Genomic DNA, 57,671 nt, shown 5'->3' on the forward strand with positions numbered 1-57,671 from the left:
AAACCTATCCGCCTGTGCAGTGCCTTCATATGTAATTTTAAAAGTTGGATTATATGTTATTCATTTACCTTAAACAGGTATAAAGTGAAGTCTATTACATATATCATAATACTTTTTTCCTAAAAATGGTTCAATTATAGATGTTGACTAACGTAACCCATAATTTTGTGGCTATGTTATCATGACTATTTATACGTAAAAGGAGATTCATGAACATGGGAAAAATGGATGGGAAAGTTGCATTGGTAACAGGTGGAGGTCAAGGGATTGGCCGGGCTACCGCTTTACGGCTGAGTCAAGATGGCTTTGCCGTTGCAGTCGTGGATTTAAATGAAAGTACAGCTCAAAGTGTTGCTGGAGAGATCGCAAAGGCAGGAGGGCACTCGCTTGCGCTTAAAGTTGATGTCTCCGTCCGGGATCAGGTTTTCGCCGCCGTACAGGAGACAGCTGAGAAACTCGGTGGCTTTGATGTTATCGTGAATAATGCTGGGATTGCTCCTTCCAAGCTATTGGATGATGTTACGCTGGCTGATTTTGACAAGCTGTTTCACATTAATGTGACCAGTGTATTGTGGGGCATGCAGGCGGCCGCAGCCAAATTTAGAGAGCTGGGTCATGGTGGTAAAATCATTAATGCCTCTTCACAGGCAGGTCATGTCGGTAATGCCAATCTGGGTATTTACTCTGCAACTAAGTTTGCCGTTCGAGCGTTAACACAAACCGCGGCTCAGGAATATGCCCAATATGGAATTACAGTTAACGCCTACTGCCCTGGCATCGTACAAACTCCGATGTGGAGCGGAATTGATAAAGAAATTACGGCCTCCAAAGGCGAAGCTATAGGCGATGCCACCAAAGAATTCGGCAGCAAAATTGCCTTGGGCCGTCTGTCTACACCGGAAGACGTATCTGCCTTCGTATCCTTTTTGGCAGGCCCCGATTCCGATTACATGACAGGGCAATCCCCTCTGATCGACGGTGGCATGATGTTCCTCTAAAAGCTTTAAGGTTGTATTATGAGACAATCATGAATCTTTTTAACATAGTGTAAGCTTGAAATATGAGATCTAAAATGCTGTATGAGAATCTTTCTTACACATCATAAATAAATTGTAAAATAAAAAAAAGACGTAAATACGATTATATTCGTATTTACGTCTTTTTTCTTGCTGCGCCGCGAAGCTTAGCTGCAAGCCAGCGAAGCATCCTTACCTACCTACCTAACTAACTTCTCTCCTAAGGCAAATTCATCTTTATGGCGGGCAGTAGCGGAGTGGAGGATTTGAATCTGGAGAAGCCGATAGCGCTCGCCTTTGCCATGGGATTCTAACTCTTAAATGTTTTTTATACAATCAAGAGAATCCCATGGCAACAGCGATCGTAAGATCAAATCCTACACGTAGCGTTTCACCTGTCCACCCATAACTAATGATTTTGCCTTATCGCAACTCCACCACACATTGCCTTCGATATTCGATATACGTTATGATATACTATATTTTATAAGTGATAGACAAAAATGATAGAAAAAGACTTGCTGATCACTGTAAGATCATACAGTCTGGTTGTTGTTGACATTCGTCCCGTTTCTTCATTGTTTTACATTTTGAGAGGAGGATGTTATTTGAAATTGCGTGCAGTTCCTATCGTTGTTGCGGCAGTTTTGGCAGCATCGCTGCTGTTTGGAGGATGGTTCATTTACCGTCAGGTTACAATGCAAAGTCCTCTGGAAACATTGGTTTCTCAATATCCCGGCGTGACAAGCGCTCAAATAGATATTAAACCGGAACAGCTTGTATTGAAACTGGATCTCAAACCACAGGCAGATGTGGCTGGACTGGTCGAAGTAGTTAAGCAAAAAGGACAGTCCATCATTGGCAGTCGGACCATTAAACTGGATATCGAAGACCATTCCAATTCAGCACTGAATCAATGGTGGTCTGAGGCTATGTTTCCCGTAGCGGAAGCGATGGAAAATAAAAAATATACTCAAATTTCATCTACTGTTGAGCAGATGAAAAAGAAAAAGACGGGCATCCAGGCTGATACCGATATGGATTCGAATAATGTCTATATCCGACTCAGCGAAGGTAAAGCGACCAAGTTTATCGTTTTGCCACGTCAATCTCAGCAAATGGGGGTATGGCCTAATGCCTAGATGGATCAAGGAAGCACTAATCGGCATTGTGCCGGTAACGATCATATTTCTCATCTTTATCGGGGTGAATATTGTCCCACTGCTGATCGCAGGTATAATGCTCAGCGGCCTCTTAATGCTCATGCATGCGCGCGGTGGCTTGGCTGTAGGTGCCGGGCAAGAGCGTAAACGTAAAAAAAATGGCCCGGACAAGCTGACTTTTGAAGAGATCGGCGGGCAGGAAAGCGCCAAGCAAGAGCTGCGAGAGGCATTGGACTTTTTGAATCGACATGATGAAATCTCAAAATTTGGCATTCGCCCCTTAAAAGGCGTTTTGCTCACAGGCCCTCCGGGAACCGGGAAAACACTGATGGCGAAGGCAGCCGCACATTATACCAATTCTGTATTTGTTGCCGCCTCAGGCAGTGAGTTTGTTGAAATGTACGTTGGTGTGGGTGCAGGTCGTGTCCGTGAGCTATTTCGTGAGGCTCGTACTCGTGCAGCCAAGGAAAAGAAGGAAAATGCGATTATTTTTATTGATGAAATTGATGTGATTGGCGGTAAGCGTGAGGGTGGACAGCAACGTGAATATGATCAGACTTTGAACCAGCTGCTTACAGAAATGGATGGTATTTATTCAGCTGATACTCCACGTATTTTGCTCATTGCAGCTACAAACCGTAAAGAAATGCTGGATAGTGCCTTAACGCGTCCGGGACGCTTTGACCGTCATATTCAAGTGGATTTGCCCGATAAAAAAGGCCGTCTTCATATTCTTAAAATTCATGCCAAAAACAAACCGATTCAGGAAGATACGAATCTGGACAAAATCGCTGAAGAATCCTATGGCTTTTCCGGCGCACAGCTGGAAAGCGTCATGAATGAAGCGGCAATCTATGCAATGAGACAGGAAGAGAAGATGATTGCCCAGAAACATCTGTCGATGGCCATCGACAAGGTGATGATGGGCGAGAAAACGGATCGTGAATCGACGCTGGAAGAGAAAAAACGTGTAGCCCTTCATGAGCTGGGACATGCTATTATGGCCGAAATCGTTCGTCCCGGCAGTGTGAGCCAGGTAGCGCTCAGCCCACGTGGGAAAGCGCTCGGCTATGTGCGACACAATCCACAGCAAGAGCATTATCTATATACCAAGAAATTCTTAGAGGAGCAGATTATGATTTCCCTCGCTGGGGCTGCAGCAGAAGAAATGTACTATGGCGGTCGCAGTACAGGCTCAAGTAATGATTTTGAGCAGGCACTGAATATCGTCCATACGATGATGACTTCCGGATTGACTTCACTTGGCATAATTAATATGGATATGGTTACAAAAGAAGAGCTTATGCGTGAAAATGGTCAGATTATGGATGAGCTGCATACTCGAACTTTGGAGCTGCTCGAGAAGCATCGTCCCGTGTTCGATAACTCTCTTGACATCCTGATGAAGGAAGAAACATTGTCTGGAGACCAATTTAGATGTCAATTTAGTGAAAATGCTTTATTACCAGCATAATTTTTTATGCTGGTTATTTTTTTTTACTTTTAGTCCGTGCTAAGATATTATTATCTATTGGGACATAAACATGTATTTTTCGACAAAGAAGGATACAATATATGAGAGTGACCAGGAAAGGGTGGAGTTAAGAACCATGCAATTTAAAAAAATCGGCGTCATCGGCGGCGGCACCATGGGCCAAGGTATTTCTGAAATGCTCGCGTCCAAAGGAATCGATGTGCTGCTGGTAGAGCAGACACCAGAGAAACTAGACTACGCCTACAATATGATTGAAACGAGTCTGGACAAGCAATTGGAAAAGTGGGCCATCACACAAGCGGAGAAAAAGTTGATTTTATCCCGCATTCAAAAAGTATCCCATTTGGCGGAGCTTGGCAGCTGTGATATGGTCATTGAGACGATTACAGAAAACCTGGACGAAAAGAAAGCTGTTTTCGAAGAGCTGGACTATGTGTGTCCAAGCAATATTATTCTTGCAAGTAATACATCCACGCTGAGCCTGACCGAGCTTGCCAGCTCGACCAAGTACCCAGAGCGTGTTATTGGCATGCACTTTATTTATCCGGTATCCCGCATTGATCTCGTGGAAATTATTCGTGGCTTGAAAACTTCAGATGAAACGTTTGAAAGCACAAAACTGTTTGTTGAAGAAATAGTAGAGAAAAAAGGGGTCATGATTTATGAATCCCCAGGCTTCGTAACAAGCCGTATCATTTGCTTGCTGATCAATGAAGCAGCACACGTGCTTCAAGAGGGTGTAGCTTCAGCTGAAGATATCGATGATGCTATGCGAATCGGTTACAGCTTCCAAAACGGTCCTTTGGAAATGGCTGACCGCTTTGGTCTGGATTCCGTTTTGGCTGCTCTGGAACGCATGTTCCGAGAATTTGGCGAATTGAAATATCGTCCGTCCATCGTCCTGAAGAAAATGGTGCGTGCAGGTAATCTGGGTGTAAAATCGGGCGAAGGTTTCTTTAAGTACGACAAGGATGGTGACCGGATATGAAAATTCTCGTAATCAATGCAGGAAGTTCTTCCCTGAAATATCAACTGTATGATATGACGGATGAGTCCGTTTTGGCAAAAGGCTTGGTAGAGCGTATCGGTATGGACTCATCCATTTTGACACATAAGCCAACGGGCAAAGAAGAGTTTACTGAGGTTAGCGAAATTTTGGAGCATACTACAGCGATCCGTAAAGTGCTGAATGCACTCACAGATGCGGAGCATGGTGTAATCTCCGATACAAGCGAAATTCAGGCTGTAGGCCACCGTGTGGTTCATGGAGGCGAAATCTTCAAGCAGTCAGCGCTGATAACGCCTGAAGCGAAGAGTGAAATCCGTCGTTTATTCGACCTTGCGCCACTGCATAACCCGGCTTCGATGATGGGGATTAAAGCCGCAGAATTGAATATGCCTGATGTACCGCAGGTTGTGGTATTTGATACCTCATTCCACCAAACGATGCCTGAGAAAGCTTATATGTACGCCATTCCACGAGTGTTGTACAATAAGTACAAGGTTCGTCGTTACGGGGCACATGGTACTTCCCATGATTTTGTTAGTAAGGAAGCTGCTAAATTCGTCGGTCGTCCTTTGGAAGATTTGAAGATCATTACTTGTCATATCGGTAATGGCGGTAGTATAACAGCAGTTCAAGGCGGTCTGTCTGTAGATACTTCCATGGGTATGACACCTTTGGAAGGACTTATGATGGGTACACGTAGTGGTGATCTGGACCCGGCAATCGTGCCTTATGTTATGAACAAAGAAGAATTGACTGTTAATGAAGTCAACTCCATGCTGAACAAGCACAGTGGGCTTTTGGCGATTTCCGGTATCAGCAGTGATATGCGTGAAATCACTGAAGGTATGGAAAAAGGCGAAGCTAATTCTACATTGGCATTCGAAATGTATGAATACCGTCTGCGTAAATACATTGGCTCGTATGCTGCCGCAATGAACGGAGTAGACGTGATTGTATTTACGGCAGGTGTAGGCGAGAATTCCGTGGTTCTGCGTAAGAGAGTGTTGGAGCAACTGACATTCCTCGGTGTCGAGCTGGATGAATCGCTGAACGCTATTCGTTCTGGCGAGCCTCGTCGGATTACAACAGCAAATTCAAAGGTAGAAGTATTGATCATTCCTACGAATGAAGAGTTGGTTATTGCCCGTGACACGTTCCGTTTGGTACAATAGTTCAACCGGAAAAAATTAAATTTTATGCATACAGTGTTCTTACTTCAGTCTGTATGTATCAACAGTTGAGAACAAACAGCCTGACCCTTGGGAAGGGCTGTTTGATTTTCGGTTAAGAGGAGAGACGGTCATGACGAATAAAAGTACGATTGCCCAAGTGGGCCGCCATGTAGGGGAAACGGTTACAATTGGCGCTTGGGTAAATAATAAACGATCTAGCGGTAAAATCCAGTTCCTGCAATTGCGCGATGGCAGCGGATATATTCAAGGGGTTATCGTGAAAAGCGAAGTGTCCGAGGATATTTGGAATGATGCCAAATCCTTGACGCAAGAAAGCTCCCTGTATGTGACTGGAATCGTGCGTGAGGAGCCGCGTAGTCAATCAGGTTTTGAATTAACGGTTACAGGTATTGAAATTATTCATCTGACTGAAAACTACCCGATTACACCAAAAGAGCACGGGGTAGATTTCCTAATGGATCATCGTCACTTGTGGCTGCGTTCCGCCAAGCAACGTGCTGTTCTGATCGTACGGGCGGAAATCATCCGTGCTGTACAGGAATTTTTTAATGGCAACGGCTTTACGAAGGTGGACCCGCCGATTTTGACGCCTTCTTCCGCAGAAGGTACAACAGAGTTGTTCCACATCAAATATTTTGACGAAGATGCCTATTTGACACAAAGTGGACAATTGTATATGGAAGCAGCAGCAATGGCTCTGGGTAAAGTATATTCCTTCGGCCCAACTTTCCGTGCGGAAAAGTCCAAAACACGTCGTCACCTGATCGAGTTCTGGATGATTGAGCCGGAAATGGCTTTTGTGGATCATGAGGAATCCTTGCGCATCCAGGAGCAGTTTGTAAGCCATATCGTACAGTCTGTTCTGAAAAATTGTGCGAAGGAACTTGAAACGATTGGACGCGATGTTTCGAAGCTGGAGCAAATTCAAGGCGAATTCCCACGCATAACGTATGATGAAGCGATTGCGTTCCTTCAAGGCGAAGGATTCGATATTCCTTGGGGTGAAGACTTTGGTGCTCCTCATGAAACAGCTATTGCCGAGAGATACAATAAGCCTGTATTCATTACACATTGGCCGACTCACATTAAGGCATTTTATATGAAACCTGACCCAACTCGCCCAGAAGTTGTTCTGTGCGCCGATATGATCGCTCCTGAAGGCTACGGCGAAATTATTGGGGGTTCCCAACGGATCGATGATCCGGCCTTGATGGAAGAGCGTTTTAACGAGCATAACCTGGCACGTGAAGCTTACCAGTGGTATATGGATCTGCGCACCTATGGTAGTGTTCCGCATTCCGGCTTTGGACTGGGACTGGAGCGTACAGTAGCATGGATTTGTGGGCTCGATCATGTACGTGAAACGATTCCGTTCCCACGTATGCTGTATCGTCTGTATCCGTAACCGATGACCGGATCATTTGACAAGACATCTGCGGCAGAATGGGCGGAGGGAGTAGCCTTTGCGATGGAAGCCGGAATGGTCCAAATTCCCTACGCCCTGCTCAAGCATTATCGGACGCTTCGGCTGACGGATGGTGAAATGCTGCTGCTAATGCAGTTACTTGCTTTTAAACAGGCGGAACGTAATGAATTTCCGACATGGGAGCAATTACAGGCTCGTATCGGGTGCACAGCGAACGAAATCGCGCTCTATTTCAGTAAGCTTATGAAAGAAGGTTTTCTGCGGATTGATTCTGTGGAGGATCGCAGCTCATCCGTACAATTTGAACGCTACAACTTGACGGGACTATATCGTAAGCTGGCGGAATGTATGATTGCCGAGCGTACGGAGCCAAGCGATGAAGACGACTTTTTGTTTGGCGGGAAACCGGAAATTCAGAATAGATTAACGGAATCTTCGTCTACAGAAGAACGAAATTTGTTCACGATTTTCGAGAAAGAATTTGGTCGACCGCTATCTCCGATGGAATACGAGACGATTAATAGTTGGATGGATCAGGATCGATATCCCGAAGAGCTGATTTTGCTGGCTTTGAAGGAAGCCGTGTTTGCAGGAAAGGTGCACTTCCGTTATATTGACCGCATATTGCTGGAGTGGAGTCGAAACCGTGTACGCAATGCCCAGGATGCAAAAGAATACGCCCAGCGATTCCGTGGTGGCGGACGCAGCTAAAGCATCGGTCTGTGCGTGTAGGCAGTAGACTTGTTTACTATGACCCTCACCCTGAAGTGGCTATGTCATGGATATCCCGGGGGTATCGCCTGTACACATCAAATAAGCAGAAAATTAAGCGAGCAAGCAGACTTTAATGATAGAGGACACACCGCTCCGATTTGGAGGGTGTGTCCTTTTTAAATATATTTTTTTGAAATATGCAGGGGGAGGAAATTCCCTGACGTCTATAATATTGGGAAGGGGGAGAGCATCATTGATATAGAGAGAATCATTGAGCGAATCCGGTCTGGTGATCGGCAAGCGTTCCGTGAGATCGTAGAACTGTACAGCAAGCATGTATTTCATATAGCCTATTCGGTATTGCATGACAGTAAGGAAGCGGAAGATGCCGCGCAGGAAGCGTTCGTTCAAGTGTATAAGTCTCTCCCCCAGTACCGGAACGAAGGTTTCAAAACGTGGCTGAGTCGAATTGCGCTCCACAAAGCGCTGGATATCAAGCGCAAACAGGACAGGCGCCCCACAGAGCTCGTAGACGTCGCACAAACCCTCATACAGTTCCCTTCCCGGGATGAGGATATGTTGTCACGCCTGATCCGTGAGGAACGCAATGTAGAACTCTCCGAAAAAATAGCCCAGCTGCCTCAGCAGCATCGGGATATTATTCGAGCCTATTATATGCAGGGCAAAACCTATGACCAAATTGCGGATGAGACGCAGGTAGCTCTAAAAACGGTAGAGTCCAGACTTTATCGGGCACGGCAGTGGATTCGAAATCACTGGAAGGAGGAGGAATGGCAATGACTGAACAACAGGATAAACCGTGGGTGGAAGGGCAGTTGAAGGGCTGGCACGCTTATATAACAGGAACTTGTACGTTAGAAGAGACTGTGCGGCTGGAAAAGCTTTTAGTGGAAGACGGACAGGCACTGGATGCATATCTTGCTGCACTGGAGCAGTTGGAACCTACTTTAATAGATCATGCTGCCCAGCTAGATACGGAGCGCTTCACAGATCAGGTCATGGCCGCACTCCCCGATATAGATAGAGAAGTGAGTCAAGTTATTTTCAAAAGACGTCGCTGGTTTGAAAACCCTGTATTTCACTATGTTATAGCGGCAAGCCTAACCTTGATCCTGCTGTCCAGTGGAGCTTTTGACAAAATGATGCTGCAAAATAACGGCAAGCCGCTTCCTCCAAAAGAGCGCGTCTCTTACAGTGAAGAGGTCATGCGAGCCACGACAACCTGGCTTGACAAATTTAAACCCTAAATCAGGTGACAAATCCTAAGATTAGAAAGGAAGTGTAGCTGTGCCTTATACGGAACGAAGCAAACTGCTGGCATTTCTGCTAAACATCATTCCTGGTGTAGGACACTATTACTGGAAACGCAAAGCCAATGCGTTTGTATATACAATTTTGTTTTTTGGATGTCTGGCAGGAGGTTTATTTTTTGCGGTGGTAGCGAGCGACGAAGGTCCTTTATTGGTTAGTATTTTTCTGGCCACTCTTTTTTGGGGATTGAGTATGCTGCATATCATGATTAGCTTATTGCGTAATGATGCTCGTGCAGTTGTTGCTCCATATCCTCCCCATGCAGGTCCGAACTCGTATAGCTTTTACCCCCAGAGCAGGCCTTATGGAGGTGAAGGCTTGGCGGGAGAAGCACCGGAAGGCGCAACAGATGCAAATACGGATGTGCCGAGAGCAGGAGTAGGTTATGGTCCAGGTTATAACCCTTATGAGCAAGGACACTACGGGGTGGCAGGTTCGCCTGTTTATCCAAAAGGATCGGACAATGAACGTTTTTTCACCATATTGCTTTCGTTCATCCCGGGATTGGGTCACCTTCATCTAGGATTAATGCAGCGTGGTTTGTCTTTTCTGATGTCCTTCTTTGGCTTTGGAGTGATTCTCATTTTTATTACCAGCGTCACCAATGAATCTGGGTTTATGGCGTTTGCGGGCGTACTGCCGATTATTTGGCTGTATTGCATGTTTGATGCGGTCCAGCATGTACATCGCAAACAAGCTGGAGAAATTCTTCAGGACCGGACTCTGTTTGAGGAACTGGAGCATGGAAGAGTCGAGGGACGACGTAGTAAAATGCTGGCTACCATTTTATCAGTATTTCCAGGAGCAGGGCATATGTATATTGGATTGCAAAAACGGGGGCTTCAGTTCATGCTACTGTTTTTAGGAGGAATCTATGTGCTGGATGTGCTGCATCTTTCGCTCTTTTTGTTCATGATTCCGGTCATCTGGTTTTACAGCTTTTTTGATGCGCTGCAGCAAGTAAGCCGTTATGGTCGGGAACCACTGATTGATAAGCCAGTAATCGGCATGTTTGCACAGTATCACCGGTGGGTAGGCTTGGGGTTGCTGGCGCTGGGCGCTTATTACATCCTGATCAACGTACTTGTTCCTGGACTGGATCGTCTGTTCCCAGAGGTGAATATTTACTATATCGTTGACAAGTATTTACGAACGATTATTGTATCCGTCTTGTTAATAGGCGGCGGTATTTGGATGATGATCGGTAATTCCAAATCTAAACGGGTAAAGGAGAAGTAATAGAATGGATACTGAATTTTCAAAGAGTGAGGCTCCCATTAAGGGAGTCCATCATTCTCATAGCGACGGGACAAGCTCTATAGGCTTTTCTGGCCCATCGTCCAATAAGAAGGACTCCCACAAGGCGTCAACTGCTTCAACAGGGGTATGGAAAGTCGGAAGGCTGTCGATGGGACTTTTTCTTGTCCTGTTAGGGGGCATAACGTTTGCCTCGAAGTTTTTAGGAGCGGGCATCCTGGAGCAGGTTTTAACCTGGTGGCCTGTCGTTTTTGTTTTGCTGGGATTGGAAATTTTAATGTATACAGCGTGGAAAGGGACACGTGAGCGTATTCGTTATGATTTGTTCAGTATGTTCATTACGGCCGTGTTGGTTTTTTTCTGTATTGGATTTGCTTTGGTCAGTTCACTAGGACTTACTACGCAAGTCAGGGAAATGATGGGCTCTGTGCAGGAAACAAGGCTTCTCCCCGATTGGCATGAGAAAATGCCTGCCGGAGTGACCAAGGTGATCGTACAGGGAGAAAATCCGTATGCGGTCAAAATTGATACAACCACCTCACCGGAGGTGCATGTGTTCGGAAGTTATGTTTACACAGGCAACGAGAACGAATTTAAAGGGCAAGAATTATATCAGACAAAGCAAATCGGAGATACGTTATATGTGCTGCTCAGCGAAATTCCGACACGTTTTATGCAGAATCGGCAGCAGCTTGATGTTACGATTGCTGTACCCAAAGGAATTGCGGTTATTGTTCGCGATAGCCAAGGGAATATCATTGGGCAATAGGGAGAGCTCCGGCTCCAGCTTTACATTCTGCATCATTCGCGCGATACTTTATGAGAGAAACCCTTTAGATTCATTATGGGATTTTCGGGCAGTTCTCCAAGTAAGTAATTGAGTAAGTGAATTGAAGCGCAAATAGGAATGTGACCTGGAAAGAGGGGAAAATAATGATACCATTAAATCCTGATACGCTTACAGGGCGTGAAAATTACAAACTGTTAAGCGGAAGTATTATCCCAAGGCCGGTAGCCTTTGTAACGACGTTGAGCAGCGAAGGAGTGCTGAATGGAGCACCATTCAGTTATTTTTCCATCGTAGCCTCCGAGCCGCCGCTTTTGTCCATATCCGTACAACGTGTGGATGGAATGTCCAAAGATACAGCACGTAACGCGATGGAGCAAAAAGCTTTTGTCGTACATATAACAGATGAGGACAATGTAGGCGCAGTGAATGTAACGGCTTCTCGTCTGTCACCAGAAGAGAGTGAAATTACGTTAGCCGGACTTACGCCGATACAAAGTACAAAAATTGCGGTTCCGGGTGTGACCGAAGCGAAAATACGGATGGAATGTGTCCTGGAGCGTGCAATACCGCTGGGCGGTACGGAGAGTGAGCCTGCTTGTGATCTGCTCATTGGACGCGTGGTACAATATCATTTATCCGAGGAAGCGTATCAAAACACTTACGTGATTGCTGACAATCTACGTCCAGTGAGTCGGTTGGCCGGGAATAACTATGCGAAGCTGGGAGAGCAATTCACGCTACAGCGTCCCCAATAAAGATACAAAGGCAGTCTGGGACTTTATTTTCACCCCCAAGGCTGCCTTTTCCATATAAAAAGAACGTTCCCGCGCTGTTGCTTGGGCTACGTTCTTGGCATTCTATTAAAAACTTTAAATTTTAAATATATGAGTATTAAGTACGCTGTTCTTTATTTTGAACTTTTCAGCAGCAGGGAGCGGTACGTCGTTTCAAACAAAAACTCAAACGCCTCCAGATGCTTTTTAGCTTCAAACACATCACGCCCCCACGCATAAATGCCGTGATTACGCAATAAAATTCCTGGGACCTGATCATTCAGCACGCCCGGCACTAGCTTGGCAATGGAGGCGATGTGGGCATAATTCGGCAGTACGGGAATCTGAATTGCAGCATTTTCCTCCCAAATGTTAAAAGCCTTAATCAGCTCGATTCCTTGTACAGGTACAGAGCCTTGCTCCCCGTAATATTCGGAAATCAGGTTGTTAAACACGGTATGCACATGAAAAACGGCTCCACAGCCTGTCAGGCGATAAATTTCACAATGAATCAGCGTTTCAGCGCTCGGCTTGAGGTTAGTGGCTTCAGCTGCTTTTCCGGTTTGGTCAACAAACAGAAAATCTTCTGGTGTCCGCTTTGTCTTGTCCTTGCCGCTGGCGGTAACTGCAAAATAAAATTGTTCGGGATGAAAATCACCGATTCGGATCGACAAATTTCCGCTCGTGCCAGGGAACCAGTTGCGAGCTGCGAATAGCTCTTTAACATCGGCGAGTACTTCCAATGCGCGGCGTTTTTCTTCGAATGTAATGTCTGCCAAGTCAAAGCTCATTTACAGCACCCCTTGCTCTTGTTTTAGCTTTAAATCCTTGATAATGTCGTCAAATGTTTCAAAGGGTACGTGCGGTACGCCAAGCTCTTGACACTTTAATGTCAGGTGCGAGCGGGAGTACACAAGGTCGGCAATTTTGGCTCCTTCAAAATCCGTCAGGCTGTCGCCGATCAAAATCCGTTCGTACTGTTCGGCAGGGTATTGACGTATAATGGTCGTTTTGCACATGCCGCAGTCGTTCGTACACGGCTCCTCACATGGATGCGGCCACGTAATCTGGATGTTATCCCCGGAAAAATCTGCTCCGTTGCAGAAGATATGATCCCGTGGAATATCGAAGGGTTTAAGCAATGGATCAATAAAAAAATCGATGCCGCCGCTGGTGACGAAAAATTCAATATACTGCCCCCGTACATAGGCCAAAAAGCGTGCAAAGCCCTCACGTATACCAGCTTGTCTAAGTACATAGGAGATGATTTCGTTCTTTTGCGCCGAAGGCATTAGAGCAAACATGGCACTTACGCCCTCACGAATGGATATATGCCCGTTTACGATATGTTGCATGATGGGCTCGCAACCCTCAGGCTGAAAATGCTGCATAATGGCGACAATATTGTCACTGTTCGTAATCGTCCCGTCAAAGTCGCAAAAAATGACGGGTTTCTTAGATGTGCTCATTATTCGCCTCCCCACGTATCAAGTGCGGATTGCAGCTCAGCATGAGAGCGGGCGTATTCTGCCAGCGGCACATGCTGCTGTACCGCTTCAATCGCCTGCACAAAAGCGCGTCCGCCAGCTTCGGTACCCATCGGATGTCCGTGAATACCGCCTCCGGCATTGACCACAACGTCAGTACCAAAGTCACGTACAATTAACGGCACCAGCCCGGGGTGAATTCCTGCGGAGGGCACAGGCATGCTGGCCTTTAGCGGTAGCTCTGGGGTGATCAGCTCATCGCGGATCGCCATGTTTTCCTCACGCGGCATCGTCACCGAGCCGTAAGGAGAAGGGAAGAGCACGAGGTCAGCGCCAGCCAGACGCATAAGCTGACCGAGCAATACGGACGCCGAAATACCGTAATGTGGCGACGGATAAGCTGCACCCGCCAACGAAGGGTGGGCGGCAATCGGTACGGAGACGGCAGGATCGCTGCTTAGCTCATGCAGTACATCGTAACCGTAAGCCAGTACGTTGAACAGCAGCGCATTCGCGCCTGCGTCGATGGCTTTGAGGGCCTGTGCCTTGAGCTGCGAGGTGGGTCCAGTCAAATTCGCTGCATACAGCAGCTTTTTGCCAGTTTCACGTTCAGCCGCCTCGGCGGCTTTGATGCAGGCTTCGACGCGTTTTTCAATCGGTGTTAGTGCATTTTCAAACAAAATTTCGTCGTCCTTGATCAGATCAACGCCACCAAGAGCCTGTCGGGTAAATTGCTCGCTCAGCTCATCCAGCTTCAGACCGATTACCGATTTGAAAATGCTCATGAGCAGTGGGCGCTCATACACGCCGAGCCGCTCACGCAAGCCGCTGATGCCAAACTTCGGTCCCGGAAAAGCCGAACGCAATGCCTCCGAGAAGCCCAGCTTCGTCAGTTTGATTCGACCGTCCATCGAAATTTTGCCGAAGACGGTCACCAGCAACGCAGGAATGTCCCGGCTGAAGTTGATGTCCGGGTAAGCGATAGTCAGATCGGCATAACGTTCACCGGGACCCCCATCATGAACTTCTACGGATTGAACGGAGCCAAGGTGCTTTTGCATCTCGTCCCGCTTGGCTTGCGGAAGCTCGGTCCAGCTGCCCACCGTCATGCCGATGGCAATAGATTGGGCCTTTTTATTAAAATCGGCTTTGTCATCGAATACCCGGTAGGTCGCCAGGCAATAGCTCATTCAATTCCCTCCTTAAGTACAGCTCCCATCTCACGGGATCGTTCAGCACAACGCTGTACCGCTGCAATCACGGTTTCGTAGAAATCGCCTTTGTCCAGCGTCTCCAATGCGGCTACCGTCGAGCCATTGGGTGACATGATTTTGTGACGCAGAGCAGAAGGCTCCTCTCCGGTTTGCTGTACCATACGTGCCGCTCCAAGCGCGGTCTGGACGGTCAGCTCGTGCGCTTGCTCAGGGGTCAAGCCACCACGAATTCCACCCGCAATCATGGCTTCCATCAAGTAGTAGATATAGGCAGGACCGCTTCCAGAGATCCCTGTCAAAATATCCATTTTTTCTTCTTCTATCACAGTCACCGTACCTACAGACTCGAACATGGTAAGCACGTTCTTACGCTGGCCTTCGCTAATCTCCTTGGAAAAGCTGATGCCTGTGGCTCCCAGTCCAATCGAACTGGACGTGTTCGGCATCGTCCGTGCGATGGGCTGCTTGCGTCCAAGCAGCGTTTGCATTGTACGAATGGACAATCCGGCGATGACCGAAATGATCAGTTGATCCTCCGACAGGAGGGGACCAAGCTGTCCAAGTGCCACAGCAGCATCCTTGGGCTTCATGGCAAGCACGATGACCGGAGAACGGCGCAACAGTTCGGTTTTGGCGGCATCCTCTGTCTGGAACAGTACCCCATATTGCTGCTGGAGTTCTTCAAGCCGCGCCTGATTGCTGCGGTTGATCACGGTAATACCGTCACGTTTGACGACGGAACGAGCCGTCATTCCGCGAATGATAGCCTCTGCCATGGAGCCTGCTCCGAAAAACGTAATTTGCTCGTTAATTAAAAACTTCGATTGTGATTCACACATTGATTTATAACCTCCAAGGATACGGATTGATTGATGATATATTATTCCCTGATTTGCCCAGTACCGTACACACGATATTTGGTTGAAGTCAGCGCAGGCAGTCCCATTGGGCCGCGGGCGTGCAATTTCTGGGTGCTAATCCCGATCTCGGCACCAAACCCGAATTCAAAGCCATCCGTGAAGCGGGTGGAGGCATTGTGATATACAGCTGCCGCATCCACTTCCTGCAGGAAACGTTCGGCATGGGCTGTATCTTCAGTGACAATACATTCCGAATGCATCGTACCGTAACGGGCAATATGCTCAAGTGCTTCATCCAGATGGTCTACCACCTTGATGTTCATAATGTAATCATTATACTCTGTGCCGTAATCCTCTTCTGTGGCTGGAACAGTCCAAGGAACCAATGCACGTGTCCGCGCGCAGCCGCGCAGCTCGACCCCGGCATCACGGAAGCGTTCTGCCAAACTCGTTAAATGTGCTTGTGCGTAATCGGCGTGAACGAGCAGTGTTTCCATAGAGTTGCACACAGACGGTCTTTGCACCTTGGCGTTCAGTGTAATGGCTTCAGCCATCTGTGTATCCGCCGTAGCTTCCAAATACGTATGGCATACGCCAGCGCCGGTTTCGATGACAGGCACGGTAGCGTTCTGAACCACGTTTTGAATGAGCGAACGTCCACCACGTGGAATGATCACATCCAGCAGACCGTTCAAGGTGAGCATTTCGTTGACGGAGGCACGGTCTGAATCTTCAATCAGTTGAAGCGCCTCGCGTGGTACGGCTGTTGTGTCCAGCGTCTGCTGAAGCACCTCAATGATTTTGCGGTTGGAGGAGAGGGCCGCCGAACCACCGCGCAGCACAACCGGATTGCCTGTTTTCAAGCACAGGCCCGCAGCATCTACCGTTACATTCGGACGGGCTTCATAAATGATGCCGATGACGCCTAGCGGTACGCGTATTTTCTCAATCCGCAGACCGTTTGGACGTTCGATATGCTCCAGCGTGTCACCGACTGGGTCTGGCAGTTCCGCAATTTGGCGTAGCCCTTCGGCAATAGCTACGATTCGCTCCTCGGTCAGCTTGAGACGGTCGAGCAGCGATTCCGATGTTCCCAGTTCCCGTCCACGCTGCAAATCATCATTATTCGCTGCAATCAGCTCTTCCGTATGGCTCACCAGTGCCTCTGCCATAGCGAGCAATGCTTCATTTTTTTGTGCTGTTGTCAGTCGGTTCATGGCTCCGGCACTTTTTCTCGCAAGCGTCGCTTTGGCCCGTACTTCACTGAACTGGTTTTCCTCTGTAGCAGCGTTGTTCGTCGTTAATTCACTCATGTTATGGCCTCCCTATATATATAGTGTAATCCATTCATCCCTGTGGATCACCTCAAGCCGGTGAATGGCACCAATCTTGCCTACAACCTCGCCGCTGGGTAATCCTTGTACGATTCGAAGCTGTTCATCATCATAATTGACAATGCCGCGACCTAACACCTTATTTTCCGGCCCCAGCACCTCTACGACATCTCCGGCATGAAAGCTGCCCTCGACACGTCGTACGCCAACGGGAAGCAGACTGTGGCCCCCATGTATCAGCGCTTCCTCGGCCCCATGGTCTACATGCACCGCACCCAGGGGGGTGGACATGAAGCCAAGCCATTGCTTTTTCATCGGCAGCGAAGAGAGGTGGGTGTCAAAATAAGTCCCAGGTCCGTGTCCTTCAACGGCTGCGTCCAGATCGCCATCTGCGCTGACGCGCCCCACATACACAGGCACACCACCGCGTGTGGCAACCTTGGCAGCTTCGATCTTGGATCGCATGCCGCCTGTCCCTACTGCTGACCCGGAGCCTCCAGCGAGTGCATAAATCTCCTCCGTAATTTCGTCGATACGTTCAAAGCGTACGGCGTTCGGATGCTTGCGCGGGTCTGCCGTATATACGCCATCGGTATCTGTAATAATGATCAAATGCTGTGCTTTGACCAGATTGGCGACCAGCGCTGATAGCATATCGTTATCGCCGAATTTCAATTCGTCAATCGATACGGTATCATTTTCGTTAAAGATCGGGATGACCTGCTGGCGCAGCAATTCTTCCACGGTCATTCCAGCATTATTCATCCGCTTGCGGCTCAAAAAGTCACTGCGGGTCAGCAGGATCTGTGCACTTACCAAGCCAAAATCCTTAAAAGCCTGCTGGTAGGCTTGCATGAGAAGAGCTTGACCTACGGCCGCTGCCGCCTGCTTTTCATGCAGCAGCTTAGGGCGAAACGGGTAGCCGATCTCCCGGAACCCGGCGGCTACTGCGCCTGATGTGACCAGCAGCACTTCATGACCTTTTGCACGTAGCAAGCTGATTTCCCGGGCAAAATAAGCAATGGCCTCCCGGTTCAAGCCACCTTCCACTCCAGTTAGAGAGCTGCTTCCGATTTTAATGACGATACGTGTTGACAAGACGTCCACTTCCTTAATCTGTACTCTTTTTGTAATACAAAAAAAACTTCCATCCTTTGTATGCAAAGGACGAAAGTTTGTGCTTCCGCGGTACCACCTTCATTGATGATTCATGATCATCCCACTTGAAACCTGTTAACGGCAGGGACCGCCTGATTGCGCAGGACGCTCGGGGGTAGGAGTTGGGAGAGGGTCCAGGTAAATTCTTGCAGCCTATCGGAATCTACTCTCTGAACAGGACGATTCTCTCTTAATAGCCCCTTCAACGCGCTAAATAATATAGGTAACTAAATGATATTGGATACAGAATACCACGAAAAGGTCGAGTTTGGCAAAGAAGTTGTAGCTGGAAAATACGGCTTAACCAAACAGGCTCAGCTTGCCGATTCGTTCGGCTGCTTCAGTCAGCCTGGCTTCCGAGCTTAGCAGCCCCGCTCGTACATATCCTTCGCCGCCTTTGCCGAAGCCGATCCCCGGAGCAACGGCTACCTTGGCCTCACGCAGCAGCAGATCGGCAAAGGTAGCCGAAGTGTAGCCGGGCGGTACAGGCAGCCAGCTGAAGAAGGAGCCCTTTGGGCGTGTCGCCTTCCAGCCGATGTGGCCAAGCGCTTCATAAAAAGCGTTGCGGCGTGATTCATAGCGGGCAACCAGCTCGCCTACGCATTCCTGCGAGGATGTCAGAGCTGTCGCCGCTGCTGCCTGAATGCCTCCGAACAAGCTTACATAAATATGATCCTGCAGCAGGTTAATCATGGAGATGATTTGAGCATTGCCGAGCGCAAAACCGACGCGCCAGCCCGCCATATTATAGGTTTTGGACAAAGTATAAAACTCAATTCCTATGTCCTTGGCCCCCTCGGCCTGGAGGAAGCTGACCGGACGTTCGCCATCAAAGCCGATCGCGCCATAAGCAAAATCACTGGCAACCACAATCCCGTTGCGCTGTGCGAATTCGACCGTTTTCTCGTAGAAAGAAAGAGGGGCGGTTGCCGAGGTCGGATTATTTGGATAGTTGAGGAACATCAGCTTGGCACGGCGACGGTTTTCTTCAGAGATAGCCTCGTAATCGGGCAGAAAACGGTTTTCTTCTTTCAATGGAAGAAAAGACATTTCCGCTTTGGCCAAAGCTACGCCAGACCAGTAATCGGGATAGCCGGGATCAGGCACGAGGCATACATCGTCGGGATTGAGCAAGATTTGCGGCAATTGCACCAGACCTGTTTTTCCGCCAAACAGGAGGGCGACCTCCGTTTCGGGGTTGAGCGTCACACCGTAATCCTCCTGATAGCGCCTGGGCTACGGCTTCCTTGAGAAAGCCATAGCCGCGAAAAGGCGAATACTTATGATAAAGCGGGTTGTCCGCTGATTCCTGCAAGGTTTTTACAATATGAGGCGGGGTGGGTGTATCCGGGTTCCCTTGTCCGAGATTAATGACATCATGTCCTGCCGCAATTTCACGGTTAACATTTTGTACGAGTGTGGCAAAAAATTGAGTGGGCAGTTGTTTCATCACGTCAGCGGAGGGAATGGAAAAATGACTCATGCATTCACACGACCTTTTGGAATAGTTTGAGGAATAATTTATCATGATTTTACCGAGTTGTATAGGGGGAATTAAGCCTGTACGGTTGCGTGCCAGAGCAGGATCGGGCTATGATGGGGAAAATACCGGACCAACAGTCACCGTAAGCTCCGGTTTACAGGGAGGATGAACGATTTTGACATATCATGCAGCTCAGCCGTTCCGTGTTGCACTTATACAGGCTCATATTGAACTGGGAAATCCCCCGGAAAACCGCAGTCATATGCGTAATTTAATGGAACAGGCAGTAACAGCCGCGCAAAAGCCGGATCTGATTGTCCTGCCGGAAATGTGGAACACGGGCTATGCCCTGGATCGCATTCATGAGCTGGCCGACAAGGAAGGGGCAGAGACTCGGGAATGGATAGCTGGATTCGCCGCCACGCATCAGGTGAACGTGGTCGCCGGGTCGATTGCAGAGAAAAAAAGCGACGGTCATGTGTACAATACAATGATTATTTTTGACCGGACAGGAGCCGAGGTGGCTTCGTATTCCAAGATTCATTTATTCCGTCTTATGGAGGAAGAAAAATACTTGCAGTCTGGTGAGGAAAAAGTTTTGTTCACACTGGATGGCGGGATTCAGGCGGGGGCGTCGATCTGCTACGATATCCGTTTTCCCGAACTGGCCCGCAGTCTGGCCTTGTCTGGCGCCAACCTGCTAATCGTACCCGCAGAGTGGCCTCATCCCCGGCTCCATCACTGGCGTACCCTGCTGACCGCACGTGCCATTGAAAATCAAATGTATGTCATTGCCTGTAACCGGGTTGGTCGCAGCGGAGATACCGATTTCTTCGGACACTCCCTCATCATTGATCCGTGGGGTGAGGTTATTGCCGCGGGCGGAGAGCAGGAGGAGATTATTACAGGAACGATGGCATCAGCCTTGGTGCAGGATGTGCGTGGGCGTATTCCGGTGTTCGAGGATCGTCGTCCCTCATTGTATGATCGATAAAACGGCAGCCTGTTTCTTAGAAAGGAACATTTCATGCTTAAGGAACGAATTGAATTTTTGTGTAAAAAGAAAAATCTGTCCCGCAAAGAACTGGTAGACGGGCTGGTGACACCTGCACATTTTGCGAATATTCTGGCTGATCGTTACCCGCTGGCAGAGGATTTGGCCGAGCAAATCGCTTCACGTCTGGGTGTGACTTCGTCCTATCTGCTGTGTGCAGACGCGGCGGACGAGAAGACGCTGGCTACAGCGGATCAAATTTTTACGGAGCTGTCCAAGGTGGCGAATCCCGCTACGGAAAGCTTTGTCGATCAGCTGGAGGACCGCAATGACTCGCTGGTGGTGGAAATGACGATCTATTTGATGAAGGCCGTCTATTTTCAGCAGATTAATGAACCGGCAGTCTATGAATATTTGCATCGGTCCTACTTGAATTTCTATTTGGAGAAGTTTGGCCGTTCGGACGAGGTAGAGTTGCCGGCGCCACTGAAAAAAGCGATTTTATTTTATAAAATACAGTATTTTCGATCTAAAAATCATTATTATGATGTCTTGAATAACGTTACACAGCTCAACCGTTTAGTAGAAGAAGGCAGCGAAAACTGGTTGAATGCGCAAAATATCATGATGGAGGCCTGCATTCAGGTTAAGCAATTTGATCAGGCGAAGCAGGTATTCGAGCAGACGATGAGAAGGGTGTATGATGATCGGCTTTTTCACCGTCTGACGGGGCTGTATGTGGCCTATAGCGGGTATTGTTTTGCCATGGGTTCCGTACAGGAAGCGTTGTTAACGCTGTCCATGGCGGAGGCCAATCTGGTTTATCTGGAAAAGGCGGCAGATATGCTCACCACCATCCTGAACAACCGGATTATTATGCTGACGTCGATTGGCGAGCTGGATAAGGCTTTGGAGGAAGTGGTGCGTTTTGAAACACTGGTGAGCCGGGAGCGGGAGGAAATGCAGCAGATGCTGCTGCCTGTTACGCTGACATATCGCTGTGAGATCGCATTTACCCGGAAAAACTGGGGGCTGCTATCACAGCATGTGGATCAGTTGCACCAAACAAGTTTGACAACAGATCAGCAGATGGGGCTTGATTTTTATGAAAGTCAGCTAGCGCTTGCCCAAGGGGATCAGGATGCGTTTTGGACGCATGCTTTGCAATGCTTGCCTTATTTTGAGGCGCTACAGCATCCGGGACGGCTTGAACAGCTATATGAAACGCTGGCGGTTGTATCGGAAGACAGTCGGCGCTATAAGGAATCCTCGGCGTATTACCGCAAATTGGTCTATCTTTTACGTAAAAAATAGCCTGCATTCACTCGTTTTTCACAAAATCGGCGCATGATCTGACAATTGAATGCTCCAAAGCGTGCAAAATTTTGTATAAACCAACTCAACGCCCAAAACTAAACCGGCAAAATACAGGTTAAAGCTCCTGTTTTTCCGGTTTGTTTGCATGCGCCAAAACGTATTGTGGTGCCCGATACCGCCTCTTATACTGAATTTATAAGGAACGACAATACAAAATACGAGGTGCAGCCAGATGATGAACTTTTTCGGAAAATCGTAAATTTTGACCCGATTGTGGTGCTTGTGCTGGATGTCACGGAAGCGAGCGGCAGCCGATACCAAAAAACGCTGGAAACACTCGTATCCAAACTGTAAATTCCATGTACTGGAGATACAGTGGGGCTGGGCAGCAATTCGCTAACTCCATCTGAGTTAATTTATATTGGGCTTGGTGACAGCGCAATTAACAATTGTGGGAAGCCCAGGTGACTAAGTGTTCACATTGAAATAGCGTAATTTTAAGAATTCAACAAAACGCTTCACCTGACTTACTGGCACAAATTATATACAGATGGAAGAGGAGATACGAAGGATGAAAGGATTTTTAACTGCGATTGGGGTACTTCTGGTGTTTGGCGTAGGCTTCTCACCATTCTTGGCCAACTATTTGTGGGATGATCCATTTTTGGTTATGGATGCTTCGTGGTTTAGACCGTTAATTTACACAGGTTTTGCGCTAATTTTTCTACCTGGCATTTTGGAGATGCTTTTTGGAGGCGGTAAAGTCAAAAACGGTGTTCCAGGGGTAGGGATTGTCACAAGTGTTCAGCAAACAGGCACTTATGTAAACAATCAGCCGCAGGTGAAGCTCGGATTGACTGTCACCAAGCAAGGGGAGGACAAGTATGATACCGTCTTGACGACGATTATTCCTTTGACCTCCATGGCCCAATTTCAGCCGGGGGCGATCATCCCATTGGTTGTATCAGAGAAAGACAAAATGAAGGTAGGTCTTGATCTGAAGGGTCAGTTGTCGCAGACGGATTTGCAAGCGTTAATGAATGAGCAAATGGTCAAGCAAGGCGTATTGCCTGAGCTGATGGAGAATGCCGAAACTGGAGAGCAGGCGTATGCGAAGGTGTTGGATGTTACGCCTTTGGGGGAAGCCGGGTCCAATAGAATCAAGCTTCAGTTTGTGTTGAGCGTAACGAAAAGCAATGGTGACACATTTCATACAACTGTGCAAAAGGAGATTTTTGCCTCGCAGCTGCCCAAGCTGCAGCAAGGAAGCATTGTAGAGGTCATTTATTCACCGCAAGATCCGTCAAAGCTGGTCTTTAAGACACAGGTGAGCGAAGCCGAGATACAGCAAGCGTTTGGTGCTTCCCGGTAAAAAAATTGTCGATACCTGTTTCAGATACAGATTGTAAGTGTATTATAATAGTATCCCGACACCAGGAGGTTGATAACGATGGATAACCAAAGTAGATCCGAACTGGCGAATAGGGATGGCCTGTCACGGCCGAGAGGCTTAAACAGACAGGTTGTCGGTAACAATTATGAAATGGGCTATGATCAGGATAAAAGTCCACCTGATTTAGGACGACCCTGATCACGAAAAGGCGAGGACAGGCACTTTGGGATCACACAGCACATTGGAACTGAGGTAGAACATTCTTGGGAACCCAAGGCTAGAGACCTTAAGGAAAGAAGTGATGCGCGTGGATAAAGTGGAGTTTCCGAGCAAGATTATAGTAATCAGGCGAGGCTGACATGAAATTTAAGTGAACATGGAATGTGGTTCGTTGAAACCGGATGGAAGACACATCACAACATTGTATTCGAACCATAAACTAAACATTAGATCGCTAATATAGGGGCGTAGCCCCGGGACCGTCTTCTTCTCTGGCTTTGGCTGGGAGGAAGACGGTCCTTTTCATATGCGGAGCTATTTTTGAGAAAGCTGCTTGACCGTTTCCCGGAAAGTATCAATAAAAGCTTCGGCGGCTTTGGACAGATAACGTCCGTTGCGGTAAGCAATGGCTAAGGTACGGCTTGGCGTCGGTTCGGCCAGAGGCAGTAAGGCTGGAACAAACTCGCTGCTGGCAGCCCGCGCGATAAATCGGGGGACGAGCGTCACCCCCATACCTGTCGCCACGAGCGATTGGAGGGTCTCCATGTTGGTGCTTTCAAACACCACATGAGGTTCAAAGCCCGCCTGATGGCACAAATCCATTGTCAGCTTGCGAAAGCCTTGCCCTTTTTTCAGCACGACAAAAGGCTCGTCTTTCAGTTCTTCCATATGCACAGGCTGCGGCTGGTCACCGTTTTTGCGCAGGGCTAGGGGGTGACCCGGGGGAACAGCGAGATCAATCCATTCTTCACCGATAGGCACATAGGAGAGTGTAGGCTCTGCTAGGGGGAGTGACAGCAGGCTGAGATCGGTATCTCCGCTGGCGGTTTTTTTCTCCAGATTCATGGACGAATCCTCGACCAACACGATTTCAATGTCCGGATGAGCCTTTTTGAATACAGGCAATACATGCGGCAGCAAATGAGAGCCCGTGATAGGCATACTACCAACCACGACCTTCCCTTTGCGCAGCTGAGAAATATCATCCATTTCCTGCCGGAGCTGCTCGACCGCGTCGACAATTTTTTTTGCTTTTTCCACAAAGCTTGCTCCTGCATGCGTCAATTCCACGGTGCTTGTATTACGTTGAAATAACAGCACCCCGAGTTCCTTTTCCAATTTGGACAATTGCTGGCTCAGAGAAGGCTGGGCAATGTGCAGCTTTTCTGCTGCGCGCGAGAAGTTTTTTTCCGCTGCAATTTGCAGGGTATATTGAAGCTGTCTGAATTCCATCGAGTTTTAAGCTCCTTATCTTATAAGCTATACCTATTACATCATGGACTGATTATACAATATTAAAATCAAATTCCCAATCCCATTCGTTTTCATGTGTCACAATTGTTATATAGATGAAGCGTTTTTTTCACAAACAGGACTTTTAATATAGATAGACAGTTCCCTTGACATTCTCCTTACAAAATCCAATTAATCTTAGTTCTGGCTGTACAATAAAGTGTCTGGGAGGAAAATGAATGCTGAAATGTTGGGGGATACATACGAAAAAGCCGGTAGCTGCACTGGTAGCGACTATGATGTTAGCAGTTAGTGGTGGGACGGCGATGGCCGCCGAGAAAGACATGTCAATTAAAAATGTAATTATTCTTATTCCAGATGGTATGGCCAATGACGCCACTGCACTGGCTAGATGGTATAAAGGCTCTTCCTTAACGTTAGACAGCATGGCAAGCGGCATGGTGCGCACACATTCTGCCGATGCTCCGATTGCAGATTCTGCTCCGGCGGGAACTGCTTTTGCCACAGGACATAAATCACATACGGGTTATGTAGGCGTCCTTCCGGACGAAGCGACCATGCCTGATCAACAACCTATCGCAGCGGGCGACGCCAAGAAGCCTGTAGCCTCCATTCTCGAAGCCTCGAAGCTAGCAGGTAAGTCTACGGGAATCATTGCTACTTCGGAGATTATGCATGCCACTCCGGCTGATTTCACTGCCCATTATCCTGACCGTAAAAATTATGATGCACTCAGCATGCAGCAGGCCTTTAACGGTGTTGATGTTGTGCTGGGTGGTGGCGGTAAGTTCCTGGAAGCAGCCGAGCGTAAGGACGGGCAGGATTTGATCGCTCAAATCAAAGACCAGGGCTATGACTTTATCACAACACCTGAAGGGTTAAAAAATTCAACCTCCAGCAAGCTCTGGGGCAGCTTCGCTCCGGAAGCCCTTGCGTACGATCTGGATCGTGATGCATCGAAGGAACCTAGTCTGGCAGAGATGACAACGAAAGCTATTGATATATTGTCCAAAAACGACAAAGGCTTCTTTTTGATGGTCGAAGGCAGTAAAGTGGATTGGGCAGCGCATGCAAACGACCCAACGGGTATTATCAGTGATGTGCTTTCATTTGACGATGCGGTGAAGGTCGCTTTGGACTACGCCAAGCAGAACCAAAATACGGTTGTTGTAGCGGTCACAGATCACGGAAACGGTGGATTGACGATTGGCAGTAGTAATACCACAAGCAATTACGACAAAACGCCGTTAGCTTCTTTTATAGATCCACTCAAAAAAGCGAAGCTGACGGGCGAAGGATTGGAAGCCAAGCTGAATGCAGATCGCAGCAACATTAAAGATGTGTTGTCGACATATTTTGGCATTACGGATTTGACGGATGAAGAAGTGAAAACGATCAAAGAAGCCAAAGAGGGCAGCATGAATTATGCTGTTGGACCGATCATTAGTAAGCGTGCGAATATCGGCTGGACGACAGGGGGGCATACAGGTGGTGATGTCGTATTGTACACGTATGCGCCAAATGGAGATCGTCCATCCGGTGTAATCGACAACACGGATGTCAATAAATACATGACACGTGTCCTCGGACTGAATTTGGATACGGTGAGCAAGCAGTTGTTTGTCCCTGCAAAAACGGCTTTTGAAGCTAAAGGAGCCAAATTTACGGCGGATACGAAGGTCATTACCGTAACTAAGGGCAGCAACAAGCTGGAGCTTCCGGTATACAAAAACATCGCTACGCTAAATGGCAAAAATTCCATGCTCAACGGTGTAGTCGTGTTTAACGGCGTTGATTATTTTGTACCACAGCAGGCGATTGATTTGATTCAATAAAATAAACTGAACGATCAATAGAGCTGTTTCTTCCCTAAAAGGAGGAGGCAGCTTTTTTGCGCCGGTTTTTATGCTGCTTTTTGTGCTTGGGTAATTATGTATTTTTTGAGGCAGAGAGCGGAGATGAAATTTAGTGAATGGGATATTTTGTGAAACTAATCACGTTATATCTCCGCTGATATTGCTAGAATTATAAATGTACGATACAAGCTGCTGACGAAGTGAAGTCCGGATGGACGAGGGAAGAAGGGATGAGTCACGGACGAATTATTACTGCGTCTGGCTGACGGCAAGGAATGGACGCATACGGAAATGACAAGGCTGCTGGCACGTCTGGATGAAGATCCAATCGTGCGGGCCCAATTACGGGAGCTGGCAGCTCGCACAAAAATGGAGCGTTATGGCAAGGGTGTTTTTTTACGGGGATTAATTGAATTCTCCAGTATATGTCGTCAGGATTGCATGTACTGTGGGTTGCGTGCTTCCAACAAACAGGCAGATCGCTACCGATTGAAGCCAGAAGAAATTCTGGCCTGCTGTGCGGAGGGATATGAACTGGGCTATCGGACGTTTGTACTGCAAAGCGGTGAAGATACCTGGTTTACGACGGCCCGACTGACGAAACTGATTCGGGAAATTAAAAGCCGTTTTGCAGATGTGGCGGTTACACTGTCCATTGGTGAACGGGATGATGAAACGTATGAGCTATTATACGAAGCGGGGGCAGACCGTTTTTTGCTGCGTCATGAAACAGCTTCACCTCGTTTGTACGCCAAGCTGCATCCAACAATGACGATAGAAAGCAGGCGCAATCGTCTACTGGCACTGCAACGAATCGGTTTTCAGATCGGGGCCGGATGTATGGTGGGACTACCGGGACAAACCAACAGTGAGTTGGCAGACGATTTGGTCTATTTGCATAGTCTGAGTCCGGATATGATTGGGATTGGCCCTTTTTTACCTCATAGCAACACGCCGCTCAGGGATGCCAGTCAGGGGAGTATGGAAAAGGCGTTGGATATGATTTCGTTGTCCCGATTGGTCGTTCCGGATGCGCTCATTCCGGCATCTACGGCGATGGGGACCATTCACCCCCAAGGCAGAGAAAAGGCGCTTCAGGCAGGGGCGAATGTGGTTATGCCCAACTTGTCCCCGCTGGCGGTGAGGCCCAAGTATGCAATTTATGAAAATAAAATATGTTTGGGCGATGAGTCTGCCCAATGCCGACATTGCCTGGAGCTGCGAATCCGTGGGGCCGGGTTTGAGGTGGACATGGGACGGGGCGACAGCTTAAAGGCTCAGCGACAGTTCATGAGACAGTAAACCTAGAGAGGCTATGACGACAACAATTGCAGTAACCATAAATAAGGAGATGGGTATACGTGAGTGGAGTACGGGAGAAAGTGTCGGCGGATTTTATTAATGAAGCAGAAATTATGGCGGCAGTGGAGCAGGGAAAGCAAGAGGCAACGGATCGAAATCGGGTTTTGGAAATTCTGGAAAAAGGCAGAGCCTGCCGGGGACTGAGTGCAAGTGAAGCGGCGGCTCTTTTGCATGTGAATGACCCCGAACTGCTGGAGGAGATGTTTAGATCATCACGTGCGGTGAAAGAGCAGATTTATGGCAACCGGATTGTGCTGTTCGCTCCTCTATATGTAAGCAACTACTGCGTTAATAACTGCGAATACTGCGGCTACAAGCATACCAATGACAGCTTTACCCGCAGTCGCCTGACACCGGAGGAACTGATCGAGGAGGTTAGGGTGCTTCAGGAAATGGGTCACAAACGGCTTGCACTGGAAGCGGGGGAGGACCCTGTCAATTGTACTATTGATTATATTGTCGATTGTCTACGTCAGATCTACGATATAAAGGTGGACAACGGGAGCATCCGGCGGGTTAATGTTAATATCGCTGCAACGACGGAGGAGGATTACCGGAAGCTTGTGGAGGTTGGGATCGGTACGTATATTTTGTTCCAGGAAACGTATCATCGCGAAAGCTATCGCAAATATCATCTTCAAGGACCAAAAAGGGACTATGATTGGCATACCACAGCAATGGACCGAGCCATGCGTGCAGGCATAGATGATGTGGGGATCGGTGTGTTATACGGTCTGTACGATTTCCGCTATGAAACCGTAGCGATGCTTAAGCATGCTGAGCACCTGGAAGAAGTGTTTGGCTGCGGCCCTCACACCGTTTCTGTTCCTCGACTTCGTCCGGCTGAAAATGTGGACCCGGAACGCTATCCGTATTTGGTGAGTGACGAGGATTTTATGAAAATTGTAGCGGTTCTTCGGCTGGCTGTACCTTATGCGGGAATGATCCTGTCTACGCGCGAGGAGTCGGAATTCAGGGATCGTGTCATTGGTTTGGGTGTATCGCAAATCAGTGCTGGTTCTGCTACCGGTGTAGGGGCATATGCAAGACAAGAGACGAATGATAAGCCTCAGTTCGAGGTCGGGGATCATCGCTCGCCGATGGAAATTATCAAAAGTCTGTGCCGTGGCGGATATATGCCAAGCTACTGTACAGCTTGTTACCGTGAGGGACGGACCGGAGATCGCTTCATGGAGCTCGCCAAATCCGGACAAATTCACAATGTGTGCCAGCCGAATTCGCTACTGACCTTTCAAGAATATCTGCTGGATTATGGGGATGAAGAGGCGCGTGAATTGGGAGCTGCCGCCCTGCGAGAGAATCTGGAGCGTATACCACGTGAATCGACACGCCGTTTGACGCTTGACAGACTGGAACGTCTGGAAGCAGGCGAGCGCGATTTGTATTTCTAGTAATTTATATTTTTTTGGAAATTAATAAGTATAAGTGGAAAATAAAAAGCAGTCGCGTTGGAACCAGCGCGGCTGCTTTTGTGTGTCTGGAGAAATAAAAAAATATTAATGATGAGATCCTTAGGAATAACTGCTGGCCTCAACAGCTTGTTCCCATGCCAGCATAGCAGATGGAAAACATTCAATAGCACGGGGAAAGACCCCCTGTACATAAGCGATAAAAATACCGTAGTTCACAATCGGAACCCCTGCGGCTTTCGTTTCCGACATTCGATGAAGCATTGTACGCCGATTGAGCATGCAGGCACCGCAATGAATAACCAGTGCATACTCGCTCAGATCGTCAGGAAAGCTGGAGCCGGATGCATGCTCGATAATGAGGCGTTTGCCTATGGTTTGACGGAGCCAGCGGGGAATTTTCACTCGACCGATATCGTCAGATTGGCACTGGTGCGTGCAGGCCTCGGCTATGAGTACGCGGTCTCCATCCTTGAGACGATCAATGGCTCTTGCGCCTCTCACCAGCTCGTCAAGATCGCCCTTATGACGGGCAAACAGGATGGAAAAGGAGGTAAGGGGCACATCCTTGGGCGTGTCTGCCGCTACCTTCATAAAAACCTGCGAATCGGTAATGACCAAGCGAGGCTTACTTCCCAGTCGCTCTAACGTCAACCGTAATTCATGCTCTTTGGTCACTACTGCGATAGCATCGCTCTCCAGCGTATCGCGGATTGTCTGCTGCTGCGGCAGGATCAATCGGCCCTTCGGTGCAGCTTTGTCGATAGGAACGACCAGCACGACAACATCGCCGGGTGACAGCAGATCACCGACAATGCGAAAACGATCCTCGTTTTGGGGGAGGGTACCAGTGATAGCCTTTTTCAGTTCCGCGTCTCCCCAGCGCATAGAGGCACTGAAAGGAATCAACGTGAGATCCAGTTCAGCCTGCAGCGTTGTGATCATTTGTTCTGATTCAGGAAGGGTATCGACTTTGTTTAATACCGCAATGATAGGAATTTTTTTGGTGCGGAGCTTTTCGAGCAGCTCGTGCTCGAAGGGTCCGACTCCCACAGTAGCGTCGATAACCAGCAGTGCCAAATCGGTACTGTTTAGTATTTGTAGTGTTTTGTCACGGCGCAGTGTCCCGATCTCACCCTCATCGTCCAGTCCGGCGGTATCCACCAGAACGATGGGACCCACAGGGAGTATCTCCATCGGCTTAAAAACCGGGTCCGTTGTCGTTCCTCCTACAGGAGATACCACAGCGGCGGGCTGACCGGTCAGGGTGTTCAGAATACTGGATTTGCCCGCATTGCGGCGACCGAGCAGGGCGATATGTGGTCGGTTGCTACGCGGGGTATCATTCATTCCCATGGTGAGTTCCTTCTTCCTGCCCCGGAATTCCGGGCTTGGTTACTGTATAGGGATGGCACAATTGCTCAATCCGTGAGCGTGTCAGTAGACCGCGCTCCTCTGCAATATCCTCTGGTGTGCGACCCTGTGCAATAGCTGCTGATGCAATGGAGGCAGCTTCATCGTAGCCAAGCTCCGCGACCAGCGCGGAAGCCATCACAGCTGAGTTGCGCAGATTTGCAGAGCAGCGTTCCTCATGTACGACCAGGCCGCGCACACACCGTTCCGTGAACAGTTGAACGGCATTGCTGAGAATATGCAGCGATTCCAGCAGTGATTCGGAAATCAGCGGCAGGAACGCGTTCAACTCCAGCTGTCCGGAGGCAGCCGCCATCGTTATAGCCGCATCCTCCGCCATCACGCGCATTGCTGTCAATCCGGCCATTTCAGCCATGACCGGATTGACTTTGCCCGGCATAATAGAGGAGCCAGCCTGGACCGGAGGCAGCGTGTATTCCCCGATACCACCGAAAGGACCAGAGGCCAGCAGGCGAAAATCGCCAGATATTTTGAGCAGGTTCACGGCGGCGGATTTGAGTAGACCCGATACCTCCACGAAGACATCCATATTCTGAATCGGGTCCATGGGGTGGTCGCTGCGACATAGTCCCAACCCAGTCTCGTCCGCCAGCTTTTCGACCATCCGGTAGCTGTAAGCGCGAGGCGCATTCATGCCTGTGCCAATTGCCGTGCCGCCAATAGGGATTTCTCGCAGCCGTTCTTCGGCTTTGTAGAGCCGCCAGCGGTCACGTGCTATGGCCTTAGCGTAGGCACCGAAGCCTTGCCCGGCCATCATGGGCAGGGCATCCATCAGCTGTGTGCGACCCAGTTTGAGCAGGTCGGCATATTCCATTTCTTTATGCTGTAAAGCCTCCTGTAAAGAAGACATGGCGTCACATAAAGGCCGAAGCAGCCGTATCGCTGCAATTCGAAGCGCTGTAGGATAGACATCATTCGTAGACTGGCAGCAGTTGACATCATCCAGTGGATGTACAAGTTCGTACTGTCCGGGCTGGCCCCCAAGCTGTACGATGGCCAGATTAGCAATGACTTCATTCACATTCATATGGGTACTAGTGCCTGCGCCGCCTTGCAGGGCATCGACAGTGAACATATTTTGGTACCGTCTGGCGAGTAATTCGTCGCAGGCATTGATAATGGCAGCAGCACGGTGGGCAGGAAGTCGTTTCTGCTCACCGTTCACTTGAGCGGCTGCTTTTTTTACCAACACAAGAGCTTGAATCAGTTGTTGGTTCACGGGCCTGCCACTGACTGCAAAATTGTTCATCGCGCGTGCAGTGTGAATACCATAAAAGGCATCCGCAGGAATTTCCATGTCTCCTAGCGCATCCCGTTCGGTACGCGTATCTTTGGCCAGAGGAGAAGATGGGTTCATAGACCCGTCGCCGGAATGCGCGTCATATGCAGCAGCTGACGTGCACTTGCAGCGCGTTTTTCCTCAACCCGGGCATGAACCAGATCTGGCTCGACCAGCTTGAGGGCTTGTGTTGGACATTTTCCAATGCAGGCCGGGCCGCCGTCCACACCTTCGCACAGATCACATTTGCTGGCAATCATGCGTTCTTTGGGTTGCAAACGGCCTGACATATTGGTGTACAGTCCGTCTTGTACAACAGGCTGCCCGTCTTTATATTGGGGTACCATGGTAATTGCGCCGTAAGGGCAGGCAATCATACAGGTTTTACAGCCAATGCAGCTTTCGCTGTTAATGAGAATACAGCCGTCTGCGTTCGTAATAGAGCCGTTCGGACAAGCATTAGCGCAGGGGGCATCCTCACAGTGACGGCACTGAACCGGTGCGGTGACTCCAAATGATTTGATGACCTTAAGACGAGGGTGAAAATGAAACTCGTCATCCGGCGAGATAAAAGGGTTATCCGTTGAATGTGCGATGACACATGCGATTTCACAGGTACGACAGCCGATACATTGATCGGGATCAGCTAAAACAAAACGATTCATACAACTCGACTCCTCTCTAACTAACGACAAAATATAATTTCTACTGACTAACCTTATGTGTTTAACGTACTAATGAAGGGAGTAATCGTTATTCCCATTGGTGGAAACATCACGGCTGCGGCTCTGCTTGCCGGGTCCGCGTTTGTGAAAGGTCGTGTGCAGCAGATGATGCGATACATGACCTAGCGGCTCACCCAGAAATTCATCGTAAAGCTTGATGATAAAAGGATTCTCATGCGATTTGCGTACCTGAGATGCAGCGTCATGTCCATAGATGGACGATTTACGCGCACGATAAGCCTCAATTTTTTGTTTTTCTAACATGAGCTTGGGTTGCCCACCTCCACTGATACATCCAGCAGGACAGCCCATTACCTCAATAAAATGATAATCACATTCGCCCGCCTGTACACGATCCAGCAGCTGATAGGCATGTTGCAGCCCGGCGACGACCGCCACCTTGAGCTTCAGCTCTCCCACCTGAACCTCGGCTACTCGAATGCCTTCTTCGCCACGCACAAAATCCAGCTGAAGCTTTGGCAGCTTCTCATTCGTCAGCAGCTCGTAGCCTGTACGGATGGCAGCCTCCATTACCCCTCCAGTCACACCAAAAATAGTACCCGCTCCTGAATATTGTCCTAACGGTGAATCGAATTCTTCATCGGGCAGGCTCATAAAATCAATTCCGGACTGCTTGATCCAGTGTGCAAGCTCACGCGTTGTCAGTACCTCGTCCACATCACGGTAACCGTCGGATTCCATTTCGGGACGATCGCATTCAAATTGTTTACAGGTACATGGCATGATCGCAACGCTGTAAATATTCGCAGGCTCCACCTTATCCAGCTGCGCACCATAAGTTTTGACTAGTGCTCCCACCATTTGCATTGGTGATTTGCAACTGGATAGATGGTCCAGCAGATCGGGATATTCTATCTCTGCAAAACGCACCCATGCTGGACAGCAGGATGTGAACATCGGTAACGGTCCGCCCTCGGTCACGCGGCGAATCAGCTCGGTGCCTTCCTCCATGATGGTTACATCAGCTCCAAAGTTCGTATCATATACCCGATCGAAGCCAAGGCGGCGCAGGGCTGCGGCCATTTTGCCTGGCGTCAGCGTACCGAACGGCATACCAAATTCCTCCGCAAGCGACACACGAATAGCCGGAGCACATTGGACGATACGAAGCTGTCCTGGTTTCTTCATCATGTCAGTTACCTTATTCAGGCTATAGCTATAATAGGCAGCGAACAGCGGTTCGCCGATGTCGGCAGGCATATCGCGTTCACGCATACGTTCCTGCCGTCTGATGGCGGCTTCCTGTGGGGATGCATCGGCCCAATCTGATGCGTATACACTGCATATTTGTACACATTGACCGCAAAAAACACAGCGGTCTGCGTTCACAGTTTGTGGTTCTCCCGGCAGCCCCTCTATGGCACCTACCGGACAAACTCCCGCGCAGCGTCTGCATCCAGTGCACAACGTAGGGTCGATATGAATGACAGGGTCTGTATGATCAGTCGCCTCCATACAAGGAGGCGAAGAGATCTTGTCTGTTGTAGTTGACATATTTTTCTACCTTTCTGCGGCTGATTTTGACCTTACAGGCGCGGGAAAAAGACTTCCTTACGACGCTCTGGAGGCGAGTCGACTATGCCTTTGGCCAGCCGTAGCACATGATTCGGACACGCCTCTACACAGGCAGGCTGTCCGTCTGCAGTTTCTGCGCACAAATCGCATTTGCTTGCCGCAGTACGGGGAAGGGCAGCTCGATTTGCACGGTGAGTCAAACCGGACTGCGTCACGACGTGCCCGGCCCGATAGACTGGAGACACCTCAATGGCCCCGAAGGGGCAGGCCAAAACACAGGAGGTGCAGCCTATGCACCGTTCCTCATCAATCATGACCACGCCGTCCTCCTGACGAATAGCCTGCACCGGACAGGCATGTGCGCAGGGGGCATTTTCACAATGCCGACATTGCACCGGCACATACGTATCCCCGGCGCGCACAACATACACCTTGGGGACGACAGGTACGCTGACGGTTCCGACCGAGGCGCCAATGCCGTTAGTCTGACTGTGAACGGCGAAGCACGCCAGTTCACAGGCTTTGCAGCCAATACATTGCCCACCGTCTGCGACTACGAAGGAGGAGGCAACAGCACTTGTTCTATCTGCTGCTCCCATTCTACTCAACGGACGATGTAGCGTGTCCTGCGCGCCGCTCATCTCGTCACCTTATCAGCCAAAACAGCTTCATGGACGTTCATCTGTCTACGAATCCGTTGGTATGATTCATGTACATCACGTTCGGCCTGGGCTTGGTCGGCAATCCGTTCCAGCCGTATGGCACAGTATTTTAATTCCGGGGTTTTGGATACCGGATCGAGAAAATCAGCGGTCAGCTCATTACATGCTCCAACCCACCAGTGATAAGTCATGTAGGTCGCACCTTTTTTTACACGATCACTGATTTGTGCCCGTGCCATAATGCGTCCCCGACGGGAGGATATGGCAACAATTTCGCCATCCAGAATGTTCAGATCTGCTCCGTCTTCCGGGCTAATCTGAATAAAGCCAGGTTCATCAGACAGCTGGCGTAGCGCACGGCAATTGCCAGTCATGGTACGCACGGAGTAATGGCCTACCTCACGGACTGTAGACAAGACAAGCGGGTACTTTGCATCCGGTTGTTCTTGTGGCGGGCGCCATTCGCAGGCGAATAATCGGCCTTTACCACTAGGCGTGGAAAATTGATTGCCTTTGTACAAATACGGTGTGCCTGGATGGTCCTCTGTAGGGCAGGGCCATTGCACGCCGCCTTGTTCCTCCATTTTTTGGTAGCTGGCACCAGCGAATAATGGGCAGAGGCTCCGCATTTCATCCCAAATTTCCTCAGTGTTTGCATAGGACATAGGGTAGCCCATGGCGGTAGCAACTTCGCTAATAATGGCCCAGTCCGGTTTTACATCACCCTGCGGCTCAACGGCCTTACGGATGCGCTGAAAACCCCGGTCTGCCGAAGAATATACACCGTCATGCTCGCCCCAGGAGGTAGAAGGGAGGATGACATCGGCGTGCAGCGCCGTTTTGTTCATGAAAATATCCTGCACCACGACAAATTCCAATTGGTCTAGCGCTTCACGTAACTCGGCAGCGTTCGGATCACTTTGTACAGGGTCCTCGCCGAAAATATAATAAGCTTTCAGCTTGTTCTCCTTCAGGATGAGGTGCGGCACCTCCGTAAGTGGATATCCTTTTTTACGCGGCAGCTCAACACCCCATGCTTTTTCAAACTTTTTGCGAGCCGCGTTGTCCGTTACATCCTGATAGCCAGGATACACATTCGGCAATGCGCCCATGTCGCAGGAGCCCTGAACATTGTTTTGTCCCCGTACAGGTCCAATACCTACATTCGGCTTGCCCAGATTTCCGGTCAACAGCGCAAGGGAAGCGAGCCCCTTCACCACGTCAACGGCCTGTGAAAATTGACATACGCCCATACCATACAGAATGGTAGCGGTAGGGGCCTTTGCATATTCCCTCATAGCTGCCCGAATGTCAGCCGCCTTGACCCCCGTAATGCCTTCTGCATATTCGGGCGTATATTTTTTAATGCTTTCTACATATTCGGCGAAGCCTTCTGTATTTGCTTCCACATATCGTTTGTCGTACAGTCCTTCATGCACTAGCACATGACCAAAGGCATTCACCAAAGCCATGTTCGAACCGCCTTTTAGAGGTAGCCACATATCTGAAATGCGTCCAGTTTCAGTCATGCGCGGATCGCATACAATAATTTTGGCACCTCTTTGCTTGGCAGCTACAATGCGTCTTGCGACGATCGGATGCGTTTCGGGTGCATTATATCCAAACACGAAAATAAGATCAGAATGTTCAATTTCAGGAATAGAGTTGGACATAGCCCCATCCCCGAGTGAGTAGGTCAAACCTGCCACAGAAGGGCCGTGGCAGACACGGGCGCAATGGTCAATATTGTTTGTACCAATGACCGCCCGCATGAACTTTTGCATAACATAATTCGCTTCGTTTCCTGGACCGCGTGCAGAGCCCGTCCCCATAATGGAGTCAGGTCCGTATTTTTCCTTAATTGCGGACAGCCGTTCGGCAGTATATTGAATGGCTTCCTCCCACTCCACTTCCTCCATGACTCCATTTTTGCGAATCATGGGCTTGCGCAAGCGTGCAGTCAGAATCTGCGGATCATTCAGAAAATCCCATCCATAGTGTCCTTTCAGACACAGTGTGCCTTCATTTGTACGACCATTAGCCGGCTCTGCGCCAATTACCTGTCCCTTGTCTACCAGCAAATTAATCTGGCAACCGCTTCCGCAGTAGGGACATACTGTTAATACCTTGTCTGCCATGTGTGCAGCACCTCTTTTTATATGAAATAGATGAAACTCGTAACATGAAAAAAAGCCAATACAAAAATGCCGCTTTACGCTGCATCCTGTACTGGCTTATCCGCGAGCGAGGAGACAAGCTCCTTCCCGCTAATCCAACCGGTGTATGTGTTGTAGTTCAAGAGTAATGATAATATGTCCGTCTCCATGGACGGAGGGGCAGACCTCCCAGCTGTAAGTGAAGGGACTGCCGAGTGTTTTTTCCGCTTCGCTCATAAACTCCTTTTCCAGATAGGGACGAAGGACGCTCCAATATTCCCTGACCTTGTCCTCGGCCCCTTCATGAACCAGAATTTCAGACAGATTGGACAAGGTACCTCGAATTTCTACCGTAATCCGGAGCGGCGAATCCAGTGAAACCTTGACGTTATCCGGACCTTTTCCCCGGTAATGCTTAACAATGCATACGGCTAGCTTCCTTATGCGCTCACGGTATTCCCATTCGGTATTCAACATCTGGACACTCCGCTTCGAATCAAAATAAAGGCGTGCTTGCCGCGCATGCCAGACAGCCTGTGTAGCTGGTTTAGGGCAGGACGTAACCGTTCCGACCAAAGTGGTCTGCCCAGCACGGCGTATCACCCCTCTATGGTAGAACAGGTTGACCCGGAAAGATGTGAAATTCATTACACCTAACCAAAATTTTACATAGTTTAGATTGTAGATAGGTATGCTGGGGATTTAGTGAAAACTCACTGCTAAAGAAGGTCATTCTCATTCCTTATAGTTTATAAAGTATATGAACTCTAATAATCTTATTTCACTAAAAAATTTAGGTATCATGCCAAGATATACGCCATATCATTAACTAAATGTGTTGCTGCAGAGGAGGGATATGATTGGATGCATTTGTTGCCCGATCATTAGATGAGATACGATTCTGGTCGAGGATCATGAAGGAGCATTCATTTTTCTTGGGATTAGGCTTTAGAGCTGAAGATACTCAACTCATTCAAGAAGCCAATCAGTTTCAGGCTATTTTTGAGGGGATTGAGAGGAGATCACACGATTTTAATATCGATACAGACCCGCACACAATTAAAGAATTTAATACAGAGGTCCGGAATGCGGCGGCTAATATTTGGGCGTTTAAGAGAATGGTTTTGGGGCTTATATTGCAATGTAAACTACCTGGACAAACAAATTTCCCCTTATTGGTAGATCATATAAGCCGGGAAGCGAATTATTTCAGAAACCGTTTAGAGGAACTCAATTCGGGAAAGCTTGAACCACTGCCCGATGCTATTATTGATGAGAATATCTTTTTCTTAAAGATTATGGCCGATCACTCGAAATTTATAGGTCATTTGCTTGATCCGTCTGAGCGCAAACTGGTCGAACAAGCAAGGGAATTCAGTAATGATTTCGATACGCTGATGTTTCAAGCTATTGATTTAAGTTATATGCGGCCACAGTCGCAAACCGTTCCGCTCCTAAGTCAATTTGTTGATGAAAACCGTGTTTCTGTTAAATCCTTGCGTGATTTTAAGAAAACAGCGCGTGATTTAATCGACGAATGCCGAATAAAAAGCATTATCCATCCTTTATTGGCTGATCATGTATTTCGTGAAGCTGAGCGTTTCCTTTTTATTCTCGATATGTTTGATCAATCTTTATCAGGTGTTAAGGTAAATAAGAAAGAGATCATGCACTGATTTTCGTTGGTATTTTTGTACGAGAAAAATTGAACATCTACACTACCTCTTTCATAGCATGTAGCAGTTGATAAAGAGAGGTGGCTGCTGATGGAAATACCAATAACAGGTTTCGTTGTTCATTCCGACGATTCCGATTCCACTCATTCGCATAAGCTTTTTATTACTTCGTGGGACGGAAGACCAGTAAAAGTTCATGTTCATCCTTTTAAAGGCAATACTTCGTTTGATGTTGGACACTATCACCATTATGCTGGAGTAACACAACCAGCTCCAAGTGGCGTTCCGCATGTTCACCATTATTATGCAGAAACATCACTTAACGATCAACATACGCACATCATTAGAGGAACAACAGGACCAGCAATTCAATTGGCAGGTGGTGGGCATTACCACCATTTTGAAGGGTATACAACGGTAAACGGTAGAATCCCTCACGCCCATAGGTACGGTGGAAATACTGGAGATGAGGAAGGATAACGCTACCAATCCATTTGAAAGCTCATCCCCGTACAAATATGCCTTTGACTACTACTAATATAGTATTAAAAGTTTTCCTTGGAAGAGGTCGAGATATTTTTCTGGGCTTCTTTTTTATTGAGCTAAGAGGATAAGAGTGAACAATAGTTAGGATGCATCCTTATTGGTCCAAGTAAGTAGCAACATATGCTCTATGAGCATGAGCTGTTATCATCGTCTCTTTTTTTGTCACCGTAAGTAATTGGGTGAATACCCTATAACCAGGTAATGGAATATTCCGATGAGGCGGTGTTAAACCTGAAATGATGAATTATCAACTCTATGATCCAAACTTTATGTTGTTGAGAGCAAATAAATTAAAGTACTTAACGGTTGTGGGCTATGGCGGTACTATAGAAAAGTTTTCGCGTGTGTCAGTTAAGATTAGTGGAAAGTATTATATGAGAGCAGGCCAAGTTGATTAACTAATATAGCAAGAGTAGACGCGTAAAACGAACAAACTCCATTGCTTCATGCTTGGGAATACGAAGGCTTACGCGGCCATACATCGTTTTTAACAGTACGTATACGATAAGTGCAGAGAACAACTGTCCATACACCTCATTTTCGGTGGTTCCAAACAGCATTGGAATGTTCACAACGATGCCGTTTTTGAGAACTACTTTCCATTACCCGAAAAGGCGACTCTTTTTATCCTATTTTTGGTTAGTCAACAAGCCTGTCTTTTCTTCAAGATCTTCTATAAATTCCATTGCAATAAAATATCCAAAAAATAATGTTAAAATATCCTCGTATCGTTTTCCTGATCCTCTTGCTCTACTTAATATTATGTTTTGACTTTCTTGAATTTCCTTTTTATAGAATGAAAGAGAAAATGTAGTAGAATTGGAAGCGATCAAATCCATCATTAGAGTTGACAATTTTTTCTGAAACTCTTCAATCGGAAAGTCATTATTTTCTTTCGAATACAGTTGCATAGTTTCAGGCGGATTTTTAAATGAAAATTGATATTGAGTATTGAAAATACCTTCATTAGCTATTTTGTCAGCAATTAATTTACCAAAAACGATACCCGATGCGAATGCTTGCCCAGGGATTCTTCCTGTACCAAGATCACCATTAAATTGAGCTTTTCCAGTAACAAAAACACGATTCAAGTTTATAACCTCAGCATTAGCATTGATTTCGATTCCTCCTGAAGAATAGTGCATCGTTGGTGTAATTTTGATTCTTTTATTTTTAACTACATTAGGACTAAATCCATATTTTTTGAATTTTTCATTCAATAAGTTTTCATCAGCATGGCTCATATCCAAGTACATATCCTTTTTTTGTTTGATGCATTCTAGTTGAAATTTTAAAATCTCATCAATCATTTCGTGGTAATCATCTCGAGCAATTGCATCACAAATATACTCATCTTTTAATAATTGAACTCCTTCCTCATCTACTATTTTCCCTTGACTCAAAGATACAACTCCGCCCAATAAAATTTGCCTTCCGTTGTATATAGACCAAGGATGACACATTACTGTAGACATTCCTTTTAATTTTGCACCTATTTTTTTAGCTAAGATAAGCGTTTCACCAGTTGAACCTGGAGAATTATCATTGTAGCAAAATTGTCCCGCATATCCTCCCGTAGCTAATACCAAATAATTAGTATGTATTCTGATAAATTGATCTGATTGTGTGTCATAAAATAAGGCGATAACTCCATGATCAGACTTTTCCAAATGAATCAAAATTTTATTACACATCGGTTGCTCAATATGTTGTAACAAACAATTGATTAATTTCTTTCCCCCATGTGATTTAATCAAACATTCAGGCATGATACCAAAGGATGTTTTCTCATAAGGAATTCCTAATTCTTCAAAAAAATTTATAATTATGTTGGAATTTCTATATAGTGTTTCAATAACTGATCGATCTGCTCCACATTTATCAATAGTAAGATTAATAATATTATTAATTTCATTCTCTGATGGAACACGCGTATTTGCGGCTGAAAGAAAGGAGTTGCTTTGTTTGGGAGCATTCTTTTTTGTTGTAATCGTGTACTTAATATTGTTTTTTGACAAATAATAAGCAACAGTAAGCCCTGAGATACCCGTACCGACAATCAAAATTGGAGTGTAGTGTTCAACGGATATTGCAATTCGTTTCATCATTCTATCTCCTTTTTTAGGATGCGAATATTATCTTCGGCTGAATCTCGCAGTCAGTTTTCCATTTTTTTGAGATCGTTATATCACAGTAGTACATGCAGCCGTGTGTTTGACAAATCTTCTTACTACAAAATTAAGTACGAACGCATTTGCAAGCAAAAGTTTTCCTAATTGTACAAATTTATTACTTATTTTGTCAATGCAATCTGAGACTATTATAATTAACTCAACCTTCGCAGTATGAATATTCAAAACCAATATTTTACCGTATCCAGCCTTATAGGTGAAGACTATCACTTCTATAGATATCATATCTTAGACCAATCAAACATGTCGTGGTATATTGTTGACATTCAAGAGAGATCCGTATAGTTTCTCTCCACTAGTTCGAAAGCACAGGGGTGAATGTTGATGAGTAAAAAGACCATGTTCGAGAAAATTTGGGATAACCATGTCATCTATCAGGAAGCGGGAAAGCCGAGTATTTTGTATATTGATCTTCACTTGGTCCATGAGGTAACCTCCCCGCAGGCGTTTGAGGGACTTCGTCTTGGCGGACGCAAGGTGCGTCGTCCAGAGCTTACATTTGCAACAATGGATCATAACGTACCGACGTTTGATCGCTACAATATTACGGATCCAATTTCCAAACAGCAGATTGATACATTAACTCAAAATTGCCGCGATTTCGGTGTTAAGCTGTATGATCTGGATACCATTGATCAAGGTGTCGTTCACGTTATGGGGCCTGAACTTGGTCTGACTCATCCGGGGAAAACGATTGTTTGTGGTGACAGCCATACCTCCACACATGGTGCGTTCGGGGCGCTTGCTTTTGGTATCGGAACAAGCGAGGTAGAGCACGTACTGGCAACGCAATGTCTCCAGCAGGCGAAGGCAAAAACGATGGAAGTTCGTTTTGTAGGTCGCCGCAAACCGGGTGTAACAGCGAAAGATATGATTTTGGGCGTCATCGCCAAATACGGCACGGATTTCGCTACAGGCTATGTTATTGAGTACACAGGCGAATCCATTCGCGAATTGAGCATGGAAGAGCGCATGACGGTGTGCAACATGTCCATAGAAGGCGGAGCTAGAGCTGGAATGATTGCGCCAGATGAAACCACCTTCAATTACTTGCGTGGACGTGAACATGTAGCGCAAGGAGCTGCTTTCGAGCAGGCGGTTGCTGAGTGGAAGGAGCTTGTTACAGATGAAGGCGCTGAGTTTGATGTTGTGCTGGAGTTTGATGTGGATTCCTTAATTCCGCAAGTAACTTGGGGCACCAGCCCAGGTATGGGTACAGATATTTCCTCGAACGTACCAATTCCGGCAGAATTGCCGACAGAAAACGAACGCAAAGCGGCTGAAAAAGCGCTTGAATATATGGATTTGAAGCCAGGTACACCGATCACGGAAATTGCGATTGATTATGTATTTATCGGCTCCTGCACCAACGGGCGGATTGAAGATTTACGCGCTGCGGCCGAGGTTGCCAAAGGCTACCAGGTTTCTGACAGAGTAACAGCAATCGTCGTACCAGGTTCAGGTCGTGTGAAAATTCAGGCTGAACAAGAAGGACTGGACGTTATTTTCAAGGAAGCAGGATTCGAGTGGCGTGAAGCGGGATGCAGTATGTGTCTTGCGATGAATCCGGACGTGCTCCAACCGGGACAGCGTTGTGCGTCTACCTCTAACCGCAACTTTGAAGGTCGTCAGGGACGCGGAGGACGGACTCACCTCGTATCTCCGGCAATGGCAGCCGCTGCGGCGATTCATGGACGTTTTGTCGATGTACGGGATTGGAAATTCAAGCAGGAAGAAGTAGTCCACTAGGATACAGAGGAGGAATTTACGATGGAAGCATTCACAACTTTAAAAGGAATCGTAGCGCCTGTGGATCGGGTGAACGTGGATACGGATGCTATTATTCCTAAGCAGTTCTTGAAACGAATCGAGCGCACAGGCTTTGGACAGTTTCTGTTTTATGAGTGGCGTTTTGATGAGGCGGGCAATATCAATCCTGAATTTGAACCGAACAAGCCTCGCTATGAAGGGGCATCTGTACTGATTTCTCGCGCCAACTTTGGCTGCGGCTCTTCTCGTGAGCACGCGCCGTGGGCGATTATGGATTATGGGTTTCGCTCTGTAATCGCACCGTCTTTTGCAGATATCTTCTATAATAACTGTTTTAAAAATGGTATTTTGCCGATCAAGCTGTCTGAAGAGCAAGTAGAGGATTTATTTCAGCGCACGGCGAAGCATGATAAATACCAATTGAACGTAGATTTGAACGAAAAAACAATTACTGACGATTATGGTCTGCATATTGATTTTGATCTGGATGAGCATCGTCGTCAATTCCTGCTGCAAGGTTTGGATGACATTGGCTTAACGCTCCAGCATGAAGCTGAAATTCTGGCTTATGAACAAAAACGTGCTGCCAAGCAAGGCGCATAATCATATTTGAGCAGAAAGCCCGTATTGGCAATTCTTTTGCCTGCGGGCTTTTGTTATTTTTAGAATTAAATTGGTAAATAAGGGGTTGACGGCTCGACTGAGCATGGTATTGTAAATGTAAAATGGTTGAGGACTATACCTACGCAGGAGCACAAAAATATTACATATATAAGTTAGGGGAATGAGGATGAAAAAATATGGTTGGGTGATATTGGCGGCTATCTTAATCTGGTTGTGGCCGTCCTCCACTCATGTGAATGCGGCTGAAGCAGATTTGTTTTTGGACGGCAAAAGGATGGAAGCGCCTGCAGATGCCAAGCCTGAAATGGTCAATGGAAAAGTCATGGTACCGCTTCGGGTAGTTGGTGAGCAGCTTGGATATCAATTCAAATGGGAACCACAAGCCTATAAAATCTCAATTCAAAAAAACAATACGGATATGTCTATGTATGTAGGCCGTACATCGGCTGATGTGAATGGAAAAACAGTTAGTCTGGATGCGCCTCCTGTTCTGCGTGGCAACTCGACGATGGTTCCATTGCGCTTTGTCGGGGAACAAATGGGACTAAAAGTAGATTGGAATAATAAAAGTAAATCCGTAAATCTTAGTCAAAAGGCCACAACTCCACAGACAGATCAGAAGGCCGAATCGCAAAAAACGTCGACGCAGAATACGACCAGCAAGCAGAAAACGTCTCCAACGACAACTACCACTACAAATACGGCCGAAGCAGACAAGCAGACGGAGAGTGCACTTTCACCGCCCAAGGATCAGAATGCAGAGAAGTCAAAAGCAAATACGTTGCTTGTGCAGGACATCATTTTTGAACATGAAGCATTAAAGATTTCTATGAATAAAGTTGTAACCCCCAAAGTGTTCAAAATGACGGGGCCTGACCGCATTGTCGTGGATTTACCGGGAGCAACGCTGTCGTCCGAGTTTTCTCAACCGTTTCCGGTTCGTAGTGATGGCTCACGTATACTGACGAATATTGACGGCACAGATATACAGGAAATCAGATTCGCTCCTGTAGATGGACAAAATGGGGGTGTCCGTGTTGTCATTGCCTTGAATCAAGTACGTGATTACGATCTTTCAACAAACAGCACGGGTGAAATCACCCTCCAATTGCGTGAGCGTGGTGAGAATCTGGTGGTCACACCAACTCATGTCGAAGGACGGCGGATTGTCGTAATTGATCCTGGACATGGTGGCAAGGACCCTGGAGCAGCCAGTGCGACAGGACGACGTGAGAAGGAGTTTACATTGGCTGTGGCGTTAAAGGTTCAACAGCTTTTGCAAAATGACCCAGCTATTCAGGTCATAATGACCCGCAATGGAGATACATATCCGACCCTGGATGAACGTCCCCAGCTTGCGAATGATCAACAGGCAAACGTGTTTGTTTCCATCCATGGAAACAGTATGCCAGCCTCCAATAACGGAAAAGCCAATGGGTCTGAAACTTATTATGCACGCCAGGAAAGCTTGAATCTGGCAACGACGATGCACAAGCATCTTATAGCGGCTACTGGGTTCAAGGATAACGGCATTAAGGTGGCAAACCATGTGGTAACAAGAAAATCGCAAATGCCAGCGGTGCTGCTGGAATGTGGCTATCTGAGTAATCCGTCTGATGAAGCAGCCATGTTCACGGAAGAAAAACAGGGCATGATTGCGCAAGGAATCGTCGACGGATTAAAAGAGTATTTTGCAACGGAAACGGGGACCACGGAATCGCTTAACGAAGTGATTAATTAAGTGATTAATTAAGAGGGTTAAAAAAAGCTACTTTCTACCTTTATGGGAAATCATGGAGGTGAAAAGTGGCTTTTTTAATTTTTTTGACGATGACTTTTGACGGGAAACGAATGAACTATATTTTTAGTCATAATTCGACAAAAATAGTTCTTAGGCACGTATATTTCTGTTATGATGGAATATATTCGCAACTTTTGGTGTGGGATAACGTCTAAAAGGTTGTCTGATATTACATAAGCGCGTATATCAGGTCGCCGCACCGGAGCATGTGGCAAAAAAAATATGAATGGAAGGGTGACGAATGAAGAAATTTGGTTTTTTGTTGTTATTATTTGTCTTCATGTGGGCGGTTCCGGGTTATGGACATGCGGCTTCGAGTGGAACGCAAATCTATCTCGACGATCAACAGTTAAGTGTCCCTAGTGGTGCTAAGGCACAAGTGATAGGCGGAAGCACAATGGTTCCGCTACGCGTAATTTCTGAAAATTTAGGATATGACGTGACATGGAAGCAGCAGGCGCGAACCATAACGATTGAGAAGGACAGTACCTCGATCCGAATGAACATCGGAAGTAAGACGGCGACTGTCAATGGAAGCGACATTAGTCTGGATGCTTCGCCTCTGCTGCGTTCCAATTATGCCCTTGTACCGCTTCGTTTTATCGGGGAGCAAATGGGACTGGACGTAAAATGGGACAGTAGCTCCAAGTCCGTAAAATTATATACCCGCAGTAGTGGGTCTGGAAACGGGGAATTTACCCCTCCGAAATCCGGGAATAACAGTTCAAGTACAGGAAGTGTAACTGCACCAGCTAATAATGCGAGCACAGGTGTTACGCCAGTGCAGGAAATCAGTTTCAGTCAAAATCGTTTAACCATCACAACCGCGAGTACAGTCAAGCCAAAAGCGTTCACGATGACAGCTCCTGATCGGGTTGTTGTGGATTTGCCAGCAACTGCGTTCGCTGACAATTTTGGAGACCAGCAGAAGCTGGACAACAACTTGAATGGTTCACTGGACATTCAAAATGAAGCGGATGTGTCCGGTATCCGTTATGCTTTGTTCCAAAAGGAACCTTCTACGGTCCGTGTTGTTATTGATTTGAAACATGCTATGAACTACACTGCATACAATGATGGATCCAATCATGTCATCGTCGATCTGGCATCCAAGGATTCAATTAATACAACGCCTGATGCCACGCTGCCAGATGGTTCATCACCAGACGATACACAGACATCACCAGTGAACAGCAGTGGTAAAAAGGTCGTTGTTATTGATGCAGGTCATGGAGCAAAGGATTCTGGAGCAGTTGGGGTCTCAAGAAAAAATTACGAGAAGACCTTCAACCTGGCTATGGCTTTGAAAGTGGAAAGCATCTTAAAGCAGAATCCCAACCTTGAGGTCGTATTGACACGCAGCGACGACACATTCCTGGAGCTTAAACAGCGAGTAAAAGTGGCTGAAAATCTCAATGCCAACGTATTTGTGTCCATTCATGCTAACAGCAGCGGCAGTTCAGCTTCCAACGGTACAGAGACGTATTACCAGCGGAGTGCCAGCAAAGCGTTCGCGGGCGTTATGCATAAGTACTTTGCTCCTGCTACGGGTCTGACAGACCGAGGCATTCGTTATGGCAATTTCCATGTGATTCGGGAAACGACTATGCCAGCCGTTTTGCTTGAGGTAGGATATTTGAGTAATGCAAAAGAGGAAGCCACACTGTTTGATGAAGATTTTCAAAACCGGGTAGCTCAGGGGATTGCAGATGGCATCACAGAGTATCTTGGTGTAAAATAAATCTTCAACAAATCGCTTGCCAACGTCAAGCAAGGAGGGGGACATATGAACAAAAAAATCGTAATCGCAGGTTTGCTGGCACTGTTTGCCATAGCAGGCGCAGGCTGTGCCTCCAAGCAGACAGCTGCTCCGGCGGCTCCAACTCAGGAAACACAAACACCTGCTGCACCCAATAGTACGTCTGAGCAAACGACCCCTGATCCATCGGCTCAGTCTGCTGAAAATAACGGGGCGTCTCAGACCCCAGCATCCCCGTCAACGGAACCTACCCAAACCAAGACGGAAACGGAAAAATCAGGAGATCATCAAACGCAGCAGATCACAGTCTACTACACAGATACTCAAGAGAATGGCTTAAAAGAAGAGAAAAAGGAAATTACCTACCCGAGCGAGCTGGAAAAATACCAAAAGGCGTTCGAGGCTCTGCAAAAAAGTGGGAATTCTTCTCTGATACCGCTGTGGTCGGATAAAATTTCCGTGCATAAGATCAAATTGGATAACGGAGCATTGACCTTTGATATTTCTTTGCCGGACGAAGCACGTTTGGGTGCAGGTGGCGAGGAATTGGCTATTGATGCCTTGAAGAAAACAATGTTCCAGTTCAATGAAATCAAAACACTGGATTTGCTCGTAGATGGTCAATCTCTGGAATCTTTAATGGGGCACGTAGATTTGGATCATCCAATGAGCCGTTAACAGATCAGATTGTATGAAAATTTCTTGGCAATTTGCACACTTTTCACGTGCAATCTGTGACAGATAATGATAATATAGGAGTGTATTTCTCGCCTATGCAGGCAGTCATGCACAAATAGTATTCGTTTCTTTCCGGATGATTATTTAGAGTGACCGTCTTGATGCGGGCTATCCCGTATCAGGACGTTTTTTTTGGTAGGAGGTAGGATTCCGTGAATGCAGCAACCGCACGTCATATATTGGACACCATCGGTACGATGTATCCGGATGCCCATTGTGAGTTGAACCATGACAATGCTTTTGAATTAACGATTGCCGTGTTATTGTCGGCTCAGTGCTCCGATCAGATGGTCAACAAAGTAACGGCAGACCTGTTTCAAAAATACAAGTCACCTGAGGATTATTTGGCTGTTCCCATTGAGGAGCTGGAGCAGGATATTCGCAGAATCGGCTTGTACCGAAACAAGGCCAAGCATATTCATAACCTGTGCCGTATATTGATAGACCAGTACGGGGGAGAAATACCGTCTGAGCACGATCAACTGGTCAAGCTTCCCGGTGTTGGACGCAAGACGGCTAATGTCGTCGTATCTACCGCTTTTAATGTGCCGGCTATTGCGGTCGATACGCATGTAGAGCGCGTTTCTAAACGACTCGGCTTTGCAGGATGGGATGATTCAGTGCTTGAGGTGGAAAAGAAGCTGATGAAAAGAGTACCTAGGGATGAATGGTCTTTGACCCACCACAGGCTTATTTTTTTCGGTCGCTACCATTGCAAAGCACAAAACCCTCAATGTCAGGTATGCCCGTTGCTTGATGTGTGCAGGGAAGGCAAGAAACGTATGTAAACGTCTCTTATCAGAAAAGATAAGGAACGTAGAGCTTAAAGACCCATAGAGTTTACAAAGGGTTTAACCATTTATGTGTAGAAAAGGATGAAGAGTAATGAAGTGCATTTCGGTATATACAGACAATTTTGAGGCGTTTTCGGATATTTTTGAGCAAATTGTAACAACAGAGTTTGCTGAAAACGAAGAACGCGATCTTGAGGGAATTACGGTCAGCCATTCCGGGGATGTGCCTGAGCATTACCTGGAACGTATGTCTCAAAAGCCGGAAGTGGTCGTAATGAAGGACAAATCCCGCGGAATTACGATTTTGCAGCATGGTCAAGTATTTGAAATTTTGCTGCCAGTGCTTGAGGCAGCAGCAAATTAAGTATAATTAGCGGACATGCGCTGCATGTTCCGGTGCAGGCGGCCCGGCTGGTCTAACCAGCCTGGAGGCGCATGATCTGCACGAACCTTGAAGACCATTATCAAATGCTGGATATGGACGATTCCACATCATTAATTATGAAATTTTCAATTGAATTTCAGAGTGATAAGCAGGCTCATCCGTTGTTTACATATCTTGCTTCGTCGTTGCCCTTTGAGGGCTTTGATGAAACGCATTCGGTTGCCAAAATACTTATTCCTTTAATTCATGAGCGTCATCCTGAATACTTACCAGGAGATTCGATCAAATGGAATTTTACGAAATTCCTGATGGATCGGAACGGGAAAGTAGTCAATCGATTTGAAGCAACGACAGATCCTCTGGATATGGAAGATTAGATTGAAGCATTGCTGTAATGATCCGTTTTGAAAAGAGCGTTCCCCAAAGTCAGGTACTGGAGGGGGACGCTTTTTAGTTTTTTAATTGTGATGATTCTCACAGTGGCACAGGAGTGCTACAATATAGCTATTTGATGCTCAAGAGACAAGGAGTGGAACCGTAGCTTATGATGCAAACGATTACAGGAGATGCCGGAAAGTGGTCTAATACGATTGAACAGATGCAGAATACTTTGCATAAAGCAGGGGATATGGCGGGAGCCAAGGCTTTAGCTGATCTACTAGAGAAGGCGAACGCGGACGAGCTGACCATTGCCTTTTGTGGACATTTCTCGGCGGGAAAATCAAGCTTGATTAACAGCCTGTGCGGTAAAACGGTGCTGCCCTCCGGACCGGTGCCTACGAGCGCTAATGTGGTGTCCATCCGGCATGGACATTCAAGAGCACTCATTCATCCAGTTAAATCATCGGAAAACCCGGAGAAGGAGATCATGGAAACCTCCTTGGCCGAGCTAGCTGAATATTGTAAAAATGGCGGGGCCTATGAATTCATTCAGGTATGGGAGGATATTCCGATGCTATCCGGCGGAGGGGTACTGCTGGATACACCGGGCGTAGACTCCACAGACCAAGGACATGCGCTGGCGACACATTCCGCTTTACATCGGGCAGACATTGTTTTTTATGTGATGGATTACAATCATGTTCAATCTGAAAATAATTTGTCTTTTGCCAAAAGCTTATCGGATTGGGGCAAGCCGTTATACTTGATAATCAATCAAATAGATAAACACCGGGAGCGGGAACTTTCATTTACACGTTATCGCAATGAGGTAGAGACCAGCTTTCATGCGTGGCAGGTCCATTATACTGATCTAATGTTTACTTCCTTAAAAGAGCCAAATCACCCTTGGAACCAGTGGCAACAGTTGCCGTCGTTGATTCAACAATTACTGAAGCGGAAAGCGGAGCTGTTAGCGTACAGCCTGGTATCCTCCATGCACCATTTGGTAGAGCAACATGTGGAGGATGTGCAGGCAGCTGAAGAAGAGGAGCTGAACACGCTGCTGCAAGAGGCGGGCGGAGAAGAGGCGATTTCCCGTTTGAAAATGGAGCAGCAAGCCCTGCAGCAAGAGGATGAGCAGTGGCGGATACTCCCGGAGCAGGAGCATAAAAGGTTGCGTCAAGAGCTGGATCGTCTACTGGAGCACGTGCATTTGACGCCTGCGGAGCTGCGTGAAGCAGCGGGCGAATATTTGGAGAGCCGCAAGCCGGGCTTCAAGATGGGGCTGTTGTTTGCCGGAGGCAAGACGGAGCGAGAAAAGGAGCATCGTTTGGAACGGCTGACCCGGATGCTGACTGATCAGGTGGAGGGGCAACTGTTTCCCCATGTGCGGGAGATGCTGAGATCTTGGGGCGAAGGTCATGGGCTGTGGTCTGCTGCGATGGAGCAAGAGCTGGATAGCATTCGTCCAGTGACGAATCGGCAGCTGATTGAGCAGACGGTCAAGGAAACGGCGTTGTCGCCGGAGTATACGCTGAACTATTGTAAGGACCTCCGTGCCGCAGTCACGGCGGATTGTCGCCGCAAGGCGCTGGCGCTGGCAGACCGCCTGCTGGCCCAGCTAGCAGTGCGAGCCGAAGCCCGCCGCGCGGCTCTCGCGGATGCGCGCACTGCGCTGTTGGCGCAAGCGGACGCGGCGAGCCGCTACAGTGCCCGTATACATGCCTCGGCTGTACACGCCAACGCGCTTCGCAGCCTGCTGCCGCAGGCCGTCGCGCCAGGCGCATTGCCCCGCGAGGCTGCGCTGAAGGCTGAAGCCGCCGCTGCGTCCCCGATGGCTCCAGCCGCGCTAACAGATGCGGCGCAGCCCGCCATCGCTGGCACACGCGCCGGATCGGCATTGCCGCAAGCGAGCACGGCGGCAGCACAGCCTGCTGCCGGAGGGCGCCGCACGCGGCTGGATGCAGTAGCGGCTCGGCTGAAAACCGCCGCTGCCTTGATAAGTCCGTACCCTGCCATGCAGGCAACGGTACGGGATTTACATGCCCGCGCGGCTGCGTTGGAGGGCGGGCGATTTACTTTGGCACTGTTCGGAGCGTTCAGCGCCGGGAAGTCGAGCTTCGCCAATGCTTTGCTGGGCGAAGCCGTGTTGCCCGTATCACCGCATCCAACGACAGCGGCGATTAACCGTATTATGGCGCCTGCAACTCCTGAGCGCCATGCTACGGCTGACGTCCACATGAAATCAGTGGACGCGTTGTGGGATGATCTCAAATATTCGTTCCGGTTATTGGGATTGGGGGAACCGGAGGCAGTAGGCTGGCAGGAAGCCGTACGTGAGTTATCTCCGGAAGGAATACACCCTGCCGGCAGGCCGCATTACAGCTTTTTGAAGGCTGCCGCAGCTGGATGGGAAGAAGCCGAACACCTGCTGGGTCAGCAGCTTCAGGTAAATCTGGAACAGTATCGGGATTTTGTCGCGTCTGAGCACAAGTCATGCTTTGTGGAGCGCATCGACCTTTATTATAACTGCGCTTTGACCCGTCAGGGTATTGTGCTAGTGGATACGCCTGGAGCGGATTCTGTGAATGCACGGCATACGGGCGTGACCTTCAATTATATGAAGCATGCAGACGCTCTTGTATTTATCACATATTACAATCATGCGTTTACCCAAGGAGACCGGCAATTTTTGAACCAATTGGGCCGAGTTAAAGAGACGTTGGCGTTGGATCAGACCTTTTTTATCGTCAATGCCTCAGATTTGGCTTCCTCCGAAGAAGAACTGCAATCCGTGACCCGGCATGTACAGGAACAACTACAGGCGAACGGAATCCGTAAGCCGCGTATTTATCCGCTGTCCAGTATGCTGGCACTGGAAGCGGCTGAACAGGGAGAGCTTTCGCTGCGTACGGCTTCACGTTTTGAAGGGTTTGAAAAAGATTTTTCGGCATTTGCAGCTGATGAACTGGCGGGCTTGTCCATTGCTTCTGCCATGCAGGAGCTGGGGAGGCTGCGTAGCCGGATAGAGCATCATGCCGCTGATGCCCGGTATGGCGTAGAAGAACGCACGATTCGATTGGAGCGATTAAGCCTCATCCGCAGTGAACTGGAGCATATGCTCCAGAGTTTGTCTGACAGCAACGGTGCAACTGTTTTATTAGGTGAAACCGATGAACTGCTGTATCATGTACGTCAACGGCTGGCCTACCGGACTGGAGAGTTTATGGCGGAGGCATTTCATCCGTCTGTCCTGCGTGAAGGAGCAGGTGATCTTCGTTCGGCTTTTGCCTCTTGTGGTCGCGAACTGATGCGTTTGCTTGAGTTGGAGCTGTCCCAGGAATTATTGGCAACCACACTTAGGTTGGAAAAAACGGGGAAATCCTTGGTGCACAAGGCTGTACAACGGTGTGCGGAAGAGATGAACCAGCGGCTGACAGGTTTGGATTGTACCGTTCCCGAAGCAAGAGAATGGGCTGTTCCTGAACTGTTTGAAATTTCGCTGCAGGATTCCGTCCTTTGGAAGGAGTACTGGAATGCCTTTAAAAATCCAAAGCTATTCTTTGAAGGGGCTGGTCGGGGAAGCTTGCAATCCAAACTGGAGCCGATACTACGCGAGAAAGTTGGCGAAGCAGTCGAGCTGCAGCGGGAACGAATGTCTTCTTATTACGTTAAGCTGATGCAGGAGGAGCTGACGTGGCAGACGGCACAGCTTCGGGAGCAGATGCTGGGGACACTTGGCGGTATGGAGCATGCACTTGCAGGTGACGAGCAGCCGCAGGTTTGGGAAGAGCTGGCAGGTCGTATTGCCGATCTGGAGCAGAAAGAAATGCTAACGCAATAAAATATATAGTTGCGAAGACTTAAGGACACCGGGTTGTGGGACAACCCGGTGTTTTATGCATGCTTCAAAAGGAAAGGAAAACTGAGGAAATAGCCATATTCAATAATAAGAAAGCGATTTAATTTGCCTAATCACCCACCAATTGCGAACCTGCCTGAAAACGGTCCGTTATCCTCTTTGCCGCCTTGGAATGCGAATGGTAAACTTCACTAAGCCATATAACAACGTCGTGCAACTAATGGAGGGACATTGACATGGAAGTGCTCAGGCAACTGCAAGTTTTTTTTCGCGAGAGGAGACATTATCTGTTTCTTTCCATTCTATGCCTTGCGATAGCGACGGCCTTGGGACTGGTGTATCCGAACCTGCTCCAAAGGCTCATTGATAACGCTATCATTCCCGGTGACTTCGAGAAAGTCCCGGTGCTGGCTCTGACTGTACTGGGAGTTGTGATCATCAAAGGTTTTATGCAATTTTTACATGGTTTTTTTGGTGGACGGCTAGGAAACTTTCTGGCGTATCGACTCCGCAATGCCTGTTACGAAAAGCTGCAATTTCTGTCCTTCAGATATTATGACACTGCCAAAACGGGGGATCTGATGTCCCGTTTGACCGGTGATCTGGAGGCGATTCGCAACTTTATCGGGTTTGGTTTTGCCCAAATCCTCAATGTGGTACTGATGGTCGTATTCGGCTCTATGATGATGGTGTATATCAACTGGCAGCTCACCCTCTTTACGATGATCAGCATGCCTTTGCTGCTCTTCGTCACATTTAAGTTTGAATCCCGAATTCATCCCACCTTCCAAGAAATGCGGATTGCGCTCAGTGCCTTGACGACAGCGGTACAGGAAAATATTACAGGGGTCCGCACCGTCAAATCTTTTGCCCGTGAATCCTATGAAGTTGAAAAATTTTCAATACGAAATGAACAGTACAAAAGTAATCAAATTCAGGCTGCTTCCTTATGGAGTCGTTTCTTCCCCGCCATGGAGCTTATTGCTTCTATCAGTGTGGTCCTTCTTTTAGGCATGGGAGGATATCTGGTCATTGTGAAGTCGATGACTCTGGGACAGCTCGTCGCTTTTTTTAGCTTAATTTGGTATATTATCGGTCCGATCTGGAGCGTTGGTTTTCATATTAATAACTATACGCAGTCTAAAGCTTCCGGTGAACGGGTCTTGGAGCTGCTGAATCAGCCCGTAGATGTAACCGATGAACCTGATGCTCTTGCGCTCAATACCGATCAGGTAAAGGGACATATTACGTTTGAACATGTTACATTTGCTTACGGGAATAAGCTGCCCGCTGTTGTTGACATCAATCTGGATGCGCCACCGGGATCAGTCATTGGGATTTTGGGTGGAACAGGATCAGGGAAATCGACCATTATCCAGCTCCTTATGCGGGCTTACAACGTGAACGCAGGAAGCATCAAGCTGGATGGAACAGATATACGTCATTTGAAAATTCGCGATTTACGTGCTCAAATTTCTTCTGTGTTTCAGGAGACGTTTTTGTTCTCATCGTCCATTCGTAACAACATTGCCTATGGTTTAAACCATGTCAGTATGGATGACATCATACGCGTTTCCAAGCTGGCTCAGGCACATGAATTCATCACCGAGCTACCGCTCGGTTACGATACTGTCGTTGGTGAACGTGGATTGGGGCTATCTGGGGGACAAAAACAACGGATTGCCATCGCACGTGCCTTGCTCAAGAATCCGAAAATTCTCGTACTTGATGATGCTACCAGTGCAGTCGATATGGAGACGGAGCATGAAATTCAGACCGGTTTTCAAGAGGTAATGCGTGGACGCACCACGTTTATTATTGCTCATCGAATCTCGTCGCTTCGTCATGCCAATGAAATTGTGGTGCTTGAGGAAGGAAGAATCGTCCAGCGAGGAACACATGAACTGCTTATTGCCACTCCAGGTCCATACCAGGATGTGTATCATATTCAATACGCCGACTACATAGACCAGACTCCAGACGGTGTATCCGAAAGGCAGGTGAGACCATGAATATACCGGCAGAAAAAGCCCATCCGTTAAAAAAACCAACGAATGAACGTTTTGTGTATCAGGATGATGATGTCATTGACAAACCGTTTAACTGGTCAGAATTTAAACGTTTGCTTGCATACATGAAGCCTTATGCCCGCCAGATCCTGCCTATCCTTCTGGTCATGATGATTCTCGGCACCATCACCAAGCTGACGGTTCCTTATTTGATCAGTCTGGCCATTGATAAGGCGATTGCTCCCGCGTGGCCAGCACTGCCCAGCGTGAAGTTGCTGTTGCTCATAACGGGTGCGGTGTTGCTGCTATATTTGATTCAATGGGCAGCCAATACGTACCGCATTAAATTCACCAATATTATTGGTCAACGCGTCATTTATGATCTGCGTGAGGATCTGTTTAAGCATATTCAGAAGCTTTCCTTTAATTTTTTTGATAAAAGACCGGCAGGGTCTGTATTAGTACGTGTTACGAATGACATTAACTCGCTCCAGGATCTGTTTACGAATGGTGCAGTGAATGTCCTGATCGACTGTGTTCAGCTCATGGGGATTATTGTCATTTTACTGCTTATTAACTGGAAGCTCGGCTTGGCGGTCATTGTGACCGTTCCCATCATGTTTTTAATCTCGACCAAGCTACGCGTGCGTATCCGCCGCGCCTGGCAGGAAGTACGCATGAAGAACTCGCGTATCAATTCTCATCTGAATGAGTCCATTCAGGGGATCCGTGTGACACAGGCATACACGCAGGAGCAGGAAAACATGGCTTATTTCGATGACATGAACAGCTCCAGCAAAAGGTCGTGGGATAAAGCCTCCGCCATGAATCAGGTTTTTGGTCCACTTATTGATATTACAGGAGGACTGGGTACGCTGGTGCTGTTCTGGTTCGGGGCGCATCTTATTCAGACAGATCAGCTTACGGTAGGTCTGCTGGTTGCGTTTGCCAACTATGTGGGAAATTTTTGGGAGCCGATTAATCGCCTGGGTCAAATGTACAATCAGCTGCTGGTTGCGATGGCTTCATCGGAAAGAATATTTGAGTTTATGGATGAAAAGCCGAATATTGCGAACAAGCCGGGAGCCAAGGATTTGCCGCTTATTCGGGGCGATATTCAATTTGAAAATGTTGTTTTTGAATATGAAAAAGGGCGTCAGGCGCTTAAAGGGATTAATCTATCTGTCGAGGCGGGTCAGTCCATTGCACTTGTGGGTCATACCGGATCAGGAAAAAGTACAATTATTAACCTGCTTAGCCGTTTCTATGACATTACATCAGGACGGCTTACCATTGACGGTCATGATGTGCGGGACGTAACGGTGGAGAGCTTGCGTAGCCAGATTAGCATCGTGCTTCAGGATACGTTTATATTTTCAGGTACGATTCGCGATAATATTCGTTTTGGCCGTCTGGACGCAACAGATGAGGAAATTGAAACGGCTGCGAAGGCGGTTAATGCTCATGAATTCATCGTTCAATTACCAGGCGGCTATGAAACAGAGGTGGAGGAGCGGGGAGGTATGTTGTCCATGGGCCAGCGTCAGCTCTTATCCTTTGCCCGGGCTTTGCTTGCTAATCCGCGAATTCTTATTTTGGATGAGGCGACAGCCAGCATTGATACAGAAACGGAGCTGAAAATTCAGGATGCTCTTCAGGTTCTACTGGAAGGCAGAACCTCTTTTATGGTCGCTCACCGTTTGTCTACCATTCGGAATGCGGATCATATTGTCGTACTGGATCACGGAGAGATTCAGGAAAGTGGTAATCATGAACAATTGATGAAAAAACATGGAATATATCGGGGGCTGGT

At 47.7% G+C, this 57,671-nt stretch carries 49 protein-coding genes and 2 pseudogenes (1 of these 51 running past the window's edge); 34 read left to right on the forward strand and 17 right to left on the reverse strand.

The window, feature by feature from the left end:
• The first annotated feature begins 215 nt into the window (after positions 1–215).
• The 12 genes from LCF57_RS01375 (at position 216) to LCF57_RS01430 (ending at position 12,150) form a co-directional block, all read left to right on the forward strand.
• Positions 216–998 (forward strand): (S)-acetoin forming diacetyl reductase, encoded by a 783-nt coding sequence (locus tag LCF57_RS01375; protein WP_225999114.1) that lies wholly within the window; start codon positions 216–218, stop codon positions 996–998.
• Between the two features lie 626 nt (positions 999–1,624).
• Complete coding sequence (locus LCF57_RS01380) at positions 1,625–2,158, forward strand: hypothetical protein (protein WP_225999115.1); 534 nt, start codon at positions 1,625–1,627, stop codon at positions 2,156–2,158.
• Positions 2,151–3,653, forward strand: a complete 1,503-nt coding sequence (locus LCF57_RS01385) for an AAA family ATPase (protein ID WP_225999116.1) — start codon at positions 2,151–2,153, stop codon at positions 3,651–3,653. Before LCF57_RS01380 ends, LCF57_RS01385 begins: the two co-directional genes overlap by 8 nt.
• A 136-nt stretch (positions 3,654–3,789) precedes the next feature.
• Positions 3,790–4,662, forward strand: coding sequence for a 3-hydroxyacyl-CoA dehydrogenase family protein (locus tag LCF57_RS01390; protein WP_025718877.1), 873 nt, complete (start codon positions 3,790–3,792; stop codon positions 4,660–4,662).
• Complete coding sequence (locus LCF57_RS01395) at positions 4,659–5,855, forward strand: acetate/propionate family kinase (RefSeq protein WP_225999117.1); 1,197 nt, start codon at positions 4,659–4,661, stop codon at positions 5,853–5,855. The genes LCF57_RS01390 and LCF57_RS01395 overlap by 4 nt, the downstream gene beginning before the upstream one ends.
• Positions 5,856–5,985: 130 nt before the next feature.
• A complete protein-coding gene (gene asnS, locus LCF57_RS01400) occupies positions 5,986–7,281 on the forward strand; it encodes an asparagine--tRNA ligase (RefSeq protein ID WP_225999118.1) in 1,296 nt (431 codons plus the stop codon).
• Between the two features lie 3 nt (positions 7,282–7,284).
• Positions 7,285–8,013 (forward strand): DnaD domain-containing protein, encoded by a 729-nt coding sequence (locus LCF57_RS01405; RefSeq protein WP_225999119.1) that lies wholly within the window; start codon positions 7,285–7,287, stop codon positions 8,011–8,013.
• Positions 8,014–8,328: 315 nt separating this feature from the next.
• Complete coding sequence (locus LCF57_RS01410; RefSeq protein WP_318840570.1) at positions 8,329–8,817, forward strand: RNA polymerase sigma factor; 489 nt, start codon at positions 8,329–8,331, stop codon at positions 8,815–8,817.
• Positions 8,814–9,284: a hypothetical protein gene (locus LCF57_RS01415; RefSeq protein ID WP_225999120.1), complete on the forward strand. Its 471-nt coding sequence runs from the start codon at positions 8,814–8,816 to the stop codon at positions 9,282–9,284. Before LCF57_RS01410 ends, LCF57_RS01415 begins: the two co-directional genes overlap by 4 nt.
• Before the next feature lie 40 nt (positions 9,285–9,324).
• Complete coding sequence (locus LCF57_RS01420) at positions 9,325–10,587, forward strand: multi-tm2 domain protein (protein ID WP_225999121.1); 1,263 nt, start codon at positions 9,325–9,327, stop codon at positions 10,585–10,587.
• A gap of 4 nt (positions 10,588–10,591) precedes the next feature.
• Positions 10,592–11,374, forward strand: a complete 783-nt coding sequence (locus LCF57_RS01425) for a hypothetical protein (protein WP_225999122.1) — start codon at positions 10,592–10,594, stop codon at positions 11,372–11,374.
• Positions 11,375–11,538: 164 nt separating this feature from the next.
• Positions 11,539–12,150 carry a flavin reductase family protein gene (locus tag LCF57_RS01430; RefSeq protein WP_225999123.1) on the forward strand — a complete coding sequence of 204 codons (612 nt, stop codon included), beginning with the start codon at positions 11,539–11,541 and terminating at the stop codon, positions 12,148–12,150.
• 152 nt (positions 12,151–12,302) lie between these two features.
• On the opposite strand, the gene LCF57_RS01435 is transcribed toward LCF57_RS01430, so the two are convergent.
• From LCF57_RS01435 to LCF57_RS01465, 7 genes and pseudogenes are all read right to left on the reverse strand, one after another.
• On the reverse strand, positions 12,303–12,959 hold the full coding sequence (locus LCF57_RS01435; RefSeq protein ID WP_225999124.1) for a methylthioribulose 1-phosphate dehydratase: 657 nt from the start codon (positions 12,957–12,959) through the stop codon (positions 12,303–12,305).
• Entirely contained in the window at positions 12,960–13,637 is a 678-nt protein-coding gene (locus tag LCF57_RS01440; RefSeq protein WP_225999125.1) for a 2-hydroxy-3-keto-5-methylthiopentenyl-1-phosphate phosphatase, read from the reverse strand.
• A complete protein-coding gene (locus LCF57_RS01445) occupies positions 13,637–14,845 on the reverse strand; it encodes a 2,3-diketo-5-methylthiopentyl-1-phosphate enolase (RefSeq protein ID WP_225999126.1) in 1,209 nt (402 codons plus the stop codon). The genes LCF57_RS01440 and LCF57_RS01445 overlap by 1 nt, the downstream gene beginning before the upstream one ends.
• On the reverse strand, positions 14,842–15,708 hold the full coding sequence (proC, locus tag LCF57_RS01450) for a pyrroline-5-carboxylate reductase (RefSeq protein WP_225999127.1): 867 nt from the start codon (positions 15,706–15,708) through the stop codon (positions 14,842–14,844). The genes LCF57_RS01445 and proC overlap by 4 nt, the downstream gene beginning before the upstream one ends.
• A 41-nt stretch (positions 15,709–15,749) precedes the next feature.
• Positions 15,750–17,042: a glutamate-5-semialdehyde dehydrogenase gene (locus LCF57_RS01455; RefSeq protein WP_225999128.1), complete on the reverse strand. Its 1,293-nt coding sequence runs from the start codon at positions 17,040–17,042 to the stop codon at positions 15,750–15,752.
• Positions 17,043–17,054: 12 nt separating this feature from the next.
• Positions 17,055–18,161 carry a glutamate 5-kinase gene (gene proB / locus LCF57_RS01460; RefSeq protein ID WP_225999129.1) on the reverse strand — a complete coding sequence of 369 codons (1,107 nt, stop codon included), beginning with the start codon at positions 18,159–18,161 and terminating at the stop codon, positions 17,055–17,057.
• Positions 18,162–18,521: 360 nt separating this feature from the next.
• Positions 18,522–19,704 (reverse strand): annotated as a pseudogene (locus tag LCF57_RS01465) (pyridoxal phosphate-dependent aminotransferase).
• Between the two features lie 43 nt (positions 19,705–19,747).
• Between LCF57_RS01465 and LCF57_RS27450 the strand changes: the two are divergent.
• The 6 genes from LCF57_RS27450 to LCF57_RS01490 all read left to right on the forward strand — a co-directional run bounded on the left by LCF57_RS27450 (position 19,748) and on the right by LCF57_RS01490 (position 23,606).
• The gene (locus LCF57_RS27450) at positions 19,748–19,873 is read left to right on the forward strand and encodes a hypothetical protein (protein ID WP_264083416.1); all 126 of its coding nucleotides are present in this window, start codon (positions 19,748–19,750) and stop codon (positions 19,871–19,873) included.
• Positions 19,874–19,879: 6 nt separating this feature from the next.
• Positions 19,880–20,698 carry a carbon-nitrogen family hydrolase gene (locus tag LCF57_RS01470; RefSeq protein WP_225999130.1) on the forward strand — a complete coding sequence of 273 codons (819 nt, stop codon included), beginning with the start codon at positions 19,880–19,882 and terminating at the stop codon, positions 20,696–20,698.
• A gap of 33 nt (positions 20,699–20,731) precedes the next feature.
• Positions 20,732–22,012 carry a helix-turn-helix domain-containing protein gene (locus tag LCF57_RS01475; RefSeq protein WP_225999131.1) on the forward strand — a complete coding sequence of 427 codons (1,281 nt, stop codon included), beginning with the start codon at positions 20,732–20,734 and terminating at the stop codon, positions 22,010–22,012.
• Positions 22,013–22,156: 144 nt separating this feature from the next.
• The gene (locus LCF57_RS01480) at positions 22,157–22,369 is read left to right on the forward strand and encodes a hypothetical protein (RefSeq protein ID WP_225999132.1); all 213 of its coding nucleotides are present in this window, start codon (positions 22,157–22,159) and stop codon (positions 22,367–22,369) included.
• A gap of 217 nt (positions 22,370–22,586) precedes the next feature.
• A complete protein-coding gene (locus tag LCF57_RS01485; protein WP_225999133.1) occupies positions 22,587–23,387 on the forward strand; it encodes a hypothetical protein in 801 nt (266 codons plus the stop codon).
• 78 nt (positions 23,388–23,465) lie between these two features.
• Positions 23,466–23,606: a hypothetical protein gene (locus tag LCF57_RS01490; protein WP_023989112.1), complete on the forward strand. Its 141-nt coding sequence runs from the start codon at positions 23,466–23,468 to the stop codon at positions 23,604–23,606.
• A gap of 336 nt (positions 23,607–23,942) precedes the next feature.
• Here the strand turns inward: LCF57_RS01490 and LCF57_RS01495 are convergent, their stop codons facing one another.
• Complete coding sequence (locus LCF57_RS01495; protein WP_225999134.1) at positions 23,943–24,860, reverse strand: LysR family transcriptional regulator; 918 nt, start codon at positions 24,858–24,860, stop codon at positions 23,943–23,945.
• Positions 24,861–25,099: 239 nt separating this feature from the next.
• On the opposite strand from LCF57_RS01495, the gene LCF57_RS01500 reads away from it, so the two are divergent.
• The 3 genes from LCF57_RS01500 (at position 25,100) to hydG (ending at position 29,511) form a co-directional block, all read left to right on the forward strand.
• On the forward strand, positions 25,100–26,716 hold the full coding sequence (locus tag LCF57_RS01500) for an alkaline phosphatase (protein ID WP_225999135.1): 1,617 nt from the start codon (positions 25,100–25,102) through the stop codon (positions 26,714–26,716).
• A gap of 279 nt (positions 26,717–26,995) precedes the next feature.
• Positions 26,996–28,039, forward strand: a complete 1,044-nt coding sequence (gene hydE, locus LCF57_RS01505; RefSeq protein WP_225999181.1) for a [FeFe] hydrogenase H-cluster radical SAM maturase HydE — start codon at positions 26,996–26,998, stop codon at positions 28,037–28,039.
• A 59-nt stretch (positions 28,040–28,098) separates the two neighbouring features.
• Entirely contained in the window at positions 28,099–29,511 is a 1,413-nt protein-coding gene (gene hydG / locus LCF57_RS01510) for a [FeFe] hydrogenase H-cluster radical SAM maturase HydG (protein WP_225999136.1), read from the forward strand.
• A 120-nt stretch (positions 29,512–29,631) separates the two neighbouring features.
• Here the strand turns inward: hydG and hydF are convergent, their stop codons facing one another.
• From hydF to LCF57_RS01545, 7 genes are all read right to left on the reverse strand, one after another.
• A complete protein-coding gene (hydF, locus tag LCF57_RS01515; protein ID WP_225999137.1) occupies positions 29,632–30,885 on the reverse strand; it encodes a [FeFe] hydrogenase H-cluster maturation GTPase HydF in 1,254 nt (417 codons plus the stop codon).
• Entirely contained in the window at positions 30,872–32,320 is a 1,449-nt protein-coding gene (locus LCF57_RS01520) for an aspartate ammonia-lyase (RefSeq protein ID WP_225999138.1), read from the reverse strand. The genes hydF and LCF57_RS01520 overlap by 14 nt, the downstream gene beginning before the upstream one ends.
• Positions 32,317–32,907 carry a 4Fe-4S dicluster domain-containing protein gene (locus LCF57_RS01525; RefSeq protein ID WP_225999139.1) on the reverse strand — a complete coding sequence of 197 codons (591 nt, stop codon included), beginning with the start codon at positions 32,905–32,907 and terminating at the stop codon, positions 32,317–32,319. Before LCF57_RS01525 ends, LCF57_RS01520 begins: the two co-directional genes overlap by 4 nt.
• A 69-nt stretch (positions 32,908–32,976) precedes the next feature.
• Entirely contained in the window at positions 32,977–34,443 is a 1,467-nt protein-coding gene (locus LCF57_RS01530; RefSeq protein WP_225999140.1) for a [FeFe] hydrogenase, group A, read from the reverse strand.
• Positions 34,444–34,514: 71 nt separating this feature from the next.
• The gene (locus LCF57_RS01535; protein WP_318840569.1) at positions 34,515–35,144 is read right to left on the reverse strand and encodes a 4Fe-4S dicluster domain-containing protein; all 630 of its coding nucleotides are present in this window, start codon (positions 35,142–35,144) and stop codon (positions 34,515–34,517) included.
• Positions 35,141–37,303 (reverse strand): formate dehydrogenase subunit alpha, encoded by a 2,163-nt coding sequence (gene fdhF / locus LCF57_RS01540; protein WP_225999141.1) that lies wholly within the window; start codon positions 37,301–37,303, stop codon positions 35,141–35,143. The genes LCF57_RS01535 and fdhF overlap by 4 nt, the downstream gene beginning before the upstream one ends.
• A 129-nt stretch (positions 37,304–37,432) precedes the next feature.
• Entirely contained in the window at positions 37,433–37,969 is a 537-nt protein-coding gene (locus LCF57_RS01545; RefSeq protein WP_225999142.1) for a hypothetical protein, read from the reverse strand.
• 212 nt (positions 37,970–38,181) lie between these two features.
• Here LCF57_RS01545 and LCF57_RS01550 point away from each other — a divergent pair, with 212 nt between their 5' ends.
• Positions 38,182–38,997 carry a DUF2935 domain-containing protein gene (locus tag LCF57_RS01550; protein WP_225999143.1) on the forward strand — a complete coding sequence of 272 codons (816 nt, stop codon included), beginning with the start codon at positions 38,182–38,184 and terminating at the stop codon, positions 38,995–38,997.
• Between the two features lie 90 nt (positions 38,998–39,087).
• Positions 39,088–39,477, forward strand: a complete 390-nt coding sequence (locus LCF57_RS01555; RefSeq protein WP_225999144.1) for a YmaF family protein — start codon at positions 39,088–39,090, stop codon at positions 39,475–39,477.
• Positions 39,478–39,941: 464 nt separating this feature from the next.
• On the opposite strand, the gene LCF57_RS01560 is transcribed toward LCF57_RS01555, so the two are convergent.
• Entirely contained in the window at positions 39,942–40,103 is a 162-nt protein-coding gene (locus LCF57_RS01560) for a hypothetical protein (protein WP_413232175.1), read from the reverse strand.
• A gap of 69 nt (positions 40,104–40,172) precedes the next feature.
• Positions 40,173–41,648 carry an FAD-binding protein gene (locus tag LCF57_RS01565; protein WP_225999145.1) on the reverse strand — a complete coding sequence of 492 codons (1,476 nt, stop codon included), beginning with the start codon at positions 41,646–41,648 and terminating at the stop codon, positions 40,173–40,175.
• Between the two features lie 411 nt (positions 41,649–42,059).
• Between LCF57_RS01565 and leuC the strand changes: the two genes are divergently transcribed.
• The 11 genes and pseudogenes from leuC to LCF57_RS01620 form a co-directional block, all read left to right on the forward strand.
• Complete coding sequence (gene leuC, locus LCF57_RS01570; protein WP_225999146.1) at positions 42,060–43,484, forward strand: 3-isopropylmalate dehydratase large subunit; 1,425 nt, start codon at positions 42,060–42,062, stop codon at positions 43,482–43,484.
• Positions 43,485–43,505: 21 nt separating this feature from the next.
• Positions 43,506–44,108, forward strand: coding sequence for a 3-isopropylmalate dehydratase small subunit (gene leuD, locus LCF57_RS01575; RefSeq protein WP_225999147.1), 603 nt, complete (start codon positions 43,506–43,508; stop codon positions 44,106–44,108).
• A 187-nt stretch (positions 44,109–44,295) separates the two neighbouring features.
• A complete protein-coding gene (locus tag LCF57_RS01580; protein ID WP_225999148.1) occupies positions 44,296–45,870 on the forward strand; it encodes an N-acetylmuramoyl-L-alanine amidase family protein in 1,575 nt (524 codons plus the stop codon).
• A gap of 301 nt (positions 45,871–46,171) precedes the next feature.
• Positions 46,172–47,671: an N-acetylmuramoyl-L-alanine amidase family protein gene (locus tag LCF57_RS01585; RefSeq protein ID WP_225999149.1), complete on the forward strand. Its 1,500-nt coding sequence runs from the start codon at positions 46,172–46,174 to the stop codon at positions 47,669–47,671.
• 45 nt (positions 47,672–47,716) lie between these two features.
• Entirely contained in the window at positions 47,717–48,367 is a 651-nt protein-coding gene (locus LCF57_RS01590; protein WP_225999150.1) for a GerMN domain-containing protein, read from the forward strand.
• Between the two features lie 212 nt (positions 48,368–48,579).
• On the forward strand, positions 48,580–49,215 hold the full coding sequence (gene nth / locus LCF57_RS01595; protein WP_225999151.1) for an endonuclease III: 636 nt from the start codon (positions 48,580–48,582) through the stop codon (positions 49,213–49,215).
• A gap of 97 nt (positions 49,216–49,312) precedes the next feature.
• Positions 49,313–49,585, forward strand: coding sequence for an NAD/NADP transhydrogenase alpha subunit (locus LCF57_RS01600; RefSeq protein WP_225999152.1), 273 nt, complete (start codon positions 49,313–49,315; stop codon positions 49,583–49,585).
• Between the two features lie 164 nt (positions 49,586–49,749).
• Positions 49,750–49,983, forward strand: a pseudogene (locus LCF57_RS01605) (glutathione peroxidase); the annotation flags it as partial.
• 167 nt (positions 49,984–50,150) lie between these two features.
• Positions 50,151–53,831, forward strand: a complete 3,681-nt coding sequence (locus LCF57_RS01610; RefSeq protein WP_225999153.1) for a dynamin family protein — start codon at positions 50,151–50,153, stop codon at positions 53,829–53,831.
• Between the two features lie 254 nt (positions 53,832–54,085).
• Complete coding sequence (locus LCF57_RS01615) at positions 54,086–55,861, forward strand: ABC transporter ATP-binding protein (RefSeq protein ID WP_225999154.1); 1,776 nt, start codon at positions 54,086–54,088, stop codon at positions 55,859–55,861.
• Positions 55,858–57,671, forward strand: the 5' portion of a protein-coding gene (locus LCF57_RS01620) for an ABC transporter ATP-binding protein (RefSeq protein WP_225999155.1). Its footprint extends 25 nt past the window's final position; only the first 1,814 of its 1,839 coding nucleotides appear in the window; its start codon is at positions 55,858–55,860; its stop codon lies beyond the right edge, outside the window. The genes LCF57_RS01615 and LCF57_RS01620 overlap by 4 nt, the downstream gene beginning before the upstream one ends.

Source organism: Paenibacillus sp. BJ-4, from assembly GCF_020404765.1.
In the GTDB taxonomy this organism is placed as follows: domain Bacteria; phylum Bacillota; class Bacilli; order Paenibacillales; family Paenibacillaceae; genus Paenibacillus.

Excerpts from the sequence above, each read along its gene's own strand:
- LCF57_RS01375 (WP_225999114.1), top strand. The coding sequence starts at position 216 with ATGGGAAAAATGGATGGGAAAGTTGCATTGGTAACAGGTGGAGGTCAA.
- LCF57_RS01385 (WP_225999116.1), top strand. The coding sequence starts at position 2,151 with ATGCCTAGATGGATCAAGGAAGCACTAATCGGCATTGTGCCGGTAACG.
- LCF57_RS01390 (WP_025718877.1), top strand. The coding sequence starts at position 3,790 with ATGCAATTTAAAAAAATCGGCGTCATCGGCGGCGGCACCATGGGCCAA.
- LCF57_RS01395 (WP_225999117.1), top strand. The coding sequence starts at position 4,659 with ATGAAAATTCTCGTAATCAATGCAGGAAGTTCTTCCCTGAAATATCAA.
- asnS (WP_225999118.1), top strand. The coding sequence starts at position 5,986 with ATGACGAATAAAAGTACGATTGCCCAAGTGGGCCGCCATGTAGGGGAA.
- LCF57_RS01405 (WP_225999119.1), top strand. The coding sequence starts at position 7,285 with ATGACCGGATCATTTGACAAGACATCTGCGGCAGAATGGGCGGAGGGA.
- LCF57_RS01415 (WP_225999120.1), top strand. The coding sequence starts at position 8,814 with ATGACTGAACAACAGGATAAACCGTGGGTGGAAGGGCAGTTGAAGGGC.
- LCF57_RS01425 (WP_225999122.1), top strand. The coding sequence starts at position 10,592 with ATGGATACTGAATTTTCAAAGAGTGAGGCTCCCATTAAGGGAGTCCAT.
- LCF57_RS01430 (WP_225999123.1), top strand. The coding sequence starts at position 11,539 with ATGATACCATTAAATCCTGATACGCTTACAGGGCGTGAAAATTACAAA.
- LCF57_RS01435 (WP_225999124.1), bottom strand. The coding sequence starts at position 12,959 with ATGAGCTTTGACTTGGCAGACATTACATTCGAAGAAAAACGCCGCGCA.
- LCF57_RS01440 (WP_225999125.1), bottom strand. The coding sequence starts at position 13,637 with ATGAGCACATCTAAGAAACCCGTCATTTTTTGCGACTTTGACGGGACG.
- LCF57_RS01445 (WP_225999126.1), bottom strand. The coding sequence starts at position 14,845 with ATGAGCTATTGCCTGGCGACCTACCGGGTATTCGATGACAAAGCCGAT.
- proC (WP_225999127.1), bottom strand. The coding sequence starts at position 15,708 with ATGTGTGAATCACAATCGAAGTTTTTAATTAACGAGCAAATTACGTTT.
- LCF57_RS01455 (WP_225999128.1), bottom strand. The coding sequence starts at position 17,042 with ATGAGTGAATTAACGACGAACAACGCTGCTACAGAGGAAAACCAGTTC.
- LCF57_RS27450 (WP_264083416.1), top strand. The coding sequence starts at position 19,748 with ATGATTTTACCGAGTTGTATAGGGGGAATTAAGCCTGTACGGTTGCGT.
- LCF57_RS01475 (WP_225999131.1), top strand. The coding sequence starts at position 20,732 with ATGCTTAAGGAACGAATTGAATTTTTGTGTAAAAAGAAAAATCTGTCC.
- LCF57_RS01485 (WP_225999133.1), top strand. The coding sequence starts at position 22,587 with ATGAAAGGATTTTTAACTGCGATTGGGGTACTTCTGGTGTTTGGCGTA.
- LCF57_RS01490 (WP_023989112.1), top strand. The coding sequence starts at position 23,466 with ATGGATAACCAAAGTAGATCCGAACTGGCGAATAGGGATGGCCTGTCA.
- LCF57_RS01495 (WP_225999134.1), bottom strand. The coding sequence starts at position 24,860 with ATGGAATTCAGACAGCTTCAATATACCCTGCAAATTGCAGCGGAAAAA.
- LCF57_RS01500 (WP_225999135.1), top strand. The coding sequence starts at position 25,100 with ATGCTGAAATGTTGGGGGATACATACGAAAAAGCCGGTAGCTGCACTG.
- hydF (WP_225999137.1), bottom strand. The coding sequence starts at position 30,885 with ATGGGAATGAATGATACCCCGCGTAGCAACCGACCACATATCGCCCTG.
- LCF57_RS01520 (WP_225999138.1), bottom strand. The coding sequence starts at position 32,320 with ATGAACCCATCTTCTCCTCTGGCCAAAGATACGCGTACCGAACGGGAT.
- LCF57_RS01525 (WP_225999139.1), bottom strand. The coding sequence starts at position 32,907 with ATGAATCGTTTTGTTTTAGCTGATCCCGATCAATGTATCGGCTGTCGT.
- LCF57_RS01530 (WP_225999140.1), bottom strand. The coding sequence starts at position 34,443 with ATGGAGGCGACTGATCATACAGACCCTGTCATTCATATCGACCCTACG.
- LCF57_RS01535 (WP_318840569.1), bottom strand. The coding sequence starts at position 35,144 with ATGAGCGGCGCGCAGGACACGCTACATCGTCCGTTGAGTAGAATGGGA.
- fdhF (WP_225999141.1), bottom strand. The coding sequence starts at position 37,303 with ATGGCAGACAAGGTATTAACAGTATGTCCCTACTGCGGAAGCGGTTGC.
- LCF57_RS01545 (WP_225999142.1), bottom strand. The coding sequence starts at position 37,969 with ATGAATTTCACATCTTTCCGGGTCAACCTGTTCTACCATAGAGGGGTG.
- LCF57_RS01555 (WP_225999144.1), top strand. The coding sequence starts at position 39,088 with ATGGAAATACCAATAACAGGTTTCGTTGTTCATTCCGACGATTCCGAT.
- LCF57_RS01560 (WP_413232175.1), bottom strand. The coding sequence starts at position 40,103 with ATGCTGTTTGGAACCACCGAAAATGAGGTGTATGGACAGTTGTTCTCT.
- LCF57_RS01565 (WP_225999145.1), bottom strand. The coding sequence starts at position 41,648 with ATGAAACGAATTGCAATATCCGTTGAACACTACACTCCAATTTTGATT.
- leuC (WP_225999146.1), top strand. The coding sequence starts at position 42,060 with ATGAGTAAAAAGACCATGTTCGAGAAAATTTGGGATAACCATGTCATC.
- leuD (WP_225999147.1), top strand. The coding sequence starts at position 43,506 with ATGGAAGCATTCACAACTTTAAAAGGAATCGTAGCGCCTGTGGATCGG.
- LCF57_RS01580 (WP_225999148.1), top strand. The coding sequence starts at position 44,296 with ATGAAAAAATATGGTTGGGTGATATTGGCGGCTATCTTAATCTGGTTG.
- LCF57_RS01585 (WP_225999149.1), top strand. The coding sequence starts at position 46,172 with ATGAAGAAATTTGGTTTTTTGTTGTTATTATTTGTCTTCATGTGGGCG.
- LCF57_RS01590 (WP_225999150.1), top strand. The coding sequence starts at position 47,717 with ATGAACAAAAAAATCGTAATCGCAGGTTTGCTGGCACTGTTTGCCATA.
- LCF57_RS01600 (WP_225999152.1), top strand. The coding sequence starts at position 49,313 with ATGAAGTGCATTTCGGTATATACAGACAATTTTGAGGCGTTTTCGGAT.
- LCF57_RS01610 (WP_225999153.1), top strand. The coding sequence starts at position 50,151 with ATGATGCAAACGATTACAGGAGATGCCGGAAAGTGGTCTAATACGATT.
- LCF57_RS01615 (WP_225999154.1), top strand. The coding sequence starts at position 54,086 with ATGGAAGTGCTCAGGCAACTGCAAGTTTTTTTTCGCGAGAGGAGACAT.